Annotated in this window: 54 protein-coding genes, 1 tRNA gene and 1 rRNA gene; 3 read left to right on the top strand and 53 right to left on the bottom strand. The window is 36.9% G+C overall.

Annotation, left to right across the window (positions count from 1 at the left end; all coding sequences use genetic code 11):
* From ACFOY7_RS11045 to spoIIE, 16 genes are all read right to left on the bottom strand, one after another.
* Nucleotides 1–266: ribosomal RNA gene (locus ACFOY7_RS11045) — 16S ribosomal RNA — on the bottom strand; the annotation flags it as partial.
* A 355-nt stretch (nt 267–621) separates the two neighbouring features.
* A complete protein-coding gene (gene lysS / locus ACFOY7_RS11040; protein WP_390252135.1) occupies nt 622–2,103 on the bottom strand; it encodes a lysine--tRNA ligase in 1,482 nt (493 codons plus the stop codon).
* 196 nt (nt 2,104–2,299) lie between these two features.
* A complete protein-coding gene (locus ACFOY7_RS11035) occupies nt 2,300–2,506 on the bottom strand; it encodes a helix-turn-helix domain-containing protein (RefSeq protein WP_390252134.1) in 207 nt (68 codons plus the stop codon).
* The gene (folK, locus tag ACFOY7_RS11030) at nt 2,476–2,988 is read right to left on the bottom strand and encodes a 2-amino-4-hydroxy-6-hydroxymethyldihydropteridine diphosphokinase (RefSeq protein ID WP_390252133.1); all 513 of its coding nucleotides are present in this window, start codon (nt 2,986–2,988) and stop codon (nt 2,476–2,478) included. The genes ACFOY7_RS11035 and folK overlap by 31 nt, the downstream gene beginning before the upstream one ends.
* Nucleotides 2,985–3,350, bottom strand: a complete 366-nt coding sequence (folB, locus tag ACFOY7_RS11025) for a dihydroneopterin aldolase (RefSeq protein WP_390252132.1) — start codon at nt 3,348–3,350, stop codon at nt 2,985–2,987. Before folB ends, folK begins: the two co-directional genes overlap by 4 nt.
* The gene (gene folP / locus ACFOY7_RS11020; protein WP_390252131.1) at nt 3,343–4,179 is read right to left on the bottom strand and encodes a dihydropteroate synthase; all 837 of its coding nucleotides are present in this window, start codon (nt 4,177–4,179) and stop codon (nt 3,343–3,345) included. Before folP ends, folB begins: the two co-directional genes overlap by 8 nt.
* Before the next feature lie 121 nt (nt 4,180–4,300).
* Nucleotides 4,301–5,227 carry a cysteine synthase A gene (gene cysK, locus ACFOY7_RS11015; RefSeq protein ID WP_390252130.1) on the bottom strand — a complete coding sequence of 309 codons (927 nt, stop codon included), beginning with the start codon at nt 5,225–5,227 and terminating at the stop codon, nt 4,301–4,303.
* A gap of 102 nt (nt 5,228–5,329) precedes the next feature.
* Entirely contained in the window at nt 5,330–6,229 is a 900-nt protein-coding gene (locus tag ACFOY7_RS11010; RefSeq protein WP_390252129.1) for a foldase protein PrsA, read from the bottom strand.
* Nucleotides 6,230–6,242: 13 nt separating this feature from the next.
* The gene (hslO, locus tag ACFOY7_RS11005) at nt 6,243–7,118 is read right to left on the bottom strand and encodes an Hsp33 family molecular chaperone HslO (protein ID WP_390252127.1); all 876 of its coding nucleotides are present in this window, start codon (nt 7,116–7,118) and stop codon (nt 6,243–6,245) included.
* A gap of 15 nt (nt 7,119–7,133) precedes the next feature.
* A complete protein-coding gene (locus ACFOY7_RS11000) occupies nt 7,134–7,913 on the bottom strand; it encodes a type III pantothenate kinase (RefSeq protein ID WP_390252126.1) in 780 nt (259 codons plus the stop codon).
* A gap of 303 nt (nt 7,914–8,216) precedes the next feature.
* Nucleotides 8,217–10,250 carry an ATP-dependent zinc metalloprotease FtsH gene (ftsH, locus tag ACFOY7_RS10995; RefSeq protein WP_390252125.1) on the bottom strand — a complete coding sequence of 678 codons (2,034 nt, stop codon included), beginning with the start codon at nt 10,248–10,250 and terminating at the stop codon, nt 8,217–8,219.
* A gap of 123 nt (nt 10,251–10,373) precedes the next feature.
* Nucleotides 10,374–10,919 carry a hypoxanthine phosphoribosyltransferase gene (hpt, locus tag ACFOY7_RS10990; RefSeq protein WP_390252124.1) on the bottom strand — a complete coding sequence of 182 codons (546 nt, stop codon included), beginning with the start codon at nt 10,917–10,919 and terminating at the stop codon, nt 10,374–10,376.
* Between the two features lie 11 nt (nt 10,920–10,930).
* Nucleotides 10,931–12,337 (bottom strand): tRNA lysidine(34) synthetase TilS, encoded by a 1,407-nt coding sequence (tilS, locus tag ACFOY7_RS10985; protein ID WP_390252123.1) that lies wholly within the window; start codon nt 12,335–12,337, stop codon nt 10,931–10,933.
* A 64-nt stretch (nt 12,338–12,401) separates the two neighbouring features.
* Nucleotides 12,402–13,349, bottom strand: coding sequence for a protein kinase domain-containing protein (locus ACFOY7_RS10980; protein ID WP_390252122.1), 948 nt, complete (start codon nt 13,347–13,349; stop codon nt 12,402–12,404).
* Entirely contained in the window at nt 13,321–14,055 is a 735-nt protein-coding gene (locus ACFOY7_RS10975; RefSeq protein ID WP_390252121.1) for a vWA domain-containing protein, read from the bottom strand. The genes ACFOY7_RS10980 and ACFOY7_RS10975 overlap by 29 nt, the downstream gene beginning before the upstream one ends.
* Before the next feature lie 91 nt (nt 14,056–14,146).
* Nucleotides 14,147–16,603, bottom strand: coding sequence for a stage II sporulation protein E (gene spoIIE, locus ACFOY7_RS10970; RefSeq protein ID WP_390252120.1), 2,457 nt, complete (start codon nt 16,601–16,603; stop codon nt 14,147–14,149).
* 318 nt (nt 16,604–16,921) lie between these two features.
* On the opposite strand from spoIIE, the gene ACFOY7_RS10965 reads away from it, so the two are divergent.
* A tRNA-Met gene (locus tag ACFOY7_RS10965) sits at nt 16,922–16,995 on the top strand.
* A gap of 167 nt (nt 16,996–17,162) precedes the next feature.
* On the top strand, nt 17,163–19,364 hold the full coding sequence (locus ACFOY7_RS10960; RefSeq protein ID WP_390252119.1) for a 5'-nucleotidase C-terminal domain-containing protein: 2,202 nt from the start codon (nt 17,163–17,165) through the stop codon (nt 19,362–19,364).
* A gap of 151 nt (nt 19,365–19,515) precedes the next feature.
* Here the strand turns inward: ACFOY7_RS10960 and ACFOY7_RS10955 are convergent, their stop codons facing one another.
* The 26 genes from ACFOY7_RS10955 to metG all read right to left on the bottom strand — a co-directional run bounded on the left by ACFOY7_RS10955 (nt 19,516) and on the right by metG (nt 45,796).
* Nucleotides 19,516–19,926, bottom strand: coding sequence for a S1 domain-containing RNA-binding protein (locus ACFOY7_RS10955; RefSeq protein WP_390252118.1), 411 nt, complete (start codon nt 19,924–19,926; stop codon nt 19,516–19,518).
* Nucleotides 19,927–20,005: 79 nt separating this feature from the next.
* Nucleotides 20,006–20,386, bottom strand: a complete 381-nt coding sequence (locus tag ACFOY7_RS10950; protein WP_390252117.1) for an FtsB family cell division protein — start codon at nt 20,384–20,386, stop codon at nt 20,006–20,008.
* Between the two features lie 24 nt (nt 20,387–20,410).
* Nucleotides 20,411–20,977 (bottom strand): spore cortex biosynthesis protein YabQ, encoded by a 567-nt coding sequence (yabQ, locus tag ACFOY7_RS10945; RefSeq protein ID WP_390252116.1) that lies wholly within the window; start codon nt 20,975–20,977, stop codon nt 20,411–20,413.
* Complete coding sequence (gene yabP / locus ACFOY7_RS10940) at nt 20,974–21,273, bottom strand: sporulation protein YabP (RefSeq protein WP_390252115.1); 300 nt, start codon at nt 21,271–21,273, stop codon at nt 20,974–20,976. Before yabP ends, yabQ begins: the two co-directional genes overlap by 4 nt.
* A 67-nt stretch (nt 21,274–21,340) precedes the next feature.
* Complete coding sequence (locus tag ACFOY7_RS10935) at nt 21,341–21,601, bottom strand: RNA-binding S4 domain-containing protein (protein WP_390252114.1); 261 nt, start codon at nt 21,599–21,601, stop codon at nt 21,341–21,343.
* Nucleotides 21,602–21,621: 20 nt separating this feature from the next.
* Nucleotides 21,622–23,076, bottom strand: a complete 1,455-nt coding sequence (gene yabN, locus ACFOY7_RS10930) for a bifunctional methyltransferase/pyrophosphohydrolase YabN (protein ID WP_390252113.1) — start codon at nt 23,074–23,076, stop codon at nt 21,622–21,624.
* 2 nt (nt 23,077–23,078) lie between these two features.
* Nucleotides 23,079–24,641: a putative polysaccharide biosynthesis protein gene (locus tag ACFOY7_RS10925; RefSeq protein ID WP_390252112.1), complete on the bottom strand. Its 1,563-nt coding sequence runs from the start codon at nt 24,639–24,641 to the stop codon at nt 23,079–23,081.
* Between the two features lie 112 nt (nt 24,642–24,753).
* On the bottom strand, nt 24,754–26,772 hold the full coding sequence (gene ptsG, locus ACFOY7_RS10920) for a glucose-specific PTS transporter subunit IIBC (RefSeq protein ID WP_390252111.1): 2,019 nt from the start codon (nt 26,770–26,772) through the stop codon (nt 24,754–24,756).
* Between the two features lie 195 nt (nt 26,773–26,967).
* Nucleotides 26,968–27,810 (bottom strand): glucose PTS transporter transcription antiterminator GlcT, encoded by an 843-nt coding sequence (glcT, locus tag ACFOY7_RS10915; RefSeq protein ID WP_390252110.1) that lies wholly within the window; start codon nt 27,808–27,810, stop codon nt 26,968–26,970.
* A 96-nt stretch (nt 27,811–27,906) separates the two neighbouring features.
* Entirely contained in the window at nt 27,907–28,443 is a 537-nt protein-coding gene (gene spoVT / locus ACFOY7_RS10910; protein ID WP_390252109.1) for a stage V sporulation protein T, read from the bottom strand.
* A 155-nt stretch (nt 28,444–28,598) separates the two neighbouring features.
* Nucleotides 28,599–32,132 (bottom strand): transcription-repair coupling factor, encoded by a 3,534-nt coding sequence (gene mfd / locus ACFOY7_RS10905; protein ID WP_390252108.1) that lies wholly within the window; start codon nt 32,130–32,132, stop codon nt 28,599–28,601.
* Nucleotides 32,133–32,373: 241 nt separating this feature from the next.
* On the bottom strand, nt 32,374–32,604 hold the full coding sequence (locus ACFOY7_RS10900; protein WP_390252107.1) for an anti-sigma-F factor Fin: 231 nt from the start codon (nt 32,602–32,604) through the stop codon (nt 32,374–32,376).
* 91 nt (nt 32,605–32,695) lie between these two features.
* A complete protein-coding gene (pth, locus tag ACFOY7_RS10895; protein ID WP_390252106.1) occupies nt 32,696–33,256 on the bottom strand; it encodes an aminoacyl-tRNA hydrolase in 561 nt (186 codons plus the stop codon).
* Between the two features lie 216 nt (nt 33,257–33,472).
* The gene (locus ACFOY7_RS10890) at nt 33,473–34,096 is read right to left on the bottom strand and encodes a 50S ribosomal protein L25/general stress protein Ctc (RefSeq protein WP_390252105.1); all 624 of its coding nucleotides are present in this window, start codon (nt 34,094–34,096) and stop codon (nt 33,473–33,475) included.
* 85 nt (nt 34,097–34,181) lie between these two features.
* The gene (locus ACFOY7_RS10885) at nt 34,182–35,132 is read right to left on the bottom strand and encodes a ribose-phosphate diphosphokinase (protein WP_390252104.1); all 951 of its coding nucleotides are present in this window, start codon (nt 35,130–35,132) and stop codon (nt 34,182–34,184) included.
* Between the two features lie 41 nt (nt 35,133–35,173).
* Entirely contained in the window at nt 35,174–36,538 is a 1,365-nt protein-coding gene (glmU, locus tag ACFOY7_RS10880) for a bifunctional UDP-N-acetylglucosamine diphosphorylase/glucosamine-1-phosphate N-acetyltransferase GlmU (protein ID WP_390252103.1), read from the bottom strand.
* 233 nt (nt 36,539–36,771) lie between these two features.
* Nucleotides 36,772–37,065, bottom strand: coding sequence for a septation regulator SpoVG (gene spoVG, locus ACFOY7_RS10875; protein ID WP_089743971.1), 294 nt, complete (start codon nt 37,063–37,065; stop codon nt 36,772–36,774).
* A gap of 143 nt (nt 37,066–37,208) precedes the next feature.
* Nucleotides 37,209–38,021, bottom strand: a complete 813-nt coding sequence (gene purR / locus ACFOY7_RS10870; RefSeq protein WP_390252102.1) for a pur operon repressor — start codon at nt 38,019–38,021, stop codon at nt 37,209–37,211.
* A gap of 54 nt (nt 38,022–38,075) precedes the next feature.
* Nucleotides 38,076–38,945, bottom strand: coding sequence for a 4-(cytidine 5'-diphospho)-2-C-methyl-D-erythritol kinase (gene ispE / locus ACFOY7_RS10865; protein ID WP_390252101.1), 870 nt, complete (start codon nt 38,943–38,945; stop codon nt 38,076–38,078).
* Nucleotides 38,946–39,095: 150 nt separating this feature from the next.
* The gene (locus ACFOY7_RS10860) at nt 39,096–39,275 is read right to left on the bottom strand and encodes a small, acid-soluble spore protein, alpha/beta type (RefSeq protein ID WP_390252100.1); all 180 of its coding nucleotides are present in this window, start codon (nt 39,273–39,275) and stop codon (nt 39,096–39,098) included.
* A 202-nt stretch (nt 39,276–39,477) separates the two neighbouring features.
* Nucleotides 39,478–39,741 (bottom strand): biofilm formation stimulator Veg, encoded by a 264-nt coding sequence (gene veg / locus ACFOY7_RS10855; RefSeq protein ID WP_390252099.1) that lies wholly within the window; start codon nt 39,739–39,741, stop codon nt 39,478–39,480.
* A 256-nt stretch (nt 39,742–39,997) separates the two neighbouring features.
* On the bottom strand, nt 39,998–40,882 hold the full coding sequence (gene rsmA / locus ACFOY7_RS10850; RefSeq protein WP_390252098.1) for a 16S rRNA (adenine(1518)-N(6)/adenine(1519)-N(6))-dimethyltransferase RsmA: 885 nt from the start codon (nt 40,880–40,882) through the stop codon (nt 39,998–40,000).
* On the bottom strand, nt 40,882–41,436 hold the full coding sequence (gene rnmV, locus ACFOY7_RS10845; RefSeq protein ID WP_390252097.1) for a ribonuclease M5: 555 nt from the start codon (nt 41,434–41,436) through the stop codon (nt 40,882–40,884). The genes rsmA and rnmV overlap by 1 nt, the downstream gene beginning before the upstream one ends.
* Nucleotides 41,437–41,564: 128 nt before the next feature.
* On the bottom strand, nt 41,565–42,806 hold the full coding sequence (locus ACFOY7_RS10840) for a ubiquitin-like domain-containing protein (protein ID WP_390252096.1): 1,242 nt from the start codon (nt 42,804–42,806) through the stop codon (nt 41,565–41,567).
* Nucleotides 42,807–42,991: 185 nt separating this feature from the next.
* The gene (locus ACFOY7_RS10835; RefSeq protein ID WP_390252095.1) at nt 42,992–43,759 is read right to left on the bottom strand and encodes a TatD family hydrolase; all 768 of its coding nucleotides are present in this window, start codon (nt 43,757–43,759) and stop codon (nt 42,992–42,994) included.
* Between the two features lie 96 nt (nt 43,760–43,855).
* Complete coding sequence (gene metG, locus ACFOY7_RS10830) at nt 43,856–45,796, bottom strand: methionine--tRNA ligase (RefSeq protein WP_390252094.1); 1,941 nt, start codon at nt 45,794–45,796, stop codon at nt 43,856–43,858.
* 304 nt (nt 45,797–46,100) lie between these two features.
* On the opposite strand from metG, the gene ACFOY7_RS10825 reads away from it, so the two are divergent.
* Nucleotides 46,101–46,379, top strand: a complete 279-nt coding sequence (locus ACFOY7_RS10825; RefSeq protein ID WP_089743990.1) for an AbrB/MazE/SpoVT family DNA-binding domain-containing protein — start codon at nt 46,101–46,103, stop codon at nt 46,377–46,379.
* Nucleotides 46,380–46,743: 364 nt separating this feature from the next.
* On the opposite strand, the gene rsmI is transcribed toward ACFOY7_RS10825, so the two are convergent.
* The 11 genes from rsmI to ACFOY7_RS10770 all read right to left on the bottom strand — a co-directional run bounded on the left by rsmI (nt 46,744) and on the right by ACFOY7_RS10770 (nt 54,143).
* Nucleotides 46,744–47,610 carry a 16S rRNA (cytidine(1402)-2'-O)-methyltransferase gene (gene rsmI, locus ACFOY7_RS10820; protein ID WP_390252092.1) on the bottom strand — a complete coding sequence of 289 codons (867 nt, stop codon included), beginning with the start codon at nt 47,608–47,610 and terminating at the stop codon, nt 46,744–46,746.
* A complete protein-coding gene (locus tag ACFOY7_RS10815; protein ID WP_390252091.1) occupies nt 47,570–47,887 on the bottom strand; it encodes a GIY-YIG nuclease family protein in 318 nt (105 codons plus the stop codon). The genes rsmI and ACFOY7_RS10815 overlap by 41 nt, the downstream gene beginning before the upstream one ends.
* Nucleotides 47,871–48,617 carry a tRNA1(Val) (adenine(37)-N6)-methyltransferase gene (locus ACFOY7_RS10810; protein WP_390252090.1) on the bottom strand — a complete coding sequence of 249 codons (747 nt, stop codon included), beginning with the start codon at nt 48,615–48,617 and terminating at the stop codon, nt 47,871–47,873. The genes ACFOY7_RS10815 and ACFOY7_RS10810 overlap by 17 nt, the downstream gene beginning before the upstream one ends.
* A 150-nt stretch (nt 48,618–48,767) precedes the next feature.
* Complete coding sequence (gene yabA, locus ACFOY7_RS10805; RefSeq protein ID WP_390252089.1) at nt 48,768–49,112, bottom strand: DNA replication initiation control protein YabA; 345 nt, start codon at nt 49,110–49,112, stop codon at nt 48,768–48,770.
* A 15-nt stretch (nt 49,113–49,127) separates the two neighbouring features.
* Entirely contained in the window at nt 49,128–49,955 is an 828-nt protein-coding gene (locus tag ACFOY7_RS10800; RefSeq protein ID WP_390252088.1) for a PSP1 domain-containing protein, read from the bottom strand.
* Between the two features lie 6 nt (nt 49,956–49,961).
* Nucleotides 49,962–50,951 (bottom strand): DNA polymerase III subunit delta', encoded by a 990-nt coding sequence (holB, locus tag ACFOY7_RS10795; RefSeq protein WP_390252087.1) that lies wholly within the window; start codon nt 50,949–50,951, stop codon nt 49,962–49,964.
* 86 nt (nt 50,952–51,037) lie between these two features.
* On the bottom strand, nt 51,038–51,478 hold the full coding sequence (locus tag ACFOY7_RS10790) for a YaaR family protein (RefSeq protein WP_390252086.1): 441 nt from the start codon (nt 51,476–51,478) through the stop codon (nt 51,038–51,040).
* Nucleotides 51,479–51,502: 24 nt separating this feature from the next.
* On the bottom strand, nt 51,503–51,832 hold the full coding sequence (locus ACFOY7_RS10785) for a cyclic-di-AMP receptor (protein ID WP_390252085.1): 330 nt from the start codon (nt 51,830–51,832) through the stop codon (nt 51,503–51,505).
* Nucleotides 51,829–52,476, bottom strand: coding sequence for a dTMP kinase (gene tmk, locus ACFOY7_RS10780; RefSeq protein ID WP_390252084.1), 648 nt, complete (start codon nt 52,474–52,476; stop codon nt 51,829–51,831). The genes ACFOY7_RS10785 and tmk overlap by 4 nt, the downstream gene beginning before the upstream one ends.
* Nucleotides 52,477–52,496: 20 nt before the next feature.
* Nucleotides 52,497–53,933 (bottom strand): aminotransferase class I/II-fold pyridoxal phosphate-dependent enzyme, encoded by a 1,437-nt coding sequence (locus ACFOY7_RS10775; RefSeq protein WP_390252083.1) that lies wholly within the window; start codon nt 53,931–53,933, stop codon nt 52,497–52,499.
* A 15-nt stretch (nt 53,934–53,948) separates the two neighbouring features.
* Complete coding sequence (locus ACFOY7_RS10770; protein WP_390252082.1) at nt 53,949–54,143, bottom strand: sigma factor G inhibitor Gin; 195 nt, start codon at nt 54,141–54,143, stop codon at nt 53,949–53,951.
* Between the last annotated feature and the right edge of the window lie 258 nt (nt 54,144–54,401).

Raw genomic sequence — 54,401 nt, 5'->3', positions numbered from 1 at the left:
TAATGCACCGCGGGCCCATCTGTAAGTGGTAGCCGAAGCCACCTTTCAACTTCTCCTCATGAGAGAAAGAGTGTTATCCGGTATTAGCCCCGGTTTCCCGGAGTTATCCCAGTCTTACAGGCAGGTTGCCCACGTGTTACTCACCCGTCCGCCGCTCGTTCCACAAACGTCCCTCCGAAGAGTTCAGTTTGCTTCCCGCGCTCGACTTGCATGTATTAGGCACGCCGCCAGCGTTCGTCCTGAGCCAAGATCAAACTCTCAATAAAGACTTGCACATGGAAGTGCTGATGTCGATGTTGCAACACGGATGTTGCGAACTTAATCGACGTTCATTTGATCCGCTCGCTTCTATAAGCTAGCTTGTTCTTACAATTTATATCATACTGGTTGTTTTGTTCAGTTTTCAATGATCAATGTTTTCGCTGTTTTTTGCGACAACTTTTACATTATATCAACTTATCCTATTCTTGTCAACAACTTTTTTCAGGAGTTTTTTAACAAGAAGTATTAAGTTTTGCTGTGTTGTTTCAGCGACGTATAATAATATACCATGGTTGTTTAATTAAAGTCAACAACTTTTTTTAATAAATTAAAACAGCTCCGACGAGGAGCTGTTTTAATTTATTTGTTACGCATTTGCGGGAAGAGTAACACATCACGAATTGATGGTGCACTTGTTAACAGCATCACCAATCGGTCGATTCCAATACCTAAACCGCCAGTAGGTGGCATACCATATTCTAAAGCTTCAAGGAAATCTTCATCCATTTCGTGCGCTTCATCGTTTCCTTGCTCTTTTTCTTTCACTTGTGCCTCAAAGCGTTCTCTCTGGTCTATTGGATCATTAAGCTCTGAGAATGCATTTGCATGTTCTCTACCTACAATAAATAACTCGAATCGATCAGTAAATCGATCATCTTCTTTGTTCTTTTTGGCTAATGGAGAAATTGCAACAGGGTGTCCATAAATAAATGTCGGTTGAATAAGCTTTTCTTCCACTCTTTGTTCAAAAAATTCATTGACGATATGGCCGTAAGTCATCGTTTCTTCGATGGCAATACCATGTTCTTTGGCAAGAGCTTTGGCTTCTTCATCCGTCATTTGTTGCCAAAAGTCTACACCTGTATGTTCCTTTATCGCATCTACCATGTGCAGTCTTGTCCATCTTGGCTCCAAGTTTACTTCATGCTCACCATAAGCAATAGTCGTTGAGCCTAATACTTCTCTTGCAATATGTGCAACCATATTCTCAACCAATTCCATAATATCATGGTAATCTGCATAAGCTTCGTATAACTCTATCATTGTAAATTCCGGATTATGCCGCGTAGATACACCTTCATTACGGAATACTCGGCCTATTTCATATACCTTTTCCATTCCACCAACAATTAGTCGTTTTAAATGCAACTCAATAGCAATACGCATATATAATGGAATATCTAAGGCATTATGATGGGTAATAAACGGCCGTGCAGAGGCACCACCAGCAATACTGTGCATCATAGGTGTTTCTACTTCTAAGAAGCCTAGATCATCTAAATACCTGCGCATTGATTGGATTATCTTACTTCTCATCAGGAAAGTATCTTTACTATCAATATTCGTTATTAAATCTAAGTAACGCTGACGATACCTTTGCTCAACATCTTTTAAACCATGAAACTTTTCAGGAAGTGGGCGTAATGCTTTTGTAAGTATAGTAAATTGAGTTGCTTTTACAGAGAGTTCCCCAACATTTGTTTTAAAGACAGTTCCAGTTACGCCAACAATATCGCCTAAATCTGCCGTTTTAAATATTTCATATGCATCTTCGCCTATCATATCTTTTCTAACATACAGTTGAATTTGACCACTTAAATCTTGAATGTGGGAAAAACCTGCCTTGCCTTTTCCTCGTTTTGTCATGATTCGGCCAGCTATTGTTGTTTCAATTGCCTTTTCCTCTAATTCTTCCTTAGAAAATTGGTCATAGGCCTCTCTTAATTCTTCTGCAAGATGTGTACGAACGAATTTATCACCAAAAGGATCTAACCCTTTCTCTCTATAGGACTCTAATTTCTCTAACCGCACACGCATCTGCTCATTCAATTCTTCGCTCATTATATGTCACCTCAACCTAGTATTTTATTAAAAACGTTTCATCAATATTGCAGTAACTTTTTTAGGATACTTTCTCCTTCGATTAACAGGAATTCGTACAGGTTCTTTACTTTTCAAATACTAACTCAAATTGCATAACCTTCATAAAAATGCTCACATGTTTTACCATGTCATACTAAAGCTTTATCCCTCCTTCTTATTTCTTTGGTTCTAATTCCTCTATAGAAATATTTAAATGCTTTGCAATAGACTCTAAGTGATCCAATGTTGGTGTCTTCTTCCCTCTTTCGATATCACCTAACTGAGAAACAGAGAAGCCTAATTCCTCTGCAAACTTTATTTGTGTATAGCCTTTCAGCTTACGAAAAGCTTTTATTCTATTCCCCCATTTGTTTGCTGCCATTGTACTACTCCTTTTCTATCTTCAAGAGCTATTTCATCTATTAATTGTGAAATATCTTTATTTACATGTGACAAAAATAACTTTGGGCTGATATCGCTTAACGGTATTAATACAAAAGCCCTTTCCTGCATAAAAGGGTGTGGTAAAATTAATCGGTCTGTTTTTATATTCTCTTGATTATACAATAAAATGTCAAGGTCAATTGTGCGAGGTCCCCACTTTATTTCACGTCTTCTGCCTAAATCCAATTCGATTTTTTGGCAAAGGTCTAATAGTTTCACCGGCTCTAACGATGTCTCCACTTTTATTACTTTGTTTAAGAAAGGGCCTTGATCCGTATACCCAACAGGTTCAGTTTCATAAATTAATGAAGAGGCAACAAGCTCTACTTGAGGATGCTGTAGTAAAAGTTCCTCAGCTTCCTTCAAGTATCGTATCCTGGGTTCAATGTTTGACCCTAGTGCTATAAATACTTGATTCATTGTTCCCTCTCCCGGTATATTTCAATTGCCACAGACTGATAATAACCTGGAATAGGCGGATCCGGTTTGTATGCTTTTACAACACAAGCTTGTAATAATGGAAAATTCATAAATAACTGTTTTGCTATCTTTTCTGCTAAGGTCTCCATAAGATTTACCGCTTCACCTTCCACTACTTCTTTCACTACCGTATATACAGCACCATAGTCGATCGAATATTCCATTTGGTCAGTTTTACCTGCTTTAGTTAAATCTAATTCCATAGTGAGGTCGACAGAGAAACGTTGCCCGAGCTTCCTCTCTTCCGGAAATAAACCATGGTACCCATAGAACATCATTTGATTAATATGGATTTTATCCAAGCGAACCACTTCCTTTACCGACAAGTGTATCCATCATTCTTGTTAACCTTGCAGTCATTTCAACATTATGGACACGAACCAATTCTACACCTTTATTTATACCAAAACAAACCGTGGCCCCTGTCCCTTCATCCCTTTGGTCAACAGGCAGATCTAAAGTTTGTCCGATGAAAGACTTACGCGAAGTCGCAAGCAAAATTGGATAGCCTAACGTTTTCAGCATATCCAAATTTCGCATAGCTAGTATATTCTGCTCATAATTCTTCGCGAAGCCAATTCCAGGATCAATAATAATACTATCTTCATCCACACCAGCATCTATAGCTATTTGCACACTTTCTTTTACATCTGATAACATATCTTCAACAAACGATTGATAGACAGCTTCTTCTCTGTTATGCATTAAAATGATTGGAACATTGTAATCTGCAGCTACTTTGGCAATTGCCGGTTCCCGTTTTGCACCCCAGACATCATTGATAATGGATGCTCCAGCATCGACAGCCTGTTTTGCAACCTCTGCTTTATAGGTGTCAATTGAAATTGGCAAATTAATCTCCTTCGATAATGCCTTAATTACAGGGATAACACGCCTTAATTCCTCCTGTTCAGAAACAGGCTGATGTCCAGGTCTTGTTGATTCACCGCCAATATCTATTATATGTGCTCCATCTCGTTCCATCTTCTTTGCTTGAGCAATAGCATTTTCGATTGTATGAAAATTACCACCATCAGAGAAAGAATCAGGGGTAACGTTTAATATACCCATAATAAGTGTTTGTCTTGAATAGTGGAAGTCTTTTACTTTCGTTCTTAACCACTTACCCATCTAATCCGTCCTTTTTCTATTACATTATTCTACAAATGACTATTATAGCATAAATAGATATATTATTTCGCACGAAAAACAAAAGCGATTATCTACTAATTAGATAATCGCCCGGAATTACTTATTCTTGATCAAATTGATAAAGTGGTGTGGAAAGGTAGCGCTCACCGTTACTTGGAAGTACTGCCAATACCTTTTTGCCTTTACCTAGTTTCTTTGCAACCTGCTTCGCTGCATAGATTGCTGCACCAGATGATACCCCGCCTAACACTCCATCTTTTTTAGCTGCTTCTCGAGCAGTTTCATACGCTTGATCATTTGTTACTGTAATAACTTCATCATATACCTCTGTATTCAATACCTCTGGTACAAACCCTGCACCGATACCTTGAATTTTATGAGGTCCTGGTTTACCACCAGATAAAATAGCGGAATCAGTTGGTTCTACCGCATATATTTTAATATCTTTATAATGGTCTTTTAAAACTTTCCCTGCACCAGTAATTGTTCCGCCAGTTCCGATACCCGAAATGAATCCATCTAATTGGTCTCCCATTTGTTCTACTATTTCTTTACCAGTAGTTCTTTCATGAACAGATGGGTTTGCTTCGTTGTTGAATTGTTGAGGCATGAAGTAACCATTTTCTTCCTGTAGCTCACTTGCCTTCTTGATTGCACCTTTCATACCTTCAGCACCCGGAGTAAGCACTAATTCTGCACCGTATGCGCGTAATAAGTTACGTCTTTCCATACTCATCGTGTCAGGCATAACTAAAATTGCTTTGTATCCTTTAACAGCGGCAATTAACGCCAATCCAATACCAGTATTTCCACTTGTTGGTTCAATAATGGTGTCTCCTTCTTTTAAAAGACCTTTCTCTTCAGCATCTTCTACCATCGCTAAAGCAATACGATCTTTTACTGAGCTGCCAGGATTGAAATATTCAAGCTTCAAATAAATTTCTGCGCCTTCTGGATCTGCAGTACGGTTTAATTTAACAATTGGTGTATTACCGATTAATTCAGCTATATTCTGAGCTACCTTCATCCTATTTCCTCCTCAATTCCAAGTAATATAATTGGTTTTATATACAATGTACACGAAAGGGCGTATTTTTGTCAACCCATAAGTTGGTAAACACTGATTGGATCAATCATCATCAATGACTGTTTCTACTTCTAGCTGGTCCCACAGATTGGCAGCATTTACATCTTGTTCTAATCGTTCTAATGCAAGATCCTGTTTTACCTCATGATAAACTTCTTCTAATGTCAACGTAATGGCAGGTAAGTTTTCATGGACATAGATTATAGCGATCCCTTGATTAGTTTCAATAGCATCACTATAACTGTCACGTTCTAACTGGATAGCTTGCTCAAAGTATTCTTCAGGTATAAAGCTGCTGGTTTTACTGTAAAAGCCTAAGTACCCGCCGTTAGCACCAGAATCATCAATTGAATATTGCTGTGCAGCTGATGCAAAGCTTTTACCTGATTCCAATTCATCGAACACTTTTTCGGCTATTTCTATCGACGGAACAACAATATGTGATAATTGTACCCTTTGTTCAAAATTGTATTGATTTTTATAGTTATTATAATATTGTTCAATTTCTTTATCATCAATCTGGATATCTTTCGTGAGTAACTGTTGCAGGAAGTATCTATATTTTATACCCCTTTCCCAACCGTCTAATAACTCGCTCTTTTCATCTTCTTCTAATAAACCTTGCATAACCAGTAAATTTGATAATTCACGATCCACTATTTTATCCTCAATAACAAGGCTATTCTTCTCCGCCAAAGAAAATACCACTTCTTCGTTTATTAAGTTGATCAATGTCGAGGTACCGTAATCATTCATTAATCTTTGAAGGACGTCTTCGCGGCTAATTTCCTTCCCATTCACAGTGGCAAGGGGGCCGGATGTTTCTTTAAATACGATTCGTTCAACTTCATTTCCATTATCTTTATGAAAGAAAAGGGTGAAAATATTAGTTATAAGTAATAGCAAGATAATAATCCATAAGCTCAGCTTGGATAAATTCACATAGGTTTCCTCCTTATGATGATTTTAAGGATTTTAGTTCATCAATGTTGAAGGAATATGTTTCGTTACAGAAATGGCAATTTGCCGTTGCACCATGATCTTCTTTGATCATTGCGTCAATTTCGTCATTACCTAAACTAGTAATAGCTGCAGCTAACCTTTCCTTTGAACATGGACACGAGAAGGATACCGGCATTTCCTCCAAAATTTTCAGATTGTCTTTCCCGCCGACTAATAACTCTAATATCTCTTCAGGTGTTTTTCCATTTTGAATCAGCTTGGAAATAGGATCGATACTTGCTATTTGTTGTTCCACCTTTGCTATTGTATCTTCAGAAGCACCAGGCATCATTTGTAAAACAAACCCGCCTGCAGCCAGGATAGTATGATCTGGATTAACCAAAACACCTGCACCTACAGCGGAAGGGATTTGCTCAGAGTTAGCTAAATAATAGGTGAAATCCTCACTTACTTCCCCTGACACAATCGGCACTTGGCCTGTAAAGTTGTTTTTTAAACCTAAATCTTTTACGATGCTTAATGTACCTTCCGTTCCAACAGCTCTTCTTACATCTAACTTCCCTTGTGCATTTGATTCAAAGTCAACATGAGGGTTAATTACATAACCACGCACTTCGCCTTTTGCATTAGCATCAGCAATGATCGCTCCAATTGGTCCATTGCCTTCTAACTTTACCGTTAACTTGGCATCATCCTTCAGCATTGCACCTAGTACTGCAGAAATTGTAATTGTCCTCCCTAGTGCGGCTGATGCTGTTGCCCATGTATCTTGTCTTCTTCTAGCCTCTTCCACTGTATCTGTTGACCGAATCGCATATACTCTGACCTCACCATCAAATGCTGTTGCCTTTAATAAATAATCACTCATATTATTCGCTCCCTTTTATCGAAAATCTTGCTCGTTTTTTAAATAAATTTCATATAAGCCTTTTAATGTTAAATATGGATCAACTCGATCGATAGTTTTGGAATCTTTAGCAATCAATGTGGCTAAGCCACCAGTCGCTATTACGGTCGCATCTGTTCCCATCTCCGCCTTTATCCTTAATACAACTTCATCAACTTGTCCCACATAACCAAAGTAGACACCTGATTGCATTGCCTCCACTGTTGTGCCGCCAATAATTCTTTGCGGCTTTTTTAACTCAATCTTAGGTAACTTGGCTGCATTCATGTAAAGTGCCTCCAAAGAAATATTTATTCCCGGGGAAATAACCCCACCTACATACTCTTCCTTTTCATTAATATAACAGTAAGTTGTTGCTGTACCAAAATCAATAATAATGCTTGGTGCACCATATTCCTTGTTGGCACCAACAGCATTAACGATTCTGTCTGCACCTAACTCTTTTGGATTAGGATAAAGTGTTTTTAAATAAGGATTTACTTTCTCTTCACCAATAACCATTGGTTTACAATGAAAATATTTGTCAGCCATTCTTTGCAGGGCAAATAGTATCGGCGGGACAACTGATGAGATGATAATACCAGTAATATCAGATAGTTTTAGCCCTTCATGCTGCAATAATGATTTGATAAACATTGCATACTCATCTTCTGTCTTATTTTTATCTGTTTGCATACGCCATTGATAGGTTAACTTTCCTTCATAAAAAACACCTAATACAGTATTTGTATTCCCAACATCTAGTACAAAAATCATCTTTTTCAGCCCTTTATCTTTTAATATTGATCATTTCCATATTGTATAGTCAAAAAACATAAATTAGCAAGCCAAAAGGAATATTGGAAAACCAGCAAAAACACTCTGTCTAATGTAAAGTGGGAAGCAGAACTTACTGGGTTAATCCCCTCCTGGGATAGCCCCAATTCTATCTTTAGTATGAGCTAAGTTTTTATTAGTACCATTTCAGCAAGAGACCCATCTTCCAATAGTTTCTGTGTTAATTGCATTTTTATAGTAAATATAAAAAAGCAGTTCCTTATTTCAGGAACTGCTTTTCATTTATTCTTTATCTTTGTCTTTGTCTTTAGAGTTGTCTGTTGATTCGTCTTGGTCGAAATAGCTTTCGGATTCTTGATCAAAATACCCTTGTTCAGAAGATTTTGTTTGAATGTTAACTTTTACATCACCTGAGTCATCATTTTTATCCGTTCCGCTATTTGTACTTGGTGTTTTTGGTTTGCCTTCCCCGTCTTGCTCTGAAACAACCGGATCTGGCATTACACCATCTTCAAATAATGATTTAATTTGGCTCGCATCTAATGTCTCAACCTCTAGAAGCGTTTTAGCAACTAATTCTAGCTTATCTCTATTTTGTGTAAGAATTTCCTTCGCTCGATCATAACACGTTTGGATAAGTGTTTGAATTTCCTGGTCGATTTCATATGCAATTGCGTCACTATAATTCTGTTCCGATTGCATGTCACGGCCCAAGAATACTTGGCCGCCGGTGCTGCCGAATTGAAGCGGACCAATCTTATCACTCATACCATATTCCATTACCATCTTGCGTGCGATGCCTGTCGCTCTTTGGAAGTCGTTATGCGCGCCTGTACTTACTTCACCAAAAATGACTTCTTCTGCCACACGTCCACCTAGCAATCCAGTAATCTTGTCAAGCAACTCCGGCTTCGTCATAAAGTAGCGATCTTCCCGCGGAAGCATTACTGCATACCCGCCTGCTTGGCCACGAGGAACGATTGTTACTTTGTGTACCATATCCGCATCATCAAGTACCATCCCGATAATTGTATGTCCACTTTCGTGATATGCAACAATATTTCGTTCTTTCTCCGAAATTACACGACTTTTCTTAGCAGGGCCTGCAATTACTCGGTCAATCGCCTCATCAACATCTTCCATATCGATTTTCTGCTTATCAGATCTTGCAGCAACTAATGCCGCTTCATTTAACAAGTTCTCTAAATCCGCACCAGAGAATCCCGGTGTACGCATTGCAATAGTTTTTAAAGAAACATCGTCAGATAATGGTTTATTGCGCGCATGTACTTTTAATACATCTTCACGTCCTTTTAAATCAGGACGATCTACAGTAATTTGTCGGTCAAAACGGCCTGGACGCAGCAGCGCCGGGTCTAAAATATCCGGTCTGTTTGTTGCAGCAATGATAATGATTCCTTCATTCTCACCGAAACCATCCATTTCAACAAGTAATTGGTTTAATGTTTGTTCACGTTCATCGTGTCCACCACCAACACCTGCTCCACGCTGACGACCTACTGCATCGATCTCATCAATAAAAATGATACATGGTGCATTCTTCTTCGCATTTTCAAATAAATCACGAACACGGGACGCACCGACCCCGACAAACATTTCCACAAAGTCAGAACCGCTTATAGAGAAAAATGGGACACCAGCTTCTCCAGCAACAGCTCGTGCCAGTAATGTTTTACCAGTACCAGGAGGTCCTACTAATAGTACCCCTTTTGGAATTTTCGCTCCAATTGCTGAGAATTTACGTGGATCTTTCAGGAAATCCACCACTTCTACTAGTTCCTGCTTTTCTTCATCTGCACCAGCAACATCACGGAAACGAACTTTTTTCTTTTCTTCGCTATACATTTTGGCTTTACTTTTACCAAAATTCATAACACGGCTTCCGCCACCTTGTGCTTGGTTAAGCAAGAAGAAAAACAAGATGAATATAATAACAAACGGGATCATTGTTGTTAAGAATGTAACCCATCCACTTGGTTGTTCTTCCTCATTTACACCTAATATACCTTGTTCGGTACCAACCTCATATACTTCTTCAACGATAGTTGGGTTATTCGGAATATTGGTGATAAAGGTTTGATTATCTTCAGAGGCTAATTCACCTACAATGCGCATAACACCATTTGAAGGGCGCATTTCCATTCCTTTAATTTCATTGTTTTGCAATGCTTGCATAAATTGACTCGTATTCAGTTCTTCGGCCTGATTGTTTTGACCGGTGAACACTGATATGATCCCAATAACTACCAGAAAAATAAGGAAATACAGGATCACATTACGTATTATCCGATTCATTGCCTACCTCCTCCCGCAACGAGAAAACTATAGTAAATAGTACCATATAGAAAGAACTTATTACAACTAATTACCACTACGATTTTTATATGTATGAGAATTTATTGTCACTTAACCGACAAACTATTCTTCTCCACCATATATTTCAGGTTTTAATATGCCAATATAAGGGAGATTACGATATTTCTCTTGATAATCTAACCCATAACCTACAACAAATTCATTTGGTACTTCAAAACCTATTACATCCGCTTTAATATCAACCGTTCTCCCTTCTGGCTTGTCAAGAAGTGTTACAATTTTGATTGATTTTGCCTTGCGATATTTAAATAAGTCAACTAAGTAACTTAGTGTTAACCCACTGTCGATGATATCTTCAATAATTAATATGTCTCTTCCTTCAACTTTTGTATCTAAATCTTTAACGATTTTCACTTCACCAGAGGAACGCATTTCATTTCCATAACTAGATACATCCATAAAGTCCATCTCTAAATGTGTATTAATATTGCGAAGGATGTCTGACATAAAAGGCAGAGCCCCTTTTAATACACCGACAGCTAGCGGAAATTTACCATCATATTCTTCTGTTAATTGTTGTCCTAATTCTTTACACTTTTCCTGAATTGCTTCTTCAGATATTAATATTTCTTTTATCTCATTATGCATCTTGCTGCCTCCTAAATGGTTGGTTCAATATATTCTAATAACAAACAGTTCATTGCCTGTTTATTTATATTCACTTCTGCTTTTTTCAATCCGACAACCCAAAGAATTGTTCCATCATTAGCAACAAGTAATGGCCATTTGTCACGTAACGCTAGTGGAATTTTTTCATCAATAAAAATATCTTTCACCTTTTTACTGCCATTTAAACCTCGTACTTTTATACGGTCTCCAGGCCTTCTAACCCGGACAGTTAAAGGGAAAATTGAGGCTTCTAGCGGAAGAAGAAGCGTATGCTTTGTTTCACGAATGGAGCAAACACTATAACTTGCATGTAAAATTGCAGAGTTATGTAATGAATTCTCACCTGGAATATGTATTTCTTGTGTTCCTTTTAAGAAATTTGCTGTTTCGTCTGTTTTGAAACGGAACGTAATATCTTCGTAGCTTTTTATTACTTGTAATGATTGTGGAAAATCAATGGTTACATTGGCCTTGCTCTGGTTTAATAATGCAAAGAAATCTTCCTCATGTTTAGCAGAAATACCTTCTGGTACTTGTTTGTATAGATAGTTTAATATTAGATGAAGTGCACGTCTTTGTAAAGCAATCGGATAATCTGAGAATGACGGAATGAAAAAGCTTACTGAAGGTTGGCTGTTTTGAAAATGGACAACTTTTTCCACCATAGTCTTCGCTTGCTGGACTAAATAGCATTCATCTTCAGTTAACCGCTCTGTTAATTGTTGTACTTGTCTGTGCACACTAGGATTTTTTTCTTTTAACAAAGGGAGTACACGTAACCTGTAATAATTTCTAGTATATGTCAAACTTTGGTTGGAAGGGTCTTCTCTAGGGTCCAACTCATAATCCTGACAATACCGATAAATATCTTCTTTAGTACATGCTAATAACGGCCGAATAATCTCACCGCTAGCAAATGGACGTTTTACTGGTATTCCCTTTAATAAAGCTGGATTGGAATGTTGTACTAACCTCATTAAAACAGTCTCTACTTGATCATCTCCATGATGCCCTAATGCTAAGTAATCTGCCTGATTGTCTCTCATTACTTGTTCAAGCACTTGATACCTCAGTTTTCTAGCCACCATTTGAGTTCCTTCATTTTTCTTATGTTTCTTCACATCGACTGTTTCACCAACAAATAAAACTTGCCAATTACTGCACAACTCTTGTACAAATTTCACGTCCTGGTCGGATTCTTCACCGCGCAAGCCATGATCAACAGAAACTGCAATCAGCTTTAATCGCCATTGTCTCCTTATAGATACAAGATAATGCAATAATGCAACAGAATCAGCTCCACCCGATACTCCAACTACCACCGTTGCGTCTTTATGCAGCAATTGATAGCGTTCAATAAACGATTTTACATTTTTTTCAAACTCGTTAGACGTCAAACACCACCACCTCACGATTTTTTTAAATCTATTTTAACATAATATGATGATTGATTTCTTGTAATTACAAAAATAATGTAGCGTATAGATAACAAAGACCGCTAATTGAAAGAATACTGAAAACTTCCAGCATCGGATGATAACATGATTCTGTCTGTTGATTGTTCGCTAAGCGCCTTTTCCTTAATTGTGTCTGTTGGTTTTGTCTCGTAACATACTGCAGTAAGTAATCCTTCACTTGTTCAGCCTCACTAATCTCTCCATTAATCATTTTTAGTAATAATTGCTTGAGTGATTGTGAGTGGATTGCTAATTGAATTTTTTGATGGAGTGTTTTCTTTGGATTGGCCCCTTTCAAAAAGCCATTAGGATAATAAATTCTTAACACAACCATCGCAAGTGCAAACAAGTCATAACCCGGGTCTGCTTTTCTTGATCCCATTTGCCAATACGCCCTGTCATAGAACTCCGTATATTCTTTAATAGACCTTCCTTGTATTGTTGTCCCTCCAACATCCACCCATCGTAATTTGGCTGGTTTTCTAGAAACAATTAAGTTATCTATCTTTAAATCACCAAATACATATCCTTGTTCATGAAGTACTTGTAAATCCTTAGCAAAACTGATTAGCAATGTAAATAGCCATTCTTGGCCATTTCTGTTTATAAAGCTCGGCAGATCATCTCCTGAAATATATTCCATTACGTAGAAGGAATATACATACCCATTTGGGGAAATATAGTCATCAACGTCGATTAAAGAAGGCCCAAGAGTATGCCCTTGAACCTTCTTAAAAGCTTTTAACACATTAACTTCTGAAGTGACTGAATGACTTTGCTTACTCACTTTAAGTGCAACTTGGGTATTTTGATGAACACATAAATAAACCGTACCTACTGCACCACTTCCTAATTCTTTTACAACATAGTAGTTCTTGTTGTGCCATTTTCCTTTAATGGTTTGGCCTTTCGCTATATTTACATCAGGCTTCTTCAACGTCTGGGTACTCATTATGGAACAATCTCCTTTTCAAACTCTTCTTACCAAATTGGTGCATTGCCTCTTTTAATGCTGGCCCTGTTGGTGTGACACCACCACTTGCTAACCTGGAAAATATGGATGTGATAGAGTCAAGTTTGCTCGTCCAATCTACTAATTGCTGAATCGGTTTCTTCCTTCCCGGAAATTGGTAGATGCTAAAACGACTTCTTCCAATTCTTGCATTCATGCTTATTGATAAATCAATTAATGCCTCTTGAACTGTTGGTAGTTTGTTGGCCATACTTGCACTGGTGTCAACTAATACTAAAACTTCTAAATCACAGGTTTCTCCCAGTTCATCAACAACTTCCATTACCTCTCCCCGCTGTTCCGGGGGGAGTTCTTCCATCGTCCTCGGACTTCCGAGTATTTGCTGTAGTTCTTTATTAACGACACCTTGCAGTGTTTCATTCATTGCTTGTTTCGTTACAGCTTGTACGGTTTGGGATAATACTTGCTTATAGACAATCTGGCTAACACCCTGGCCACAATTAGCAATATCTTCTACTTCTGATAACCCTGCTGGCTGTTCTGTCTGCTTATCTTCCATAATTCCTATAACATTTACAGTTATCCCTTGTTCCGCAATAATTGCTGCAACACTAGCTGGGTTTTCACCTTGATTAGAGCAACCGTCCGTTATTAGCAAAATTTGTTTAAGTGTACCAGTTCTCATCAGCTATTCCTCCTAATTTAAAGGCTTTAATGAATTCTAGATTCATAACCCTTTTTCCAACATTTTCACCAAAAAAAAGGAGAAATATACGTTAACCAATATTCTGTTGCCAAAAGCTGTTTTTTGTACTAATGGCAGCCCATTTTGGTTGATTTTTTTCAATTTGTGCTACTAACACTGTCATGTCATCTTCAATTTCCCCTGCCTGTGTGCGAATCACTTCTTCTAGTATAAGATCTGCCATTATTTGCGGGTCTTTTGTCTCTAACTCACTTAATTTCCGCTTTATCCATATGTCCACATTTTCTATATGCTTAGGTCCTTCAAATATTCCATCACTCATCATTATAATGAAATCACCTGGCTTTAGTTGTGTACTAACAACCTCCACATCAAATTCCTGAATAATTCCGATCGGTAAATTACTGGATTCGATACTTTCAATGGAATCTGCACTCATTACATAACTAGGTGCTGAACCAATTTTCAAAAAACGGACCGATGCATGATGCAAATCAACCATCGCAAGGTCTAATGTTGCATAAATCTCCTCATTTGTTCTTAATGAGAGAATCGAATTAATCGACTTTATCGCAACTTGTTCATGCAAACCTGATTCTAATATTTGTTGTAATAATCGCAGCGTTTCCGTACTTTCTTCATGGGCTCTGTCACCATTTCCCATCCCGTCACTTATGGCTAATGCATAATGGCCAGCTCCTAGTTCCATCGCTTTATAAGAATCTCCAGATACTAAACCGCCACCTTTTGCAGCGTGAGCCACACCAGTTGTGACAGTATACTTACGTGCCGAGCCGAATGTGAAGAAACTGTGTCCTCTTGCAATTGGTGAGATATCTTCCGTTACAACTACTACCGTTTCATCTAAAATATCTGATAGTATTGGGGCGATTAATTTAGATGCTTCCCCATGATACTGATTAAATAAGATAGAGATCTCTATGTCGATATTTCCCTTTTCCAAACTGTATACATCTAACTTTTCCAATTCAATTCCTATATGCTTCAATGCAGCAACGATTTCAATTTCCTGCTGTTCATGGTTCTCTTTTTCCTTTAAAATTTCCTTCGCAAAATTCTCCATTACATCTGATACCCCTCTTAATTGATCTGCAACAAATCTCCTGCTTTCAAGGACTTGCTTTTTTAATTGCTGGTTTGCCTGAAGGAAGGATAATTCTTGCTTCATTGTATCAATGACTCTATTAGCCTTTATACAGTGCTCACCGAAGCGGAATTGAGTCACCTTATTCAATTGATCTCCTCTTTCTAATTCATCTTTTACATCTTTCATCAAATCGTATGTCAGATCAAATTGTTTCACCCAGCACGTTTCTTTTTTAAAACATGTTTGACAAGTCTTTTCAGCGACATTACTTAAATAATAATCAACCTCAATATCTTCATCTTTCAGTTGATTGGAATTAATCTGGAAACTGTGTGAAAGTGCTTTAAAAACGTTAGAGAAACGTTCTACTCGATGTGCGGTAACGTCCCTTACTTTTTGCAAATATTGTTCTTGTTCCTTTGCATATTCCGTTGTTCCAGGTATATATCGTGCTATTTTCCTAATAATTGCATCAGGGGTGAGAAAGAACAATAAAATCGCAAGAGCAGATTCAATAAAGGCTGTTTGGATATCATCCATCCTCTCCCCGTAAAGACTGATTAATAATGTACTAACAAGTAACCCGATACTTACAGCTATTTTTCTGCCCTCTTTTAAAAGGCCTCCAAGTAAACCAGCAAACGCTAATAAGCTCATTTGATACAAATTGGCAATGCTCGCCAAACTTAGTATTAATCCTGCGACAACTCCAACAGTAGAACCGATCGCTGCTCCCCCGATCAAGCCGAGTAATAAAACAAGGTATCTAGCTAATACTTGCTCAACATGTGCTTCATATATCTCTATCCCGATAAATCCTGTTAAGACAGATGCTAATAAAATGATAAAACAAACGATCTCTTCATTCTTTAATGTTGGTTTATACCTTTTTGGTGATAAAAGCGGGAGACTCTGCATAAAGATTAGTAATAACACTAATGCAAGTACCCCTTCTACTAACGCAAGGGTCCATTGCATGTATGTAAGCTGTCCTTCCCATGCATACAAACACAGCCTAGGGAGAAACGTTGAAATAAATGCAACAACTGGCAATACTCTTTCCTGGTTTTTCAAGTGTATGACAATCAGGTTAACAAATGACATTAATGCGATGGATAAGAGTAAGTAAATTCCTTGTATGATTGAGTGTGAAAATGCACCTATGAGAGAAAATATAATGAGAGATAATAGTTTGTCACGTCTTAAATACCATACAGCCACAATAAAGGCGATGCCAAAAGGTGATAATGTGGATAATATAACTGCCCTTCCCAATAAAAACCCTAAGATTGATAGCATAAAACCTTTTTCAACCATGAGATAATGCCACCATTTAATCCAGTTCCGTTGTCCGAACATAAGAGAAAGCCTTTCCTTTAATAGAATTGATTTTGGTTTACTCTCCGTAAATGAATTCATTCTCCATCACTCCTTATCCATCATTTAAACATATTCCCACACTCTTTTTTGTCAAAATAGGACGTCATAAATGAAGAATTGTTCGACTCTTTGTCCAACAAATACATGTAAACAAGCGATAAGCGACATTTATATATAGGTTTTCTGTCAAAAATCCGGTATTCATTGATCATTATGTAAGAAAGACCACCAATAATTATAAAGTAGATTTATTGTTGACATATCAGGAAACCTGTTGTATTATATTCTTTGTGTCTTTTAAGAGGACATTGGATGTTTTTTTAGAGGAATTAGGACAAACTAAACAATTAATTCTATGGCGGTGTAGCTCAGCTGGCTAGAGCGTACGGTTCATACCCGTGAGGTCGTGGGTTCGATTCCCTCCGCCGCTATCCTTTATGAAACACCCCTTTATTACTAAATGTAATAAAGGGGTGTTTTTTTTTTTTACTTTATAAAAACTTTACTAAAACTTAATAGCATTTACTTCCCTCTTATTTTACTATTAAAATAACGGAAAAATGCTACAAATTATCTAATTACATAGGAGTGGGAAATTATGAAAAAGAGAAATAGTCAAAAAATTGCTGCAGCAGCATTAGCAATTACTGCGGCAACTATCACTGCAGCTCCAGCTATTCAGCATGCAGATACTATCGTGTTTACAGATGTAACAGAAAGCCATCCTTATTTTAATGTCATTCAAGATTTCGCTTCTCAAGGTATTATAAGCGGTTATAATGATGGAGAATTTAAGTTAAGCAAATCTATTACTCGTGCTGAATCTTCCATGGTTCTATCAAAATTACTATCACTAGAACCTGGGGATACTTCTGTACCATTTACGGATGTTGAGTCAAATTCCTGGTATGCAGATTCGGTTCAGGCACTGTACAATGACGGAATAATCAGCGGTAAGTCTGAAACTATATTTGCACCAAATACGGCTGTCACTAGAGCTGAATTTGCACAGATGCTTGTTAAGGCATTCGATATTCCAACAGATGCTGCAGCAACTTTACCTTTTACTGACGTAGATTCAGCGGCATGGTATATGCCGGCAGTATCTGCTCTTTACTCCAACGATTTAATTGCTGGTATAAATAAAGATACTTTTGCTCCAAATCAACCATTAAAAAGAGGTGATGCGATTTGGTTACTAGCAAATACGCATAAAAAATTTAACACTGATAATGATGGCGGGACCTTCAACTTATCCCTCATGCATACAAATGATATTCATTCACATTTAGATAATATGCCGAAACTAGTAACTGCCGTACAGGAAGTAAGACAAGAAAAGCCTAATTCTCTATTGATTGATGCAGGGGATGTGAACACGGGAACTTTATATTTTCATGAGTATAAAGGACAAGCCGAGTTAGCTTTTATGAACTTAATGGGATACGATGCAATGACGTTTGGCAATCATGAATTCGATCAAGGGTCTAATTCTGAAGGGCATAAAGCTTTGTACGATTTTGTTAAGGGCGCACAGTTTCCGTTTGTTAGTTCTAATATAGATTTTTCGAAAAATGAATATATGGGTGAGTTATTCCATAATATCTCAACAGAAACGCCGAATGATGGTGAAATTTATAATAGCATTGTGAAAGAAGTGGATGGAGAAAAGATAGGTATCTTCGGATTAACTACAGAGGAAACAGTAGATATTTCCAGCCCTGGAGATATTACTTTTGAAAACTACTTAGAGGCAGCTGAAGAGGCAGTCGCAGAATTGGAAGCTCAAGGGGTAAACAAAATTATTGCAGTTACTCATATCGGCTTTGATGACAATCCGGCAATCGATAACGATCAAGAACTTGCAGCTAATATTGAAGGAATTGATATAATAGTTGGCGGGCATAGTCATACTGAGCTGGCAGAACCTGTTATCGTAACTTCAGATGCAGACGATATGGAACCAACTATCATTGTACAAGCATATCAATATGCTAATTTCTTAGGGACACTAGATGTAGAATTTGATGAAGATGGTGTAGTAACAGGATATGCTGGTGAGTTGATAGAGATCGCGGACCAAGCTGATGATCCGGAAGCAAGTGAACTGCTAGCAGGGTATGCAGAACAAGTAGATAAAGTGAAGAATGAAGAAAGCGGTGGTATCGCTGAAGTCGAATTACCTAATCCGCGTATTAGTGATAATAACGATAGTAACATCAGTGTAAGAAATTCGGAAACTGCACTAGGAAATTTGATTACAGATGGAATGTTAGCGAAAGCTAAAGAATTTAATCCAGACACTACTATCGCTGTACAGAACAGTGGCGGAATTCGTACATCTATTGATCAAGGACCAATTACTATTGGTGAAATCCTGACAGTAATGCCATTTGGTAACACACTAGCAATAATGGAATTGAAAGGATCAGAACTGAAAGAGGCCTTAGAGCACAGTGTAAGCCAAACGCCTAATGAGAGTGGCGGATTCCTTCAAGTCTCCGGAATGAAATTCACTTATGACAGTACTGCGGAAGCAGGGAATAAAGTACAAACAGTAGAAGTACAACAAGGTGATGAGTATGTTGAATTGAGTAATGAGGAAACATATATTGTCGCAACAAACGCATTTACAGCAAAAGGTGGAGACGGATTTGATGTATTTGCAAAAGCATATGAAGAAGGACGGGCAACAGATTTAGGTTTAGCTGACTGGGAAAACCTTCGTGATTATGTAGCAAAACTAGGAACAGTAAACCCATCAATCGAAGGAAGAATTGTTGATATTTCAAACCAGTAATCCATAATTGGAAGATCCATTACTATCATATTCTTCATCATATTTAAAGAAAAAAAACTACCGATTAAATTATCGGTAGTTTTTTACTCATTTATAAAAAGATCACGAGTCACATCCGCCTTTGTCTTAAAGCCACGCAGACAGCAAGTGTTTAGCCTTTTCTCGCCCCTCGTCCTCCGCGTTTAGATTCTGTTTGTTTTTTTAATGTTGCTAAACGGTCTTCAGAATCTTTTAAGAAGCGATTCATTTTTTGTTCAAATGACTCGGTTCTCTCGCGGTTATTTTTCGGATTGCCTTGGTTTTTACGACGATTTGATGGTGGCGGATTATCTTTTGCTTTTTTAATTGATAACCCAATCTTCCCATCATCCTCTACATTAAGAACTTTAACAGTTACTTCATCTCCAACTGTTAAATGTTCATTAATGTCCTTTACATAGTTATCGGCAACCTCACTAATGTGAACGAGACCTGTCTTTCCATCAGGTAACTCAATAAACGCTCCGAAATTAGTGATACCTGTTACCTTTCCCTGCAACTTGCTGCCTACTTCGATTGACATAAAGAAATTGCTCCTCCTTAGATTTTTTAAGAAAAAATATTATTACAATTTATATTATAGCGAAGCAATAAAAACGGTGTCAATAAGATGCCTCTTCTTCTGGTAATTTAAATACGATTTCGCCTTCTTCAGTGAAAAAGTAATTGGTTTTTGCGATTTGAAGTAAATATTCTTCATCATTTAATAAGTTTACTTCTTCTGTTAGCTCTTTATGTTCTTGCTGAAGATTGACTAATTGTTCCGATTTCTCTCGATATTCCGTTTGTAAATCCTTCAATGCAATTCGCTGCGTAATATGATATGTCGTAAGACTAATGGCGATAATCATGACAATAAGAAAGAACAATGAGATTCTCCGAAACAGCCGCTTCTTCCTCTCGTTCTGTCTTCGTTCGTATGCCTTATGCTGCTCAATATAAGCTTCATGTATTTTTGATACATTACTAGTAGGGTGTGCCATGATTATTGCCTCCTCGCATTGCTTTTATTTTTTCCTCCATTTTATTTTACTAAAAAAGTTGATAATTTGGTAGATATACTTTTTTCTATTTTCCGGCACCAATCGAAAAATAGATTTAAATATATATCGGAATGGATATAATATTGTCATAAGCAGGAAACGGAATATTTTTAACAGGAATAACAAAGCCTTGTATAAAGTCAGAAGAATCATTGATACAACCCATATGATCGGGTTAACAATTAACACTTGTATACACCGAACCCAGAAACGGATAAATCTGGATAGATAATGCAGTATGCCTTCCAGTAATTTTCTATACAGCGGTTCAAATATTGCTTTGAACATGGCGTAACCACATAGAAGTGCAATAAATACGTAGAACCTTACTATTCCTTCATTCAATACATACAATACATAAAACAGAACAATAGCTTGTACTATCCAAAAAAAGAGTTCGAAAAAATACCGTAATACTACATGATTTGCCCACCATAATTCGAATCTTTTAAAAGTTACATATGCTACACCCATGTATACCCCAAAGGCGATCATTGTAAACATTGTGGCAAACTGTGTTTCTAGTGTCATTTGAAGAGCTTGCTAAAAAGACCTTTAGCTTTATCTCCTTGCTGTTCGTCTAAATAAGAGAGTTCATAAATCTTGCCTTTAATTGATACATGGCCAGATTCCACATCTAAGTTCTTCATCTGTAAATTATCCCCGCGTATCACTAAATACCCCATTACTGTTTGCAGGAGAAACTCTTCACTATCAAAACTATCGACTTCTTTTACACCATCTATTTCCAGTAAACGTCTATTTGTCATTTTAACATGGTGATCCATTTGCGTTGTCGTAATTGGCTTTTTATCGTAATAGTTCATTACATTCCCTCCCTTTTATCCATCACTAATGTATGAATAAAGGGACAAGTTTAGAACAAGATGGCAATTAATTCTCTTTATATTCTTCGCGTTTTATTGTATATAAATCACTTGCTTCTTCTTTTCGTACTGTTTCCTTTAACTGATCAATTTGGATAGTTAACAGCCTTTGACCAAATTGAATCAATAATTCATCTCCAACAGTTACATTTGTTGCAGCTTTCGCAACATTACCGTTAACGATAATTCTTCCTTGATCGGCAATTTCTTTTGCTAGTGTCCTTCGTTTAATTAACCTTGATACTTTCAAAAACTTATCTAATCGCATGTTAATTCCCTTCCTACACTTTATTCTTCTTTTTTAGCTTCTTCCCAAAATAGATCTAGCTGTTCTAAAGTAAATGCTCCCCAATCTTTCCCTGAATCGATAACAGATTGCTCCACATGCTGAAAACGTTTTTTAAATTTCTCATTTGTTAATAATAAAGCAATTTCCGGATTAATTTTATAATATCTTGCTATGTTAATCATTGCAAATAGTATATCTCCAAATTCCTTTACCATTTCCTCCGTATCACCACTAGCTATTGCTTCTTTCCATTCAAACTGCTCTTCCTCAACCTTTGCCCACATATCCTGAGCATTGTCCCAATCAAAACCTACTTTTGCTGCCTTTTTCTGTATCTCTTCTGCCATTAACATTGCCGGGAGGCCTTTTGTTATATCGTCTAAAACTGACATGTGTTTCTCATTCTTTTCTTCTTGTTTAATTGCTTCCCAATTTACGATCACATCAGTTTCATCTTTCACGGATACATCGCCAAAGACATGAGGGTGTCTCCGAATCATTTTTTCTGTAATACTGAAAATCACATCATCGATCGTAAAATAACCCGATTCTTCAGCAATTTGGCTATGCAGCAGTACCTGAAGTAACACATCACCTAATTCCTCAGCAATGGCATCATCATCCTTCTGGTCAATTGCTTCAATTACCTCATAGGCTTCTTCAATTAAATATTTCTTTAATGATTCATGTGTTTGCTTTTGATCCCATGGGCATCCACCCGGTCCTCTTAATCTTGCGATGACTTCTTTTAAACGGAAAAATTGATGATTTAGCTTTGCCTTATCATCAATTGGCGGGACATAGACACTCGTTAAGTTACTTAAATGGGTTTGCTGATCTAATTCGAACAATGGTATATGTTTCACTGATTCTTGATCACTTCCGACTGCTTCTGCAATATATATCATATGCTCTGGCGGTAAATCCTCTAGTAAAGTCAGTTTTACTTCAGAAGCGATTAATTCATCATATACTTGGCAAAACACAAGATGCTGCTCATATTGCAGCTGATACCTTTGGAAATTGGTCGCATCAACGAATTGAAAGCCTTCAATTGGGTCAAATTGAAAAACCCTAAATAAATCATCTAAAAAACTCTGTCCACCAGCAATATTGACATCAACCGTTTCACTCTCTAATAATAACTGAACAGTCCGTTCTGCAAGCATTGGATGTCCAGGTACAGCATAAACTATTTGCTGTTGTTCCCTCGCCTTTTCTTCAAGGATAGAAACGATCTCGTCATATACTGCCTCGAACTGACTGTGTTTCTCATAAACAGCATCAAACCCCAAAAAGCTTACACCTTCTTGTTTCAGTGTATTAATTACAGGGTGATCCATTGTTCTTACATAACATAATTGATCAGACTTTGTTAATTTCCGATAAATTCCTAGTGGTAACTGATGAATATCACCACCACCCAAACCAATAACTTCAATCAATGGCTTCAAGCTTATCTCTCCTTCTTTATCCATTTATTCATAAAAGGTAATGTTTCTAATTCTTTTTGTGTAAAGACCCGTAACCTTACTAATGAGAAAAAATAGAGGGCAAACCCTGTAAAAACACTTACAAGCACAGAAATTAGACGCTCTACTCGTGTGTCTATTATGAAGTAGTTCACCTCAATATATTTCAGCAATAGTAAGCCAGCTATCATACTTATTGCTGCAATAAATACACGCCCAACTGGAATTATCCTTATCTGCTCTTTTATCACATGTTTTTGTAAAATATATAGGTAACTGATCGCAATAAATCCTATCGATAGGATCGTCGCAATTGCTGCACCATTTATACTAAAAGTTGGTACAAGCAGACTATTTAACATCATCTTTAACAATAAAGCTGTAAACAATACAATAGCTATCCATTTCATATATCCTAATCCTTGTAAAACAGATGCCATCGTTAAGGACAATGCTGTAAACAACAAGACAATAGATAGAATTCGTAAACTGTTGGAACCATCCATATTCTTGTAGAAAAGTTCATTAATTTCTGGCATTAATAGAATTAAACCTACTGTCGCCCCTAATGAAATTAGCAGACAGTATTTCATCGCTGTCATTAAATGTCTTATTGACCCTTCTTTATCTTGCTGCCATGCAATTTTGGTTACTTGCGGCACTAAAGCCATTGCAAAGGATGAACCAACAATCGTTACTAGTTGCAATAACGGCTGCCCTCTGTCAAATATCCCTTTCCACTTCATCGCCTCTTTCTGTGTCATTCCACTTTCCACAAGTCCTGGCAAAATGGTAAATGCATCTGCTAACTGCATAAACAGCAACATCATATGATTCATACTTATAACAATTCCTGTTAATAAAACATGTTTAAACAACTCTGAATATGGAATATTTATCAAATGTATTTCTTCTCTATTAGCATATTTCTTTTTCCAAATGAAGTAAAGCAGCAGGAAAGAAGCCGTAAATGCAATCACTGTTCCAATAACTGCTCCATCTGCTATACGGTAAATAGTAATCTTGCCTTGATAAATCCATATCGCTGTAATGATAATAATAAACGCACGCGTTAGCTGCTCAACCATCTGCGAATTAGCAATGGACTGCAGATCATTCATTGCTTGTAATCTTCCTCGGTAATACGCAACAAATGGCATAAATAAAAATAGCCATGCCACATGGCGAATTGGGCTTATTAATTGCCTGTCACCCATCAGATCAGCAAGCATTGGGCTACACAGAAACAAAATAAAAAACAGAAAAACTCCTAAAAGAAAGAGTAAATGAAAGATTCGCTGCATCATTCTTTTATTCCCGCTTTTTAGTCTTTTATCAATGATAAAAGCAGCTGCAGCTGAAGGGAGCCCATATAATGCAAAAGTAATAGCTATTCCTATCAATGGATAGATCTGCTGGTATATATAAAAACCAATATCACCAGTTAAATTTTGTAGTGGTATCCGGTATGATGCGCTAATCACCTTGCCGGCGATACCTGCAAATACTAAAGCAAAAGCTCCAGTAAAAATGTTTTTTTTGTCCATGAATGTCTTCCTTTTTTATAAATCCTGCATTTCGTTTATTCGTTTATTTTATATAGTATAACAAAAATAGCCCCCATATTAACGATGAATGTTAACATAGGGGGCTATTTGTTTAGTTAATTGTTATAATCCCTTTATCTTGCTTGTTTACTGATCCTTCAGCATTCAGTTTTACTTCTTCGTCTTCCTGTAAATTTGTGAAGATTACTGGTGTAACAATCGAAGGTGCGTTTTCTTTCACATAATCAAGGTCTACTTCCATTAATACTTGGCCTTGCTTAATTTCATCACCTTCAGCTGCTCTTGCAGTAAATCCTTCTCCTTTTAGATTTACTGTATCAATACCAATATGGATCAAGATCTCTGTACCATTATCTGCTAAAATCCCTATCGCATGTTTTGTAGGGAAAATATTAATAATCTTACCATTTACAGGTGAAACAACTTCCCCATTGGTTGGTTTAATGGCAAACCCATCACCCATCATCTTCTGAGAGAACACTTGATCTGGAACCTCTGAAAGTGGCATGATTTCTCCTGTCATTGGGCTTGTGAATTCAAGCTGCTCTGCTTTTGCATCTGTTGGTTGCTCTTCTGCTTGTACTGTTTCTTTCTTCTTCGTTGGCGTTTTACCATCCATGATATCTTGCATTTGTCCACGCAATGTATCAGATACTGGCCCGTAGATTGCTTGAATATTGTTCCCGACTTCCATCACACCTGAAGCACCTAATTTTTTCAAACGTTCTTTATTCACTCTGTCTTTATCTTCTACACTAACTCGCAGACGCGTAATACAAGCATCTAAGTTTGTTATATTTTCTTTACCACCCATAGCCTCCAGGATCTCGTACGGGCGATCATCGACTTCTCCATCTTCTTCACTATCTTCCTCATCTGCTTCACGTCCAGGTGTAGCTAAGTTGAACTTCTGGATAGCGAAACGGAAACCGAAATAATAGATAGCAGAGAAGATCAGACCGACGATTATAACCCACCACCAGTCTGTACGGTTAGGCATAACACCGAATAATAAGAAATCAATTAACCCTCCAGAGAATGTCATTCCTATTTTTACATCTAATATATACATTGTCATAAATGATAAACCTGCAAAAACGGCATGGATCGCAAATAGCAATGGTGCCACAAATAAGAATGAGAATTCAAGCGGCTCTGTAATACCTGTTAAGAAAGAAGTCAATGCGGCAGAGAACATAATTCCCCCAACAACTTTCTTTCTCTCTGGTTTGGCTGTATGATAAATTGCTAATGCTGCGGCTGGCAGACCAAACATCATGAACGGGTATTTTCCTGTCATGAAGTTCCCTGCAGTAAATTCCACACCATCTTTTAATTGTTCGAAGAAAATAGCCTGGTCACCACGAATGGTGTCACCAGCTGCACTTGTGTACGATCCGAACTCATACCAGAAAGGTGAATAAAAAACATGATGTAATCCAAACGGAATTAGTCCACGTTCAATCACACCAAAAACAAATGTTGAGATCGTTCGATTTGTCTCTAGCATAAGGTGTGATATTGCATTTAAACCACTCTGTGCATATGGCCAAACTAAAAACATAACAATCCCTAAAATTAGTGAAGAGAATGCTGTAATAATCGGGACAAAACGTTTACCTGCAAAGAAACCTAAAAATTGCGGTAATTCAATATTAAAATACCTGTTGTACATAAAGGCGGCCAATATCCCAACAATAATTCCACCAAAAACACCTGTTTGCAGTGTTGGTATACCGAGCACACTTGCATAGGCCGGATCAGAAGACATTTCTGGTGTTATATCACCAAATACGCCCATTGTCACATTCATAATTAAATATCCAATGATAGCTGCTAATCCAGCAACCCCATCACCTTTTGCTAATCCAACGGCAACACCAACCGCAAAGAGTAATGGTAAGTTATCAAAGACAACGCCACCCGCCTCTGACATTACTTCTAGAATTTTTTGTACAGTTGCATTCCCGAACCATGGGAATCTTTCTACCCATTGATCTTGGGCAAAACTTGTACCAAATGCCATTAGGATACCTGCAGCTGGTAGTAAAGCTACTGGCAGCATTAATGCTTTACCGACTTTCTGCAGGGTACCAAATATGTTTGACATAAGAAAAATACCTCCTTTAATTCATTCAATAGTGGTGATACAACGATTTCATGATAATATCTGGACTGTTCTTATTTTGTCCAAAGTAAAAAGGCATGAGAAAAGGATATATTTTAAGAATCTAAGGGTACACTTCCCCCATAGATTATCCTAAAACATTCTTTTTACTCATGCCTGATCGTATCAGTAACACGTTTAAGATGATTGGATTAAACGCTGTAAGTGGATCGTTAAATATAAGACCTCTGACTCATCCACACGTGTATTTAATTTTCGTTGCATTACTTTTATCAATTTCCACGCTAGATTATAGCATACCGGATATGTTGATTTCAAGACATTAACCAAATTTGTTTGTTCTCCTAGCGATTCTTCCTGATATACCCTTTCGATCGCACGGTGAAGGTGCTGAACTAATCGATGATAATCAATATTATGACGGTCTATCTTTAGTTGCAGGTTTTCTTCGATTATTTGAACGAGCTGAGAAATTAATTGATGGTGTTGATTCATATCCCGAATGGATTTATCTGTAACTGCACTATGAATATGCAGCGCAATAAAGCCCATTTCGCCTTCAGGGAATTCAACACCAACCTTGTCTTTTAATATTTTAACAACTTCCCGTGATACCTGGAATTCTTTTGGATAAAGGGATTCAATTTCAAATAAAAAAGGATTATTAAATTGCACATTTTGGGCAGCCCTGCTAATTGCAAAGGATAAATGGTCTGTTAATGCCACATGAATATGCTCATTAAGCTTTTCACCCATTCGCTGTTCAATAAGTATAATCACTTCATTCAGTATTTCCATTAAGTCCTGGTCCACATTAGAAAGTAATTGCTTATATTGCTCTTGTTCTTGTTCATCTTTTAAGAGGAATGTCTTCTCCACTTGACTTTCCGGTACAATATCTCCACTCTTCTTGCCAAAACCGATCCCCTTGCCAATTAGAATCACTTCCTTGTACCGTGGATGTGAGGCAATTAAAACATTGTTATTGAGCGCTTTCTTTACAACGATCTTCTCCTCCACCTATCTCACCTCGCTTGTCTTTATCTATATTACTAGAACAAACTGTAATAATCCATTAAAAAATAGCTCAGAAAATCTGAGCTATTTTATATAGTATTATTCCATTTGTTTCGCTAAGAAATGTGCTGCCGTATGTGCTGATTTCTCTTCCACTTCGCCGAACTCTTGCTGTTCCCTTGTGAAGATGACCATACACCCAATCGGATCACCACTGGCAACAATAGGGTAAATGAGAAATGCCTGCAGCTGTTCCTCTTTTCCATCTGCAATTTCTATGGTTTGTTCATTTTTTTCAACCATTACCTGACGGCTGTCCATTACCTGGTCTAATTGTTTCGATATTTGCTTCCCTAAATATTCTTTCTTTGATTCACCCGCAACTGCAATAAATTCATCTCGATCACTAATTAATACGGATAAACCTAATGATTCATATAATGCCTCAGCATACTCTGTCGCAAAATCACCAAGTTCGCTAATTGGTGAATATTTCTTTAAAATCACTTCCCCATCTCGGTCCACAAATATTTCTAATGGGTCCCCTTCACGTATTCTCAATGTGCGGCGAATCTCTTTCGGGATAACTACCCTTCCTAAATCATCAATACGGCGTACTATTCCTGTTGCTTTCATAGTAAATCATGACCTCACTTTCAAATAATTAACTATGTATTCAATTATGGACACATAGTGAAATAATTACATTGTAAGGTTAGTATGATTTAGTTAACTTAAAAGTATACAATTTTTTCATTATATTTTTTCTCGGGATTTACACAAAAATACATTTACGCCACAGGTTCTCTGTCCATTTCATGCAATGTGTGAATAAATGATTCTAATATCTCATAACGTTTTCTCATGTTTGCTTTATCGAAACGGAAGACAACTTTTAATTTACGTTCTTCTGTTCCTAATTGAATCAAACGTCCGTGCTTATTGGCAAACTCGAATAATTTGGCGCCATCTAATTCCTGGCTTCTTTTTTCCTCCACTATTATCTCAAGCTGACTCTTTTTCTCTGAAATGGATTCGATTTTTTCTCTTTTTGCCATCATCTTTAATGTAGTCACATGAAATAGATTTTCCACTTGTTCCGGGTAATCACCGAAACGATCAATTAATTCATCACGCAGATCATGAACATCTTCCTGAGACAATATTGCTTGGAATCTTTTGTACATATCTATTTTCTGCTTCTCATCTTCTATATATTCCTCAGGTATATAGGCGTCCACTTTAAGATCCAACTCTACCTCAAAAGGCTGTACTTCTTCGATTGTCTTACCTTGTTGTTTTGCTTGTACTGCTTCTTTCAGCATTTGTGAGTACATATCAAACCCTACGGAATCGATAAACCCATGTTGTTGGGAGCCAAGAATATTTCCTGCACCACGGATCGATAAATCTCGCATCGCTATTTTAAAACCGGAACCAAGCTCTGTAAATTCTTTGATTGCTTGCAGTCTTTTTTCGGATACTTCTGTTAGGATTTTATCTTTTTGATAGGTAAAATAAGCATATGCCACACGATTTGACCTTCCAACACGCCCCCTAAGCTGGTAAAGCTGACTTAACCCCATCCGATCAGCATCGTAGACAATCAATGTGTTTACATTTGGAATGTCTACACCTGTCTCAATAATCGTGGTACTTACTAATACATCTGCCTCGCCTTCCAGGAAGGAGAACATAACATTTTCTAACTCTGTTTCGTTCATCTGGCCATGGGCAAAAGTCACTCTGGCATCTTCAACTAATGCTTGAATTTCCTGTGCCATTTTTTCAATGGATTCTACCCGATTATATAAGAAAAAGACTTGGCCGCCACGCGCTAACTCTCTTTCGATCGCTTCTCTTACTAGCGGTCCATTGTATTCCATTACATATGTCTGAATCGGAAAGCGATTCTCTGGCGGTGTCTCAATAACAGAAAGATCCCTTACACCCAGCATCGACATATGCAATGTTCTAGGTATAGGTGTTGCTGTTAATGTTAGAACATCCACATTTGTCTTTAATTGCTTAATTTTCTCTTTATGTTTTACCCCAAACCGCTGCTCTTCATCAACAATTAACAGACCTAAATCTTTATAAACGACATCTTTAGATAACAGACGATGTGTACCAATCACAATGTCTACCATCCCATTTTTCAAACCTTTTAATGTTTCTGTTTGTTGCTTTCTTGTTCGAAAGCGACTTAACAAACCGATATTAATTGGATAGTCTTGGAAACGTTCCATCACCGTTTCGTAATGCTGTTGTGCTAGAATCGTAGTCGGAACAAGAAAAGCAACCTGTTTTCCATCAGCAATTGCTTTAAAAGCTGCTCGAATAGCAACCTCCGTCTTTCCATACCCAACATCACCACAAAGTAAGCGGTCCATTGGCTGTTCTTTCTCCATATCTTCTTTAATCTCATTAATACATCGTAATTGATCTTCCGTCTCCTGGTATGGAAAAGCGGATTCGAAGTCACGTTGCATTTCCGTATCTTCACTAAATGCATAGCCTTTTGCCGCTTCTCTTTCAGCATATAATTTAATCAAGTCATCAGCAATGTCTTCTACTTTGGATTGTACTTTGCTCTTCACTTTCTTCCAGTCGTTGCCGCCCAAACGATATAACTTAGGTTCTTTTCCTTCTGAACCAACATACTTTTGTACAAGGTCAATCTGGTCAATCGGAACATAAAGTTTATCATCACCAGAATATTTTAAGAGCATAAAGTCTTTATGAAGACCAGCTACTTCTAATGTTTCAATACCAATATAGCGTCCAATCCCATGATTAGTGTGGACAACATAATCACCAACTTGTAACTCCTGATAACTTTTAATCCTTTCTGCATTTGATATTTTCTGTTTCCTTTTTGTCCGGACAGTCTTTTGTTTAAATAACTCATTTTCTGTTACAACAGCAATTTTGTGCATAGGAATCTCAAAACCACTTTGAATACTGCCAACCGTTATAATTGGCTGATCCAGAGGCAATGGCGGGATTGATTCGCTTACTGTTGCTTTCATTTGATAATCTTCCAGAACAGAATGGACCTTTTCTACCCGTTGCTCATTTGGTGCTAATATAACCACAGAGTATCCAGATTTCCTCCACCTTTCCATTTCATTTTGAAATAAATTCATTTGGCCATGAAACTGCTGCATACTGCGCGTTGATAAATTCACTATATTAGATGGATTTGTATTCGGAATATGGCGCAAAAAGACAGATAAATACAAGCGGGGCTGACTCATTCCCCCCCAGGTATCATGCCAGTCAAATGACAGTCTCAGGTCCCTTAATGCCTGATTACGGTTGAGGTGATCTTTCAGCCATTCTGTTTCTTCATCATCCAAATGTAAGGCCGTTTCTTGAATCCTGCTCATCTCATCCAGAATAATCAAACCATCTTTAGGTAAATAGTTTAATAAACTTGTTGGTTTATCATAGAAATAAGAAATATACTTCTTCATTTCCTGAAAGCGTTCGCATTGATTTAGACGGTCTATATCTCCTTGGATAGCTTCTGTCAATGCTTGTTGATCTTGCTTATTTTTCGTTTTCTTTAAAGTTTCCTGTAATGCTTTTTCAATCCTTTGTGCTGCTGTGATTAAATCATGATCGGATGTTAGGAATTCGGTAGCTGGACCTATTTGAATTTTCTCGAGCTTGTCTAAAGACCTTTGTGATTCCGCATCAAAATATCGTATCGAATCAATCTCGTCATCAAATAATTCAATACGGAACGGGTTATCATCCATAAGCGGGAAGATATCCAGAATTCCCCCACGCAAGCTGAATTCCCCTGGACTACTTGTCATCTCTTGTCTTTCATACCCCATATCAATTAACAATTGAATCGTTTTCTCTATATCGATTGTTTTATTAATTTCAAGATTCACTTGATATGTTGTCCAATAATCAATTGGTGGTAAAAACCGTTTTAATCCTGCAATGGGAGCAATCATTATCCCGTTATCTTCTTTTAGCCAAGTCGTTAACGCTTCAATACGCTGACTGAGGAGTTCCGGACTAGCTACCGCTAATTCCGATACGAGCAATTCATTGACTGGATATAAATAAACATTACTATCATTAGCAAACTCTAATAAATCATCATATAATTGCTGTGCTTGTGTTAATTGATGTGTCACAATTAACACTTTCTTATTGATTGCTTCATGGATTAATGCACTAAACAAGCCACGCGAAGAACCCGACAGTCCTGCAATCACTTGTTCTTTTAATCCAGTATTTACCCCTTCTATTATCGAATGAATATCTTCCTTCTTCCTTAATAGATGCTTTATTTCATACATAATGTTCCCCCTAGTGCTTTCCTTGTAAGTATTAGAAAATAGTTAGAAAAACTATCTAAATCAGATGGCCTTATGAAGGTGAAACTGCAAAAATGCCTTGGTATGGAACCAAAGCTTTTGAAACATAATAAATGATTCTATTGTCAAACTATCGATCGGCTCGATAGGAGCATATAAAATGTTTATGCTCCTCATAAGGTAATGCTGCTTAACCATGTAAGAACTTTTCTGCTCATGTATTCTATTGTATAAAATAATCAAGTTCATGGTAATCAGGGTTATTTTCTAATGTTTCCTGGCAGTTTTCACAAATCGTGTTTATCTCTATTTGTTCTGTTGGCTGGTAATTCATAAGACTTGTTTTCTCTTCTGATGACAAATGGTCCCAACCTATTTTATTTAGATCCAGCATCTGAGAATTTAATCTGCCAACCTCACAACTGCAGTGTTTACATTTATATACTAATGCCATCCTATGCACGCCCTTTATTAAAAATAATCACTTAAGTTAGTTTTATTTTTTCCAATTTGTAATTATTTATACAATTAAGGGTGTTTTCGATTTACTTATTATAGTCGTTCATGACCTTCTGAAAAGAATCTCTCATCCATGCTTCCAATGCGTTTGCCGCATGTTCAATTGAATCATCTAATGCAGCTTGTTCATCTGCAGAGAATTTCCCTAATACATAATCAATTACTGGTATGGGCTGGACTGGTCTCCCAATCCCGAAACGGATCCGGTTAAATTGTTTGGTACCTAAATGGTCAATTATTGAACGAACGCCATTATGCCCACCGTGTCCGCCAGTTTGTCTTAATTTTACTTTTCCTAAGGGCAGATCTAAATCATCGTAAATAACAACGACATCTTCTGGTTCTAATTGATAAAAATCCATTAATGGACGTAAACATTCACCAGATAAATTCATGAATGTTTGAGGTTCTAAAAGAATTACTTTTTCATCCTCCCATGTTTCCATTGTATATAGTCCATTAAACTTTTGTTTTTCGAGCTTCCAATTATGTCGCTCCAGTAAATAGTCTATAACCATAAAACCTGCATTGTGTCTTGTTTTCTCATATTTACGTCCTGGATTTCCTAATCCTACTATACACTTCATTTTTTTACTTCCTTTAAATATAGTTTTCTACTTATAAGTTTAACATAAAATAACTCAATAACAGAGAGCAAAGTGGATAAAAACCGAGAATATAGCATGATGGTAAAATCAACAAAAGCCGTCATACATCATCTGTATTTCCGAGTATTTAATTGTTTTTATCCGTCATTCAATTCCTTAAGAAAAACCGAGCAGGGAATGCTCGGTTTACCGGTGTTATTCATCTGTATTATTTCCTTCATTTACTGCATCAGGATCTTCTGGCTGTTCGCTCACTGTTTCCTCAGGCTCCTTGTCAGGAACTAATATAGATACAATTGTTGTATTTTCATCTTCTAGTATGTCGTAATTTCCGCTGTCTTTTAAGTCTGAAACGAGAATACTGTCACCAACTTCTAGTTCAGATACTTCAATGTTAATTTGTTCTGGTATATCGTTTGGTTTAGCTCTTATTGATAGCTCATATAAAGGTTGTTGTAATACCCCGCCTTCATTCGCTCCTTTTGCTTCACCCTCTAATACGATGGGAACTTGTACATCAATTTCTTCCGACATATTTACTACATAAAAGTCGGCATGAACTAGTTCATCTTTTAACGGATCTGCCTGATAATCATGCAGCATAACATCAAAAGTCTCATCATCTACTTTTAGTGAGATGATTGCATTTTTTCCTTCATCACGAACTGTCTTCAATAACTCCACACTATCGACCACAATTGGTTTTGGGTCTACATTATATCCATAGATAATTGCTGGAACTTCTCCAGCTTCTCTAACTGCTTTCGTATGTGAACTTTTCAGATTTTCTCTATTTTGCGCTTGTAACTGTACTGCCATATTGATCACCCTCCAAGTTAATTTACCACGTTAGTAATATAATTCCCTTGGAAGATCAGAGTTAAACATTTATGACTAAAAACAATTAATCAAATAAGATACTTACTGACTGTCTTTCGTGCACACGGATGATTGCTTCACTAATTAATGGTGCAACGGAGAGCTGAGTAATTTTATCAATTAGTTTCTCTTCTTTTAACGGTATACTGTTCGTTACAACTAATTCTTCAATCTTTGAATTTTGAATTCTTTCTATAGCTGGTCCTGAGAGAACTGGATGTGTACAACATGCATAGACAGCTTTTGCTCCACTATCAATTAAAGCATTTGCTCCAAGTGTGATGGTCCCTGCTGTATCAATAATGTCATCAATTAAAATTGCCGTTTTTCCTTCGATATTACCAACAATATTCATAACTTCTGCTACATTAGGACGGGGTCTTCTTTTATCAATAATTGCAATAGGTGCTTTTAATCGATCTGCTAAATTACGTGCTCTTGTCACACCGCCATGGTCTGGTGAAACAACTACAATATCGTCAAGCCCCTTTTCGCTCCAATAGCTTGAAAGAATCGGAACACCTACCAATTGATCAACTGGTATGTTGAAAAAACCTTGGATTTGCGGTGCATGGAGGTCTAATGTAATGGCTCTTGATGCGCCTGCAGTTTGTAATAAATCTGCCACTAGTTTTGCCGTAATTGGTTCTCTTGCGCGTGCTTTACGATCTTGTCGTGCATATCCATAATAAGGCATGACAATATTAATGGACTTAGCAGAAGCTCGCTTTAATGCATCAATCATAATCAATAATTCCATAATATGTTGATTAACTGGTTCGCAAGTTGATTGAACAACATATACATCACATCCGCGAATACTTTCCTCAATGTTAATTTGGATTTCCCCATCACTAAACTTAGTAACAGAACTTTTTCCTAATTCTACTCCGATGTTTGCCGCAATTTCTTCTGCAAGCTTTGGATTCGAATTTAATGTAAATACCTTCAACGATGAATCCTTATATTCAGACATGTTGATACCCTCCATCACTATTTGTTTCCAACTTAGATTATTTATTTATACTTTTTCGCATATCCTTCTTTGTTGACTTGTTTCGACCGTTCAATAGATAATGCGTCACCCGGTACGTCTTCAGATATCGTTGAACCGGCTGCAATAAGCGCACCCTTGCCTATTGTTACTGGTGCAATCAAATTGGCATTGCACCCAATAAAAGCATCATCTTCTATTTTCGTTAAAAATTTATTCTTGCCATCATAATTTACAGTAATTGTACCACAACCTATATTTACATTGCTGCCAACCTCTGCATCCCCAATATAGCTTAGATGAGATACTTTGCTTCCATTATAAATTTTTGACTTTTTCACTTCGACAAAATTCCCAATTTTTACATCATTTCCGATATTGGCATCTGGTCTGATATGGGCAAATGGCCCGATTTGAACTCGTTCACCAATATAACTGGAAGTCGCTGCACTATGTTTCACTTTCGTGTTTGAACCGATATGGCAATCCGTTATTTCTGAATTTGGCCCAATTTGTGCGTCTTCTTCTATTTCAGTCTCACCATTTATAACGCATCCTGGATAGATAACAACGTCTGAAGCTATCTTCACATCTGCGCCAATATAAGTATTGGCTGGATCGATCAGTGTTACACCATTTCGCATATGATAATTATTAATTCTCTGCTTCATTATAGTTTCCGCTTGGGACAATGCGATACGATCATTTACACCTATTGTTTCATTAAAGTCTTCTGTCTGAAATGCCAGCACTTTTTCTTGTTGCTGCTGAGCAATTTCGATGACATCAGGCAAATAATATTCACCTTGAGCATTGTCGTTAGAAACTTGCTTTAATGCCTGGAATAACAACTCATTATCAAAACAATATGTACCTGTATTTATTTCTTTAATTAACTTCTCTTCGGAAGACGCATCTTTCTCTTCAACTATTTTTTCCACTTGATTGTTTTCATTTCTAACAATTCTCCCATATCCTGCTGGATTTTCAGAATGTGCAGTAAGGATCGTTACTTTAGCTTCTTCCTTTTCATGAAATTGTAAAACAGATTGCAACGTTTCTGCTGTTAATAATGGCGTATCTCCACATACTACTAGTGTTGTACCTTTTTGATCTTTTAAGTATTTCTCTGCTTGCAAAACAGCATGCCCTGTACCTAGCTGCTCTTCTTGAATAACATAATTTGAATCCTCGCCTAACTGCTCCTGTACCTTCTCGGCACCGAAACCTACAACTGTTGTAATACTCGCTAATTTAAGTGATTTTAATTGGTCTACTACATGCTGTACCATCGGTTTACCAAGAACAGGGTGTAACACTTTATATAATTTTGACTTCATTCTCGTACCTTTACCAGCTGCTAACACAACTGCAAAACGTTTTGACAATATATTCCCTCCGTTCAAAATGTCTGGCTTACTATCTATTTTTAATTTTTAACGCAATATTACTTTAGTACGGTAGAATCCCAATTATGAATATATATGAAAACTAACCTTTTTTCAATGAATGTTAACTAGGAAAAGTAAAATTCCTTTACTTCCATCTTTTATCGTTCACATTTTTTAACAACATATAAAAAGGCCTAATCAATAATGATCAGACCTTTTCAAAATCATCCTTATGAAGCTCCCGCTTCTTCAAATTCTACTTCTTCTTCTTCACCAACACGATGGTATTCTTCTAAAACCGCATCCTGAATCTTTGATCGAGTACCAGAATTAATTGGATGTGCAATATCTCTAAATTCTCCATCAGGAGTGCGTTTAGAAGGCATCGCTACAAACATTCCGTTATTTCCATCGATCACACGAATATCATGTACAACAAACTCGTGATCTAATGTGATAGATGCGATTGCTCGCATTCTTCCATCGGTATTCACGCGGCGTAATCTTACGTCAGTTACTTCCATTATGTATCACCACCTTTTCCCTTTATAAGAACTTATTACATTAATTCAACATCTTTTCTAAAATTCCTGCTAAAGATGTAAAACTTTTTAATCTTTTTTATAAGTTCTTTGGGATAAGTGGCTAAATAGGCATTTTTGTTATATTATTGGAAGTAATTTCCCTTAATTGCTTCAATTTGCTTATTGTTATCATCAACATTCTTAATTTGCAGTAATGAGGTATAATCATCAACCACCCGTTCCTCTTCCTCATCTTCTGCTTCTGCCAAAACACCTATTGCTTTTACATTTGCATTAAATTCCTCAAGCAAACTCTTCATACCATTTATCGTTCCGCCCGCTTTCATAAAGTCATCAACTATACAAACATTTTCATTAGGCTTTAAACTTCTTTTCGATAACACCATTGTTTGAATTTTCTTAGATGATCCCGAAACATAATTAATACTTACAGTTGACCCCTCTGTCACCTTAGGATCACGCCGTACGATAATTACTGGGACGTTTAAGAAGGAAGCTACGGCATATGCAAGTGGAATACCTTTAGTTGCCACTGTTACGATTGAGTCAATATTCAGCTCAGCAAACTTAGAGGCAAATAAGCGGCCAATATTACGCACTTTATTGGGATTACCTAATATATCACTCATAAACAGATAACCACCTGGCAAAATACGACTGGGATCTTCTAACTCTGAACACAATTGCTCAATAAACGTATGGCTTATTTCCTCTGATACTTGCGGGACATATTTAACACCACCGGCTGCACCCGACACTGACGCCAAATACCCTATCCCGTCTTCTTGAAATATACGATTAATTATCGTTAAGTCCTCGCTGATCGATGATTTAGCTGCTCCATAAGTCTCTGAGAAAAACGGCAAAGAAATCAAATCCATTGGATGCTCTATTAAATAATTGGTCATTGCCACTAAACGGTCGCTTCGTTTCATTACTACACCCCAAAATCCGAATATTTTGTCGTAAATATAACATTTTATACGGATTTAATCAAGTGTTTGTTGTGTACCCAACATCCTTACAATGTGGACATCTTCACAGAAACCACGAAGGCTATTATAAATACGTACTGCTCTGGACTCATGTTTGACTAAACCGAAAACCGTTGGCCCGCTGCCACTCATTAATACAGCATCCGCTCCTGATCGCAACATTTGACTTTTTATCTGTTGTACTTCCGGGTGTTTAGGCAATGTGACTGTTTCCAGTACATTTTTTAACCTGGAGCAGATTCCCTTGTAATTAGCAGCTTTAATTGCATGAACCATCCCTTCCGTATCAGGATGCTCCAGCTGGTCCAATTTTAATGATTGGTAAACAGATTGGGTTGAAACACCTTGGGTTGGTTTAGCAAGTACGACCCAACATTGCGGAGGAGCGGGGAGTTCAATTATTTTTTCCCCTCTGCCTTTTGCAATGGCGGTTGAATTATAGACGCAGAACGAGACATCAGAGCCTATTTCCGATCCAATAGCTGCAAGCTCATCCATCGTCAAATTTAACTGCCAAAGTCGATTCAATCCTCTTAATGTAGCAGCTGCATCACTGCTCCCCCCGGCAAGACCTGCTGCAACCGGAATCTGCTTATCAATTTTTATTATTACACCTTTTCTTATTTGAAATTTCTCTTTTAAGATTTTTGCTGCTCGATATGCTAAATTACGCTCATCATTTGGAATATATCGACTATCAGATTCAACTTTAATTTGATCTGATTCTGATAGAAAAAGTTCAATGCGATCTGCTAAATCAACTGTTGTCATCACCATTTCTACTTCATGGTATTGATCCGGTCGCTTATATAGAACATCTAACGTTAAGTTAATCTTTGCTGGGGCCTTTTCTGAAGTATACACCTTGTCACCTACTTTAGTTCACTATACCATTCAATTTGGAATGTTTTCATTTCGCTTGTACTATAAACGATCAGTCATCTAAACTCTTACAGTACAAAAAAACACTTTATGTAAAGATACCATAAATAGTTTAAAGGGACAAAACCTTAATCAGGTTCTGTCCCTTTTCAGACTTTCTTCAGCTATTTGAACAGCCCTTTTCACCATACTTCCAGCTTCATTAGCCGTTATCTCGCCCCAACCATTTTGTTTCACCTTGTCGTAAAATCCTAACTCTTTAGCAAGCTCTTCCTTAAATTGCTCAGACATAATTCCGCGTCCTCTGCCCATAGAAGATACTCCCTTTCTGTCGTTTTTTTACGACAGTCCTATTCTGCCCTGATCAAAAAGGATAATTCCAGGCAAATTTTAGATTAGAAAAGGTGAATAAAAAGAGAGCTGTGGGGAAAAGTATTGTCACTTCATTTTATTGTAGTAATCTCTTCAGCCTGCACAGCTTATTCCAGGAAAAACAAAAAGCAGCAAACTTTGTTTACTGCTCCCCTGCAACTGCTTCTAATTCTTCCACAAAATTCAATTCAACCGTTTCTGTAAGTACATCTGCATAGCTATAAGATACACGTTCAAATGAGTTTTCCTCCTGATCTAACTCCACAATGAATACAGAAGGATAAGTTTCTGCCAATGTTCCATAACGCTCAACAGTTTTCTTTCTACCACCATTTGCTCTGATCTTTAAACGTTTCCCAACATAGCCATCTAAACCTTGTTTGATTTCAACCAATGTTTTAGCCAATACACTCCACCTCACTAATGTTAGTATACTACATTCTTGTCCGATAGTCAAATAAAATATTCTATTATAACAATAGTATTAATTGACTGTCAATAAAAAAATCGGTATGTACTAAGAATAGTATGGCTAACTTTATGAAATTTATGTATAGATTGTCTATTAGTTGTAAAGTTCTCTAGATTTGTTGATTGGATTTGTATTAAAAAGCTGATAATTTCTAATGCTCCAGAAGAGCTTACAAACAGCCAGCCGGGTTTTATTTTTTTGTTATATGAAATAAATAATTACTTAAGCGAGCAAATTCCTCCATTGACAACGATTCAGCTCTTCTTGTTCCATCTATCTCTGTTCCATCAAAAGTTTCTTCGATTGTTTCTTTTGATAACACATCTTTAAAATGTCGGATTAAATTATTTCTAAGTGTCTTTCTTCGTTGTTGAAAACTTGCTTGTACTAAATCAAAAAAGAATGGCTCATCGTTCAATTTTACTGGCGGTTGATCCCTCATGGATAAATGAAGGACAGCCGAGTCTACTCTTGGCTGTGGCATAAAAACAGTTTTTGGCACAATCATCCCAATACTTGCTTCAGTATAATATTGTATAGCAATCGATAAAGAGCCATATTCTTTTGTGTTCCTTACAGCAGCCATTCTCTCAGCTACCTCTCTTTGTATCATTACAGTTATACTTGATAAAGGTAACTTCGCCATTAATAACTGCATCAGAATTGGTGTAGTAATATAATATGGCAAATTTGCCACAACCTTTATCTCTTTTCTATCCGTAAAGAGTTCGGAACATAACTCTCTAATATCGGCTTTTAAAATATCCTGATTTACAATTTTTATATTGTCATAAGACGCTAACGTCTCATCTAAAATTGGAATTAACCGTTGATCAATTTCAAATGCCATTACTTGATCTGAATGGATCGCTAATTGCTCTGTTAACGCTCCAATACCAGGTCCTATCTCAATTGTATTAACTTCCTTGGTAATCCCCGCTAAATGCATAATATTTTTTAATATATTCACATCGACAAGGAAGTTTTGCCCTAAACTCTTTTTAAAAGCAAAACTATACTTTTCTAAAATCTCTTTCGTACGCCTAGGTGTAGCAATCGCTTTATGCTCACTCATTAAATTTCCTCCTGTTTAATCTGTTCCATCACTTTATAAAAGTCGTTCTTATCTATCTGAAACATTTGTAATCTTTTTAATAACTGTTTGCCATTCACATAACCAATCCTTAAGGCTAGTCCCAATTTCCATCGCCTGTCTTTAGCACCATTGCCTCCAATTAAGCCATACTCCAATAAATCAGCTCGTGTGATGTTGCTGTCCATCTCTTCTGCTATTTCGTATACTTTACTTAACGCTTGGCGAATCACTTCAACAGAGGCATGCTCAATACCTAGCCCTTTGCCGCCTTTAGCAACCGCTTCTTCCTTTGTTAGAAAAGCATGTTTGCATCCTGGTACTTGTTCATCAATTATGTTACGTATACGCTGTCCTGGATAATCCGGATCCGTGAACACAATCACACCTCTCTTTTGTTTAGCGTGTGCAATTTGTTCTAACGTATATTTATTTATCGCTGATCCGTTTGTTTCAATCGTGTCTACGTCAAGTGCTTGCTTTAACTTAGCTGTATCATCTTTACCTTCTACAACTATTATTTCTTTTATTTTCACCAAATATCCTCCATTCTGCTCATAAGGGACATTGGAAAGTCCTTTTCACATTATAACACGTGTCAGTTAGTTAGAAAGCTTTATAAATAAACAGAAAGGGCTTATACAGTGTATAAGCCCTTCTATAGTTATTTATATATTTTCACTTGTACTGTTCTACTGCCAAAATTATGTGCTTGTTGTAATGTCGGCATATGAACATCGATTTTATTGCCTTTAATTGCTCCGCCAGTATCTCGTGCAACTGCATAACCATAGCCTTCTACCCAAACTTTTGTCCCTAAAGGGATTACACTAGGGTCAACTGCTATTACACCTTGAGGATTTGCTTTCAGGTCATACCCAGTTGATGTTAACCCTCTGCCATCACATGAAGCGCAATTCCAATTATATGCTGTTGCTTTCATATATAGTGTAGTAACTTCTTGCCCGCTGCCCCGTGAGACTGCTTGTGGTGTTGCCGGTTTGCTAGCTGCTGTATTGCTTACAGTATTTGCGACAGGTGGTGTTTCCACTTTCGTACCTACTGCAACAACCTTTTCCTGACTCTCTTTAGTAACTTCTTCATTCACAAGCTTACGGGAAACTTCTTCCCCGTTTTCTAATACCACTTCATAATGCTTTTCAACAACGCCCTTTTGTCCTTCTTTTACTACTTTTTCTTTTCCTTTTTGAAGGTCGGCATTGCTTTTCTTCACGACGGTAAAATCAACTTCCTCTTCGACTATATCGGTCACTTTTTCGACTCTTGTAATATCGATTTCTGTTTCGGCATTTACTTCCTCAGACTTTGCAGGTGACACGCGATCTAATTCAGACAATTCAATAGTGGTTTGATCAAGTAGTGTTTCTACTGTTCCACCGACTGTCCAAATATTCTGCTCTTCTCCTGCATCGTTGATAGTTACCAGGAATGCTTTTTCAATAACCAATTCCGTTTGATCAACAATTTCCTCGTTTAAGCTTAGCGAAACATGATCATGTTCTGAGATTTCAATCCCTGATTCTTCTATGAATGCTTCTACGGTATTTGCCGTTGTATGGTATGTTTGTTGTATGTCACCCTCCGTTACAATAACTTCTTTGGCAACAGTAAGTTCGATTGTCATCTCAGTCTTGACGGTGTCATTCAGATTGTGTGTTAGTTCATCATGTTCTTGCACATCAATGGCAAGCTCATCAAGTACATCTTCTACAGTATTGGCATGTGTGCGTACTGTAATCTCTTCTCCTTCTTGAACAACAGTAACTTCAGCTTTCGATAATTCAAAGAATAAATAGCTAATAGTTCCAATGATAACAAGTAATGTAACAGCATAAACAAAGTCCTTGTTATTCAAGAGTTTTGGCAAGTTTAAAAGACGTTTCATGAACATATCACCCCTCCTTCTTCTCGCCGTTGTATTATATAAAGTTAAATAATCGCTGTCAAACAGGCTTTTCACTAAAAAAGAACGAATAAACCTTGAATTCAAAGGGTTTATTCGTTCTTTGCGAAGAAATATTTCAAATTCATTACATTACCGTAACAAACGTGACAAGCTCTTATTTTAAGCTAGTTTATCCCAAATAATCGCTTGGCATTTTCGGTTGTTTTCTCGCTCAATTCGTTATAATGAACATTACGTAATTCAGCGATTTTTTCTGCAACCAGTTTGACATATGCCGGCTCATTTCGTTTGCCCCGATTTGGATGTGGTGCCAGAAAGGGACAATCAGTTTCGATTAATAACCGGTCTTCTGGAACCACTTTCGCTACTTCCTTCGGAAATGTCGCATTTTTAAATGTTACAGGACCACCTAATGAGATATAAAAGTTCATTTCAAGACAATCATTGACATAGTCGACAGAATCATTATAGCAATGCATTATTCCGCCAACTTCCCGCGCATTTTCTTCTTTTAAAATGGAGATAATATCTTCCGTTGCCTCCCGATTATGGATAATAATCGGTAAGTTAACTTTTTTCGCTAAATTAATTTGTTTACGGAAAACTTCTTTTTGGACATCCTTAGGTGATTTATCCCAATGATAATCCAACCCCATTTCACCCAGAGCCACAACTTTAGGGTGTGATGCTAGTTCTTTTAACCAATTTAGTTCTTTGTCTGTCATATCTATCGCATCAACAGGATGCCAGCCAACAGCTGCATAAATATAATCATATGCTTCTGCCAGTTCAATCGCTTTCGGAATTGTTTCATGATCAAAACCGACAATCACCATGTATTCGACACCGGCTTCCTTAGCCCTTGCTATAACCTCTTCCCTGTCTTCATCAAACTGACTAACATTAAGGTGTACATGTGTATCAAATAACAATTATATTTCTCCTTTCTTCTCTTTAATCTGAATTTTTTCGTAATTCAAACAAAGTGAAACGCTTATCCACTAGTAGATAAGCGCTTTTACTATTTTTTACTTCACCACTGAACCGTTCGGTAAGTCTGCCTCCACCGTTGCCAGTGAAAGATTACCATCACTATCTTCCCCTGATAATATCATTCCCTGTGAGAGTTCCCCGCGTAATTTCACTGGTTTTAAGTTCGTTACACAGATAACCTTTTTCCCAACAAGTTCTTCCGGTGAATAATATTTGGCAATCCCTGAAACAACTTGTCGTTTTTCTGTTCCAAGATCCAACTGAATTTTTAGTAATTTGTCAGCTTTTTTGACTTTTTCTGCCTGGATCACTTCTGCTACACGTAAATCTATTTTCATAAAATCGTCGTAAGTAATTTCATTAGTTTCTTCTTCTTTTTTCTCTGGCTCTGGTGCTTTCATTAAATCTTTGATTGTAGTTACTTCTTTTTCCACATCGAGACGCGGGAATATTGGGTCCTTCTTAACAACTGATGTACCTTCCTTTACCACACCAAATGTCGATAGACTTTCCCATGTCTTATCCTGATCTTCGGTTACCCCAATTTGTTCAAAGATCTTCTCAGGTGTTTGTGTCAAGAATGGTTGCAGCAATACCGCAATTCGGCGCAGGCTGTCAACAAGGTGTGCCATTACGTTGCCTAGTCTTTCTTTTTTACTATCATCTTTTGCTAACACCCATGGCTCATTTTCATCAATATACTTATTTGTACGGCTGACATATTTCCAAATTTGAGTCAATGCAACAGAAAAGCCCATTTCATCTAGTGCATCTTCTACATTTTTGATTGTTTCTTTACCTAGTTGTTCAAGTATTTCATCATATTCTTCTTCTGAGGACTTAAATGCAGGGATTTTCCCATCAAAGTACTTCTCAATCATTGCAACTGTACGATTTAGTAAATTACCCAAATCATTTGCTAGATCATAGTTAGTTCTATCAACAAATCCTTCTGGTGTAAAAACGCCGTCAGAACCAAATGGTACTTCTCTCAATAAATAATAGCGTAATGCATCTAATCCATATCTCTCCGTTAAATCAATTGGATTAACAACATTTCCTTTTGATTTGGACATTTTGCCATCTTTCATCAAAATCCAGCCATGTGCAAATACTTTTTTCGGTAATGGTAAATCTAATGCCATAAGCATAATCGGCCAATAAATGGTATGGAAACGGACAATCTCCTTACTCATTAAATGAACATCTGCCGGCCAGTATTTTTGATAAAGAGAATCATCATCTGTTCCATAACCTAATGCAGTGATATAATTCGACAATGCATCGATCCATACATAAATGACATGCTTCGGATCTCCAGGTACTTTAATCCCCCAATCAAAAGTTGTCCGAGATACAGCTAAATCCTCTAAGCCTGGTTTAATAAAGTTGTTGACCATTTCATTTTTACGGCTCTCTGGTTGAATAAACTGAGGGTTCTCCTCATAGAACTCTAGTAATCGATCAACATATTTACTCATTTTGAAGAAATAAGATTCTTCTTTAACTTGATCAACAGGTCCGCCACAATCAGGGCAGCGTCCATTATCTAATTGCCGCTCTGTAAAGAAAGACTCACATGATGTACAATAGCTTCCTTCATATTCATCTAAATAGATGTCACCTTGCTCTAATAATTGAGCAAATATCTTTTCGACAACCGCTTTATGACGGTCTTCAGTTGTCCGGATAAAATCACTGTATGAGATATCCAGCTTCTTCCATAGATCCTTAATCCCGCTGACAATATTATCAACATATTGCTGTGGAGTTACACCTGCTTCATTCGCTTTTTTCTGGATTTTCTGCCCATGCTCATCGGTTCCAGTCAGGTAACGAACATCATAGCCTCGTAATCGTTTATATCTTGCCATTGCATCACCAGCAACAGTACTATAAGCATGTCCAATATGTAGATTCCCGCTTGGATAATAAATGGGTGTAGTAATATAAAAAGTTTTCTTTTCCTCAGACATTTCCTCTACCTCCTCATGTACACATTGTACGTGAATTTCGCTATAATTTTAATCAGTCTGCTTTTATTGTAGCGATTTTTCGCCTACATTTCCATTATTATTGCACTTTTAACATGTTTAGACAAAGATATACTCCCATTTGTCAAATTTAACATATCCTTCATCTATCTGCTATATTCTTAAAAAATCTAGAAATTTCATGTATTTTAGTTTGACATTAATGGCAACTAATGGTATTATAACGCTATAGATGTCGAATATTGACGAAATTGTTTTTTATTTATCGAAAAAGGGGAGAATAAGTATGAAATCAACAGGTATCGTACGTAAGGTGGATGAGTTAGGGCGTGTGGTAATACCGATCGAACTTCGTCGTACACTTGGAATCAATGAAAAAGACGCATTAGAGATTTATGTAGATGATGAAAGAATTATTTTACAGAAATATAAGCCAAACATGACATGTGCCATTACTGGGGATATTTCTGACGATAACTTAACACTAGCAGATGGCAAACTAGTTCTAAGCCCTGAAGGTGCTCAAGTACTTATTGATGAAATTCAAAAAAAGCTAAATAAATAATAAGACAAGCAGAAATCCCACTATATATGTAGTGGGATTTCTGCTTGTCTATTAACCGTTCTCCATTATCCAGTTACAGGTTTCTAATCCGTAGATGTGCTATCAAATAGATGAACGAGACTAATGCTGCCTCTTGTGACTATTATTGGGTCTACCAGAATAGAGCGGGCTGTTTTTCTTACCGTTAATAGTGTCGGCTTAAAAACCTGCCTCTTTCCTATAATTCGCATGGATGGAACTAAGATGCAGGTAAGCCTTTTGAACAATTTTCCTGCCAGCAATCTGTTATCTGTCATCACATATCTAGAATTGTCCCCTTATAGTTCCATATCCAACCTGATTACTGGATGCCGCATATTTTATATTATTTTGTATGATAAGCTTGATATACTTCTCTTTTAGGAATTCCACGCTGTAATGCAACCGCCTTAATTGCGGCTTTACTGGTCAGTTCTTCCTCATCCATCATCTTCTCTACATGATCTTTTAAGGATAGATCAATCCACCAATCTTCTATTTCAACAGGTTTCCCTTCGACAACAATACAGCATTCCCCTTTAAAAGTTTCATTTTCTGCCCAATTTGCCAATTCTCTGAGTGACCCTCTTGTATACTCTTCGAATTTCTTCGTCAATTCCCTCGCAATACTAACTTGACGATCGCCTAATGATTCAAATAAATCTGATAATGTAGCTGATATCCTGTGTGGTGATTCATATAAGATGAAGGTTTTCTCTAATTTTTTTAAGTAATCTAACGCTTCATTTTTATCTTTATTTTTTCTCGGTAAAAATCCGTAAAAGTAAAAATGGTCTGTTGGCAGCCCTGAACCAACTAATGCACATAGAGCTGCATTAGCACCCGGCAATACAATGACAGAAATATCCTGTTGAATAGCCGCTTTTATAATTTCATATCCCGGATCAGATACACCAGGCATCCCTGCATCACTAACTAAAGCTAATGACTCCCCGCTATGTAATTTCTCGAGAATTTCCTGCTGTCTTTCGATTTTATTATGTTCATGATAACTGAGCATCGGTTTCTTTATCTCAAAATAATGGAGCAGCCTCCCCGTGTTTCTTGTATCCTCCGCCAATACAAGATCGGCTTCCTTTAAGATACGAAGTGCTCTCATTGTAATATCCTCTAAATTACCGATCGGGGTTGGTACCACATATAAAGTTCCTCTATCGTTTGCTTCCTGTTGAAAGCTTTTTTGGATTTTCATGATCTCCATCCCTTTCTTGGCCATTTTCACGAATCAATTGTAATTTTCCCTTTTTTGAAAGTTTCTTTATCTTTGCCTCTAGTTTTAATGCTTCGGATTTTGTATGGCATTTTGCCTGATAAACTACTTTTAAAGGGCCGCGGCCACGGGTATATTTTGCTCCCTTCCCATCCTTATGCATCTTTAATCTTCTTGGAATATTTGTTGTGTAACCTGTATATAGTGTTTGATCTTTACATTCTAATATATAAACATAATGATCATTGCTTCTTACCATATAATATCCCTTCTAATTCTTCTGTATAATCTCCATTCTCCTTAAATGCATAAAGTGGCGGGAGAAGTTTTACATCCGGTTTTCCATCGCGAATTGCTTCTATTAACAGAATATTCGCTTCCTTGCCCTTCTTCGGATAAACAAATCGAATCCGCTTTGGTTCTAATTTATATTTTCTAAAAAGTGTTACCATATCAACAAAACGAGAGGGACGGTGCACCATCGATACTTTCCCTCCTGATTTAGCTAATTGACTGCAAACTCTTACAACATCTTCTAACGTACAGTATATTTCATGTCTAGCAATCGTTAAATACTCATTGTGATTATGGTGGTCTTTGTTTTCTGTTGAGAAATATGGCGGGTTCACTGTAACATAATCAAATTTATCATTACCATAATAACCAGGCATATCCTTTAGGTCACCATGAATCATATGTATTTGGCTCTCCAGTTGATTTAGTGAAACATTTCTGACAGCCATATCATATAACCGCTCTTGAATTTCTACCCCAGTAATTGGTACCATCGACCTCTTAGATAATAGCAATGGAATGACACCATTTCCCGTACATAGGTCGATAATCTTTCCTCGTTTTTTTGGTACATTAGCGAAATGAGCCAGCAAGACAGCATCTAAAGAAAAGGCAAAAGCACTTGGACTTTGAATAATTTTCATTTTCTCATCTGCTAGTAAATCATCTAATCTTTCGTCATCTTTTAATTCCATCTGAAACTACCTCTCCTGTATTCAATTAGTATATCATAACCACAAACCAATTGTTCAGCAAGTTAAGCACACGATATGAAGGGCTAACCAAGTCTAGCGACTAAGAAAAAGACTGACACAACTGCGCCAGCCTTCCTTTTCTATCGAGATCTATTTCGTTTTATTAAGGAATAATAAACAGAATAAACAGTCACCATCTTGCCGAGGACTTCCAAAATGGACATTACAGATATGGAAGCCTTCTTCATATAAACGAGCTAGATTATCATAGCCTTCCCCTACTGTTAAATCTTGCTCTTCTGGATTTGTGCTTTCACTGTTTTCTTCAGATTGTTCTTCCATTCGTTTACGCAAATGATGGTTTTCCATTTCTAATCGGTGATTTTCCTCTAACATATCACGTAATTGTTGTTTTAAATCACCTAATTGCTGGTACAATTGACCAATTTGCTCTTCCATATGAGATACTTGTTCAAATAGTTCTTTTTTTGTCACGTATTTTCCACCCCATTATTCTGCGGCCTGGGTTTTTATAACTCCTTCTTCCATCAATTCATCTAACGTATACTCTACAACACGCTCTTTTTCAGGAATTTCAATCTGAATTAATCTCTCTAATATATTTAATCCAACCACTTTTCCTTTTCCATAAGAAGTCTTAATTTGTTCTCCTAAGTCTGGTAATTCACGTTTTGCTGTCTCGTAATCATCATTCTCATATTTCAAACAACACATGAGACGACCGCAAAGGCCAGAAATTTTCGAAGGATTTAAAGAGAGACTCTGGTCTTTTGCCATCTTGATTGATACTGGCTCAAAATCCCCTAAGAAAGTTGAGCAACAAAGCATGCGGCCACAAGGGCCAATGCCACCAAGGAGCTTAGCCTCATCCCTTACCCCAATTTGGCGTAACTCGATCCTTGTCTTAAATACTGAGGCCAAATCTTTTACTAAATTGCGAAAGTCAACCCTGCCATCAGCAGTAAAATAGAAAATAACTTTATTGCGGTCAAAAGTATATTCCACATCAACTAAGTTCATATCCAATTGATGCTCTTTGATTTTTACCTGACAAGTATCGTATGCCTCTTCCGCCACTTCCTTATTTTCTAATACTACCATTTTATCCTTCTCGTCCGCCATCCGAATCACTTTTTTCAGTGGCAGTACAATATCTTCTTCATCGACTTGTTTATTTGCTACGACAACTTTACCAAACTCAATCCCGCGAACAGTTTCTACGATAACATAATCCTCTGTTGTAAAACTTAATTCACTGGGATCAAAATAATATATTTTACCCGCTTTCTTAAAACGGACTCCTATCACTTCTATCACTAACATTCACCTCTGTATTTGAAGTGTTAATTGTTCTATCACTAACTGCGGATGCACATTTTGTTCGAGCTTCCTTTTTGCTTCCATGATAGTTTGGAGATGCTTCGTTATATCTTGCATTGACCAATACATACTAGCCTGTTCTAGTTTTTCCATTTGATGAAGAAAAACAATAGAGGAAGGATCGTCCATATGATAATGAATGACATCACGAAACCATACTAACAATAAGTCTAGCCCTTCTTGCAATTGATTTTTCTCTTTAAAATGCGGCATCCACTGTGTATGCACAAATATTGGCACTTCATTTCGATTATTTTGAAGCATTTCAACTAATTGTACCACTAATTTTCTTGCCTGTGCAAACCAAGTATCTTTACTTTTGTCTAATGCTTCATCCAAGTTTCTTGTGAAAGTTGTTAGTATTCGGGCATTTGCGTCTGTTAAACCTGAATCGATTAATTTCTTTTCTAATTGTTTCGGATTTAGGGGCTGCAGGGATAAAATTTGACACCTTGAACGGATCGTAGCTAAAAGGGACTGACTATTTTCTGTCAGAAGAACTGCCGTCGTCTCTGAACTGGGCTCTTCTAGAAACTTTAATAAACGATTGGCTGCATTGTCCGTCATTTTATCCGCATGTTCAATAATGTAAACTTTTTTATTAGATTCTAAACCTGTATAAGTAAATTCTTTTTTCAGGTGTGCGATCTGGTCTGTTTTTATGGAGGCTCCATCTGGTGTAATAACATGAACGTCGGGATGGTTCCCGCTATTAATCCTTTTGCAATCCACACATTCCTGACAAGGCTCAAATTGATTTCTATTTTTACAAAAAATACTCTTTGCCAATAATTGCGCCAATGAACTTTTGCCTGTCCCTTTATCACCATGTAATAGGTATGCATGGGATATTCTATTTTTCCTAATACTATTTGTAATCATTTTCGATACAACAGGTTGTTGTCGAAACATATCTTCCCAACTGTTTACCATACATCTTGCCTACTTTCATTTTCACTAAAATGCGTGCATTTATTGTTTTAAAAAGGATAGATTAGCAATTCTAATCTATCCCTTTTCTATGTGTATAAATTGATTAATAATCCCTTTATTTCACCAATTAAATCAAGAATCTGAATCGAATTCTTTTCTTGGTCTAATACATTTTCTGTTAGTTCGATCAGCTTTTCATCTATTTCTTCTACAATACTAAGCTTCCTGTTATCGCCATCAAGCAGAAAACTATGTGACTGCTTAATACCTAAACCGAAATCCACGGTTTCTTTAAGAAATCTCTTTACCATTCGTTTATATGCAGCTAAATCTTTAAATGATCGAAATCGTGCAATTCTCTTCCCTTGTGCTGTTATCTCTGACATTAGTTTACTTAATTCTGCTTGTTTTAGCTGTGTTGACTGGGTGCGGACCATATTATCAAATTGCTGGCCATTTGGCCTTCTTTGATTATCGCCTTTCTTTAGTGCATCCAGCTGTGTTCTCATATCCTGACTGATCTTCACCAGATAAGCCTCCTGCCTTTTTCATTAAAATTGATGGAAAGCATCAACAGGGACTACAAATACAGTTGCTCCGCCTACCTCTACATTAATGGGACGGGGAATGTAAGAATCTGCATTACCGCCTAAAGGGGACACAGGAGATACCATTTGTTCTCTCTGACTGCAGTTATCTTTAATGATTGCTAACGCATCGTCAACATGCTGGTCTTCACAACCAACCATTAAGGTAGTATTCCCTTCTTTTAAAAATCCCCCTGTTGATGATAGCTTTGTCGTTTTAAAGTTTTTCTCACTCAGTGCATCAACTAGCCGATTACTATCCTTATCCTGAATGACTGCCAAAATTAATTTCACAAAGGCTCCCTCCTATCGTTTGTAATGAAATCATTAATAACACTATATGCATTCTTTTCTACAGTTATTATATCAAAACTAGCATTAATTTTCTTTATTCTATCAGGAAATTTCTTAAGTAAGCCGTTATAAGCTTCATATACCTTTTGATGAAAAGACAATTCCTCTACATCTAAGCGATTCACTTCACGCTCTTTATTTTTTTCGATTCTCGCCAAACCATCTTCTGGTGTTATGTCTAGTAATATAGTCAGATCCGGCATGTAATCATCGATTGCAAATTGATTGATTTGATAAACTTCGTCTATTCCTAAGCCCCTGGCAACACCTTGATAGGCTAAGCTGCTATCAACAAATCTATCACATAAGACGATTTTGCCTTCATTGATTGCAGGAATTACCTTTTCAACTAGATGCTGTCTCCTTGCTGCCGCATATAATAGTGCTTCTGTTCTGGCATCCATTTCTGTATGTGCTTTATCTAGTATAACTTCTCTTATTTTTTCAGCAATGAGAATACCGCCTGGTTCCCTTGTAACAACAACCTGGTAGCCTTCTCTCTCTAAACGATGAGCTAATTGTGAGATAACTGTTGTTTTACCAGCACCTTCTCCGCCTTCAAAAGTAATAAATAAACCTGTCAAAATTAATTCTCCTTCAATACCTAGTCAAAAACATTAAGTCCTTTAATATCTCCCGATGGATGAAATGTAATATCTCTATTTCGCAATTGTTTTATTAATTCCACATGTTCAGCAGTGACTTCTTCCCCTTTTGCAATTAAGGGAATGCCAGGTGGATAAGGGATGATTGCTTCACTTGCTATAAGACCGATACTATCATCTAATTCTACCCATTTTGTTTTCAGCATTTTCATATGTTGATAGGAATAAGCAAGTTTTTCTGTCCTGTATATAATATGATGATGATTATTTTCTATTTTAGCATGTTTTTCTGCTGATTTGCTGTATTTTTGCAAATTGGCTTTTACTTTTTCTACAGCAAACCTCAAATCTTTTATTTCTATAGTAGGTTCCATTCCAAAAATAAATAAAATATCTTGATCTGTTTTTAATTCTGCTATAATATTCTCTTTTTCAAAATAAGTAAAAATTTGATTTGATGAAACATATGGCATTGTTTTTATTACTATCTTCAGAGGATCATCGACCGTTTCTAACTGCCACCAATCATTGGAGCGGAAAATATATCGCACTTCTCTTATATAACTGGATAATTGCTCATACATTTCCAGTGTATAGTTAGCTAAATAATGTCTTGCAATATCTAAGCTTATCATGATCAAATAAGATGGGCTACTAGATTGTAATATTTGCAAATAATGAGTAACTTTCTGTTTGTTTATTCTAGTATTATCGGGTATATGTAAATATGCACCCATCGTTAGCGCTGGTGTCATTTTATGGGCTGACTGTATGACAATATCAGCTCCTAAATCAACAGCTGATTTATTTTTGAAGTATGGTACAGAAAAATGACATCCATGGGCTTCATCTATTAATACAGGGATATTATACTGATGTGCTATTTCGATTATTTTCTTTAAGTCAAAGGTTTTTCCAAAGTAGTCTGGATATGTCAGTATTAAAGCCTTCGCATCTGGATTGCTTTTGCAGGCTTTTTCTATTACCTCTATAGAAGGATGTTCATAACGGGTGGTTTCATGATTAAATTGTGGTGCTAAGAAAACCGGTCTTGCACCAGCTAATTCTAACCCATTCAGAACTGATTTATGGCAATTTCTTTGTACTAAGACTAAATCATCTGCATCACACGTTGCAAGAATCATTGCTAAATTTCCCACGGTACTGCCATTCACTAAAAAAAATGTCGCATCTGTCTGAAACCAATCTGCAGCAATCGATTGTGCTTCTTTAATTACACCATCTGGTGCGTGTAAGTCATCCAGTCCAGGGATTTCAGTTAAGTCGAGTTTCATAACCTTTTCAAAGAATTCATATCCTTTTTGAGCAAATATTTGACCATTTTTATGCCCTGGGACATGCAAAGAAAACGGAGACTTTCTAATATGATGAATCGCCTTATCTAATAAGGGTGTGTTCACTTGGTTGCATTCCATTCTATTACCTCTTTTTTACATAGTAAATGTCGATTGATTAATAGCTTTTAACTTCTTAACATAGATAGAGTATACTTCATCACTGGGATCTGTTGCTACTATCTCCTTCTCGCATTCTGCACAGATAAATAATTGATATAAATAAATCCCTTCCTTTTTTGTCTTATCACAAATCCCACAATGTTTGGTTGATTGTTGTTTATTATTCATTCTAAACACCTCCATTACTTATTGTGGCCAATCTATGAAAATATATTCGTATTTTATTATTTTTCTCATTCGACTGCTTTTTTGCTTTTTCACGTGAAACATTTTATCGAATTTACTCACTTTTTATCATAAATTCCAACATATGAAAAAGACCTCTTAGTTTTCGAAAAAACTAAGAGGTCTAACAACTGCCTGGCAACGTCCTACTCTTGCAGGGGCAAAGCCCCAACTACCATGGGCGCTGGAGAGCTTAACTAC

Source organism: Gracilibacillus xinjiangensis (assembly GCF_042651765.1).
Taxonomy (GTDB): domain Bacteria; phylum Bacillota; class Bacilli; order Bacillales; family Amphibacillaceae; genus Gracilibacillus; species Gracilibacillus xinjiangensis.
This window is presented reverse-complemented; position numbering and strand designations above follow the sequence as displayed.

What these genes read in the sequence shown, in the direction of transcription:
- lysS (WP_390252135.1), bottom strand. Translation starts at nt 2,103, where the DNA reads ATGAGCGAAGAATTGAATGAGCAGATGCGTGTGCGGTTAGAGAAATTA.
- ACFOY7_RS11035 (WP_390252134.1), bottom strand. Translation starts at nt 2,506, where the DNA reads ATGGCAGCAAACAAATGGGGGAATAGAATAAAAGCTTTTCGTAAGCTG.
- folK (WP_390252133.1), bottom strand. Translation starts at nt 2,988, where the DNA reads ATGAATCAAGTATTTATAGCACTAGGGTCAAACATTGAACCCAGGATA.
- folP (WP_390252131.1), bottom strand. Translation starts at nt 4,179, where the DNA reads ATGGGTAAGTGGTTAAGAACGAAAGTAAAAGACTTCCACTATTCAAGA.
- cysK (WP_390252130.1), bottom strand. Translation starts at nt 5,227, where the DNA reads ATGAAGGTAGCTCAGAATATAGCTGAATTAATCGGTAATACACCAATT.
- hslO (WP_390252127.1), bottom strand. Translation starts at nt 7,118, where the DNA reads ATGAGTGATTATTTATTAAAGGCAACAGCATTTGATGGTGAGGTCAGA.
- ACFOY7_RS11000 (WP_390252126.1), bottom strand. Translation starts at nt 7,913, where the DNA reads ATGATTTTTGTACTAGATGTTGGGAATACAAATACTGTATTAGGTGTT.
- ftsH (WP_390252125.1), bottom strand. Translation starts at nt 10,250, where the DNA reads ATGAATCGGATAATACGTAATGTGATCCTGTATTTCCTTATTTTTCTG.
- hpt (WP_390252124.1), bottom strand. Translation starts at nt 10,919, where the DNA reads ATGCATAATGAGATAAAAGAAATATTAATATCTGAAGAAGCAATTCAG.
- ACFOY7_RS10980 (WP_390252122.1), bottom strand. Translation starts at nt 13,349, where the DNA reads ATGAGTACCCAGACGTTGAAGAAGCCTGATGTAAATATAGCGAAAGGC.
- ACFOY7_RS10975 (WP_390252121.1), bottom strand. Translation starts at nt 14,055, where the DNA reads ATGAGAACTGGTACACTTAAACAAATTTTGCTAATAACGGACGGTTGC.
- spoIIE (WP_390252120.1), bottom strand. Translation starts at nt 16,603, where the DNA reads ATGAATTCATTTACGGAGAGTAAACCAAAATCAATTCTATTAAAGGAA.
- ACFOY7_RS10960 (WP_390252119.1), top strand. Translation starts at nt 17,163, where the DNA reads ATGAAAAAGAGAAATAGTCAAAAAATTGCTGCAGCAGCATTAGCAATT.
- ACFOY7_RS10955 (WP_390252118.1), bottom strand. Translation starts at nt 19,926, where the DNA reads ATGTCAATCGAAGTAGGCAGCAAGTTGCAGGGAAAGGTAACAGGTATC.
- ACFOY7_RS10950 (WP_390252117.1), bottom strand. Translation starts at nt 20,386, where the DNA reads ATGGCACACCCTACTAGTAATGTATCAAAAATACATGAAGCTTATATT.
- yabQ (WP_390252116.1), bottom strand. Translation starts at nt 20,977, where the DNA reads ATGACACTAGAAACACAGTTTGCCACAATGTTTACAATGATCGCCTTT.
- yabP (WP_390252115.1), bottom strand. Translation starts at nt 21,273, where the DNA reads ATGAACTATTACGATAAAAAGCCAATTACGACAACGCAAATGGATCAC.
- ACFOY7_RS10935 (WP_390252114.1), bottom strand. Translation starts at nt 21,601, where the DNA reads ATGCGATTAGATAAGTTTTTGAAAGTATCAAGGTTAATTAAACGAAGG.
- ACFOY7_RS10925 (WP_390252112.1), bottom strand. Translation starts at nt 24,641, where the DNA reads ATGGACAAAAAAAACATTTTTACTGGAGCTTTTGCTTTAGTATTTGCA.
- ptsG (WP_390252111.1), bottom strand. Translation starts at nt 26,772, where the DNA reads ATGTCAAACATATTTGGTACCCTGCAGAAAGTCGGTAAAGCATTAATG.
- spoVT (WP_390252109.1), bottom strand. Translation starts at nt 28,443, where the DNA reads ATGAAAGCAACAGGAATAGTACGCCGTATTGATGATTTAGGAAGGGTA.
- mfd (WP_390252108.1), bottom strand. Translation starts at nt 32,132, where the DNA reads ATGTATGAAATAAAGCATCTATTAAGGAAGAAGGAAGATATTCATTCG.
- ACFOY7_RS10900 (WP_390252107.1), bottom strand. Translation starts at nt 32,604, where the DNA reads ATGGCATTAGTATATAAATGTAAACACTGCAGTTGTGAGGTTGGCAGA.
- pth (WP_390252106.1), bottom strand. Translation starts at nt 33,256, where the DNA reads ATGAAGTGTATAGTAGGATTAGGAAATCCAGGACGTAAATATGAGAAA.
- ACFOY7_RS10890 (WP_390252105.1), bottom strand. Translation starts at nt 34,096, where the DNA reads ATGGCAGTACAGTTACAAGCGCAAAATAGAGAAAATCTGAAAAGTTCA.
- ACFOY7_RS10885 (WP_390252104.1), bottom strand. Translation starts at nt 35,132, where the DNA reads ATGTCTGAATATAAGGATTCATCGTTGAAGGTATTTACATTAAATTCG.
- spoVG (WP_089743971.1), bottom strand. Translation starts at nt 37,065, where the DNA reads ATGGAAGTAACTGACGTAAGATTACGCCGCGTGAATACCGATGGAAGA.
- purR (WP_390252102.1), bottom strand. Translation starts at nt 38,021, where the DNA reads ATGAAACGAAGCGACCGTTTAGTGGCAATGACCAATTATTTAATAGAG.
- ACFOY7_RS10860 (WP_390252100.1), bottom strand. Translation starts at nt 39,275, where the DNA reads ATGGGCAGAGGACGCGGAATTATGTCTGAGCAATTTAAGGAAGAGCTT.
- rsmA (WP_390252098.1), bottom strand. Translation starts at nt 40,882, where the DNA reads ATGAGTGAGCATAAAGCGATTGCTACACCTAGGCGTACGAAAGAGATT.
- ACFOY7_RS10840 (WP_390252096.1), bottom strand. Translation starts at nt 42,806, where the DNA reads ATGAAACGTCTTTTAAACTTGCCAAAACTCTTGAATAACAAGGACTTT.
- metG (WP_390252094.1), bottom strand. Translation starts at nt 45,796, where the DNA reads ATGTCTGAGGAAAAGAAAACTTTTTATATTACTACACCCATTTATTAT.
- ACFOY7_RS10825 (WP_089743990.1), top strand. Translation starts at nt 46,101, where the DNA reads ATGAAATCAACAGGTATCGTACGTAAGGTGGATGAGTTAGGGCGTGTG.
- rsmI (WP_390252092.1), bottom strand. Translation starts at nt 47,610, where the DNA reads ATGAAAATCCAAAAAAGCTTTCAACAGGAAGCAAACGATAGAGGAACT.
- ACFOY7_RS10815 (WP_390252091.1), bottom strand. Translation starts at nt 47,887, where the DNA reads ATGGTAAGAAGCAATGATCATTATGTTTATATATTAGAATGTAAAGAT.
- ACFOY7_RS10810 (WP_390252090.1), bottom strand. Translation starts at nt 48,617, where the DNA reads ATGGAATTAAAAGATGACGAAAGATTAGATGATTTACTAGCAGATGAG.
- holB (WP_390252087.1), bottom strand. Translation starts at nt 50,951, where the DNA reads ATGGTAAACAGTTGGGAAGATATGTTTCGACAACAACCTGTTGTATCG.
- ACFOY7_RS10775 (WP_390252083.1), bottom strand. Translation starts at nt 53,933, where the DNA reads ATGGAATGCAACCAAGTGAACACACCCTTATTAGATAAGGCGATTCAT.
- ACFOY7_RS10770 (WP_390252082.1), bottom strand. Translation starts at nt 54,143, where the DNA reads ATGAATAATAAACAACAATCAACCAAACATTGTGGGATTTGTGATAAG.